Origin of the sequence: Pedobacter sp. 22226, assembly GCF_052045455.1 — a bacterium.
GTDB classification, from domain to species: domain Bacteria; phylum Bacteroidota; class Bacteroidia; order Sphingobacteriales; family Sphingobacteriaceae; genus Pedobacter; species Pedobacter jeongneungensis.
Window position 1 is genome coordinate 345,421 of the sequence record NZ_JBQEPB010000005.1, and the last position, 57,671, is coordinate 403,091.

At 38.6% G+C, this 57,671-nt stretch carries 43 protein-coding genes, 1 tRNA gene and 1 pseudogene (2 of these 45 only partly in view); 28 read left to right on the forward strand and 17 right to left on the reverse strand.

Annotated features, from left to right (window positions below; genetic code table 11):
• The 8 genes and pseudogenes from ACTJKC_RS13645 to ilvE all read right to left on the reverse strand — a co-directional run.
• Positions 1-20, reverse strand: partial view of a DinB family protein gene (locus ACTJKC_RS13645; RefSeq protein ID WP_440792672.1) — the beginning only. The gene continues 442 nt to the left of window position 1, outside the view; the window shows 20 of its 462 coding nt (coding positions 1-20); its start codon is at positions 18-20; its stop codon lies beyond the left edge, outside the window.
• Positions 21-33: 13 nt separating this feature from the next.
• Complete coding sequence (locus ACTJKC_RS13650) at positions 34-438, reverse strand: glyoxalase superfamily protein (RefSeq protein ID WP_440792674.1); 405 nt, start codon at positions 436-438, stop codon at positions 34-36.
• Between the two features lie 59 nt (positions 439-497).
• A complete protein-coding gene (gene ilvN / locus ACTJKC_RS13655; RefSeq protein WP_344852923.1) occupies positions 498-1,136 on the reverse strand; it encodes an acetolactate synthase small subunit in 639 nt (212 codons plus the stop codon).
• Positions 1,137-1,256: 120 nt separating this feature from the next.
• Complete coding sequence (gene ilvB / locus ACTJKC_RS13660) at positions 1,257-3,005, reverse strand: biosynthetic-type acetolactate synthase large subunit (protein ID WP_440792676.1); 1,749 nt, start codon at positions 3,003-3,005, stop codon at positions 1,257-1,259.
• A gap of 21 nt (positions 3,006-3,026) precedes the next feature.
• A pseudogene (locus ACTJKC_RS13665) lies at positions 3,027-3,615 on the reverse strand (ORF6N domain-containing protein).
• A 45-nt stretch (positions 3,616-3,660) separates the two neighbouring features.
• A complete protein-coding gene (ilvD, locus tag ACTJKC_RS13670) occupies positions 3,661-5,343 on the reverse strand; it encodes a dihydroxy-acid dehydratase (RefSeq protein ID WP_344852926.1) in 1,683 nt (560 codons plus the stop codon).
• A gap of 345 nt (positions 5,344-5,688) precedes the next feature.
• A complete protein-coding gene (locus tag ACTJKC_RS13675) occupies positions 5,689-6,165 on the reverse strand; it encodes an O-methyltransferase (RefSeq protein ID WP_440792679.1) in 477 nt (158 codons plus the stop codon).
• A gap of 70 nt (positions 6,166-6,235) precedes the next feature.
• Positions 6,236-7,126, reverse strand: a complete 891-nt coding sequence (gene ilvE / locus ACTJKC_RS13680) for a branched-chain-amino-acid transaminase (RefSeq protein WP_344852928.1) — start codon at positions 7,124-7,126, stop codon at positions 6,236-6,238.
• A 596-nt stretch (positions 7,127-7,722) separates the two neighbouring features.
• On the opposite strand from ilvE, the gene ACTJKC_RS13685 reads away from it, so the two are divergent.
• Positions 7,723-8,673: an alpha/beta hydrolase gene (locus ACTJKC_RS13685; protein WP_440792681.1), complete on the forward strand. Its 951-nt coding sequence runs from the start codon at positions 7,723-7,725 to the stop codon at positions 8,671-8,673.
• 14 nt (positions 8,674-8,687) lie between these two features.
• Here ACTJKC_RS13685 and ACTJKC_RS13690 read toward each other — a convergent pair whose 3' ends face one another.
• The 4 genes from ACTJKC_RS13690 to atpD form a co-directional block, all read right to left on the reverse strand.
• Positions 8,688-8,984 (reverse strand): HigA family addiction module antitoxin, encoded by a 297-nt coding sequence (locus ACTJKC_RS13690; RefSeq protein WP_440792683.1) that lies wholly within the window; start codon positions 8,982-8,984, stop codon positions 8,688-8,690.
• 4 nt (positions 8,985-8,988) lie between these two features.
• The gene (locus tag ACTJKC_RS13695) at positions 8,989-9,270 is read right to left on the reverse strand and encodes a type II toxin-antitoxin system RelE/ParE family toxin (protein WP_440792685.1); all 282 of its coding nucleotides are present in this window, start codon (positions 9,268-9,270) and stop codon (positions 8,989-8,991) included.
• Positions 9,271-9,388: 118 nt separating this feature from the next.
• Positions 9,389-9,634 carry an ATP synthase F1 subunit epsilon gene (atpC, locus tag ACTJKC_RS13700; protein ID WP_113950937.1) on the reverse strand — a complete coding sequence of 82 codons (246 nt, stop codon included), beginning with the start codon at positions 9,632-9,634 and terminating at the stop codon, positions 9,389-9,391.
• Positions 9,635-9,715: 81 nt separating this feature from the next.
• Entirely contained in the window at positions 9,716-11,218 is a 1,503-nt protein-coding gene (atpD, locus tag ACTJKC_RS13705) for a F0F1 ATP synthase subunit beta (protein ID WP_025145829.1), read from the reverse strand.
• Positions 11,219-11,379: 161 nt separating this feature from the next.
• Between atpD and ACTJKC_RS13710 the strand changes: the two genes are divergently transcribed.
• From ACTJKC_RS13710 to obgE, 5 genes are all read left to right on the forward strand, one after another.
• Positions 11,380-12,282: an SDR family oxidoreductase gene (locus tag ACTJKC_RS13710; protein ID WP_440792687.1), complete on the forward strand. Its 903-nt coding sequence runs from the start codon at positions 11,380-11,382 to the stop codon at positions 12,280-12,282.
• Positions 12,283-12,353: 71 nt separating this feature from the next.
• The gene (locus ACTJKC_RS13715; RefSeq protein WP_440792689.1) at positions 12,354-12,818 is read left to right on the forward strand and encodes a redoxin domain-containing protein; all 465 of its coding nucleotides are present in this window, start codon (positions 12,354-12,356) and stop codon (positions 12,816-12,818) included.
• 99 nt (positions 12,819-12,917) lie between these two features.
• Positions 12,918-12,991: transfer RNA gene (locus ACTJKC_RS13720), tRNA-Arg, on the forward strand.
• A 415-nt stretch (positions 12,992-13,406) separates the two neighbouring features.
• Positions 13,407-13,982 carry an adenylate kinase gene (locus ACTJKC_RS13725; RefSeq protein WP_344852932.1) on the forward strand — a complete coding sequence of 192 codons (576 nt, stop codon included), beginning with the start codon at positions 13,407-13,409 and terminating at the stop codon, positions 13,980-13,982.
• A gap of 198 nt (positions 13,983-14,180) precedes the next feature.
• Positions 14,181-15,176 (forward strand): GTPase ObgE, encoded by a 996-nt coding sequence (obgE, locus tag ACTJKC_RS13730; protein ID WP_344852933.1) that lies wholly within the window; start codon positions 14,181-14,183, stop codon positions 15,174-15,176.
• An 83-nt stretch (positions 15,177-15,259) separates the two neighbouring features.
• On the opposite strand, the gene ACTJKC_RS13735 is transcribed toward obgE, so the two are convergent.
• Together ACTJKC_RS13735 and ACTJKC_RS13740 are read right to left on the reverse strand one after the other, a co-directional pair.
• Complete coding sequence (locus ACTJKC_RS13735; RefSeq protein WP_440792692.1) at positions 15,260-16,006, reverse strand: YdcF family protein; 747 nt, start codon at positions 16,004-16,006, stop codon at positions 15,260-15,262.
• Positions 16,007-16,374: 368 nt separating this feature from the next.
• Complete coding sequence (locus ACTJKC_RS13740) at positions 16,375-16,740, reverse strand: YtxH domain-containing protein (RefSeq protein WP_344852935.1); 366 nt, start codon at positions 16,738-16,740, stop codon at positions 16,375-16,377.
• A 103-nt stretch (positions 16,741-16,843) separates the two neighbouring features.
• Between ACTJKC_RS13740 and ACTJKC_RS13745 the strand changes: the two genes are divergently transcribed.
• The 4 genes from ACTJKC_RS13745 (at position 16,844) to ACTJKC_RS13760 (ending at position 22,255) form a co-directional block, all read left to right on the forward strand.
• Complete coding sequence (locus ACTJKC_RS13745) at positions 16,844-17,224, forward strand: OsmC family protein (RefSeq protein ID WP_440792694.1); 381 nt, start codon at positions 16,844-16,846, stop codon at positions 17,222-17,224.
• Positions 17,225-17,312: 88 nt separating this feature from the next.
• A complete protein-coding gene (locus tag ACTJKC_RS13750) occupies positions 17,313-18,563 on the forward strand; it encodes a DUF2130 domain-containing protein (RefSeq protein ID WP_440792696.1) in 1,251 nt (416 codons plus the stop codon).
• A 683-nt stretch (positions 18,564-19,246) separates the two neighbouring features.
• Positions 19,247-21,379 carry a glycoside hydrolase family 97 protein gene (locus ACTJKC_RS13755; protein WP_440792698.1) on the forward strand — a complete coding sequence of 711 codons (2,133 nt, stop codon included), beginning with the start codon at positions 19,247-19,249 and terminating at the stop codon, positions 21,377-21,379.
• 399 nt (positions 21,380-21,778) lie between these two features.
• Positions 21,779-22,255, forward strand: a complete 477-nt coding sequence (locus ACTJKC_RS13760; RefSeq protein WP_344852939.1) for an acyl-CoA thioesterase — start codon at positions 21,779-21,781, stop codon at positions 22,253-22,255.
• 60 nt (positions 22,256-22,315) lie between these two features.
• On the opposite strand, the gene ACTJKC_RS13765 is transcribed toward ACTJKC_RS13760, so the two are convergent.
• From ACTJKC_RS13765 to ACTJKC_RS13775, 3 genes are all read right to left on the reverse strand, one after another.
• Positions 22,316-23,044 (reverse strand): hypothetical protein, encoded by a 729-nt coding sequence (locus tag ACTJKC_RS13765; protein WP_440792701.1) that lies wholly within the window; start codon positions 23,042-23,044, stop codon positions 22,316-22,318.
• Positions 23,045-23,382: 338 nt separating this feature from the next.
• Positions 23,383-25,134, reverse strand: coding sequence for an ATP-binding protein (locus tag ACTJKC_RS13770; RefSeq protein WP_440792703.1), 1,752 nt, complete (start codon positions 25,132-25,134; stop codon positions 23,383-23,385).
• Positions 25,135-26,235: 1,101 nt separating this feature from the next.
• Entirely contained in the window at positions 26,236-26,757 is a 522-nt protein-coding gene (locus ACTJKC_RS13775) for an NADPH-dependent FMN reductase (protein WP_440792705.1), read from the reverse strand.
• A gap of 182 nt (positions 26,758-26,939) precedes the next feature.
• Here ACTJKC_RS13775 and ACTJKC_RS13780 point away from each other — a divergent pair, with 182 nt between their 5' ends.
• From ACTJKC_RS13780 to bshC, 18 genes are all read left to right on the forward strand, one after another.
• On the forward strand, positions 26,940-27,743 hold the full coding sequence (locus ACTJKC_RS13780; protein WP_113950964.1) for a ParA family protein: 804 nt from the start codon (positions 26,940-26,942) through the stop codon (positions 27,741-27,743).
• Positions 27,744-27,750: 7 nt separating this feature from the next.
• A complete protein-coding gene (locus ACTJKC_RS13785; RefSeq protein ID WP_344852944.1) occupies positions 27,751-28,659 on the forward strand; it encodes a ParB/RepB/Spo0J family partition protein in 909 nt (302 codons plus the stop codon).
• A 47-nt stretch (positions 28,660-28,706) separates the two neighbouring features.
• Positions 28,707-29,369 carry a DUF5683 domain-containing protein gene (locus ACTJKC_RS13790; protein WP_440792708.1) on the forward strand — a complete coding sequence of 221 codons (663 nt, stop codon included), beginning with the start codon at positions 28,707-28,709 and terminating at the stop codon, positions 29,367-29,369.
• A 123-nt stretch (positions 29,370-29,492) separates the two neighbouring features.
• Positions 29,493-30,227 carry a 4-hydroxy-tetrahydrodipicolinate reductase gene (gene dapB / locus ACTJKC_RS13795; RefSeq protein ID WP_344852946.1) on the forward strand — a complete coding sequence of 245 codons (735 nt, stop codon included), beginning with the start codon at positions 29,493-29,495 and terminating at the stop codon, positions 30,225-30,227.
• A gap of 168 nt (positions 30,228-30,395) precedes the next feature.
• On the forward strand, positions 30,396-31,589 hold the full coding sequence (gene lepB, locus ACTJKC_RS13800; protein ID WP_344852947.1) for a signal peptidase I: 1,194 nt from the start codon (positions 30,396-30,398) through the stop codon (positions 31,587-31,589).
• 396 nt (positions 31,590-31,985) lie between these two features.
• On the forward strand, positions 31,986-35,285 hold the full coding sequence (locus ACTJKC_RS13805; RefSeq protein ID WP_344852948.1) for a SusC/RagA family TonB-linked outer membrane protein: 3,300 nt from the start codon (positions 31,986-31,988) through the stop codon (positions 35,283-35,285).
• Between the two features lie 30 nt (positions 35,286-35,315).
• Positions 35,316-37,010, forward strand: coding sequence for a SusD/RagB family nutrient-binding outer membrane lipoprotein (locus ACTJKC_RS13810; protein WP_344852949.1), 1,695 nt, complete (start codon positions 35,316-35,318; stop codon positions 37,008-37,010).
• 116 nt (positions 37,011-37,126) lie between these two features.
• Positions 37,127-37,669, forward strand: coding sequence for a redoxin domain-containing protein (locus ACTJKC_RS13815; RefSeq protein ID WP_440792711.1), 543 nt, complete (start codon positions 37,127-37,129; stop codon positions 37,667-37,669).
• 4 nt (positions 37,670-37,673) lie between these two features.
• Positions 37,674-38,999, forward strand: a complete 1,326-nt coding sequence (locus tag ACTJKC_RS13820; RefSeq protein WP_344852951.1) for a monooxygenase — start codon at positions 37,674-37,676, stop codon at positions 38,997-38,999.
• Positions 39,000-39,288: 289 nt separating this feature from the next.
• A complete protein-coding gene (locus ACTJKC_RS13825) occupies positions 39,289-40,452 on the forward strand; it encodes a peptide-N-glycosidase F-related protein (protein WP_440792713.1) in 1,164 nt (387 codons plus the stop codon).
• A gap of 155 nt (positions 40,453-40,607) precedes the next feature.
• A complete protein-coding gene (locus ACTJKC_RS13830) occupies positions 40,608-41,798 on the forward strand; it encodes an ROK family protein (protein WP_344852953.1) in 1,191 nt (396 codons plus the stop codon).
• 122 nt (positions 41,799-41,920) lie between these two features.
• The gene (locus ACTJKC_RS13835) at positions 41,921-45,376 is read left to right on the forward strand and encodes a SusC/RagA family TonB-linked outer membrane protein (RefSeq protein ID WP_440792715.1); all 3,456 of its coding nucleotides are present in this window, start codon (positions 41,921-41,923) and stop codon (positions 45,374-45,376) included.
• 20 nt (positions 45,377-45,396) lie between these two features.
• The gene (locus ACTJKC_RS13840; protein ID WP_440792717.1) at positions 45,397-47,031 is read left to right on the forward strand and encodes a SusD/RagB family nutrient-binding outer membrane lipoprotein; all 1,635 of its coding nucleotides are present in this window, start codon (positions 45,397-45,399) and stop codon (positions 47,029-47,031) included.
• 169 nt (positions 47,032-47,200) lie between these two features.
• On the forward strand, positions 47,201-48,625 hold the full coding sequence (locus ACTJKC_RS13845) for an alpha-L-fucosidase (protein ID WP_440792719.1): 1,425 nt from the start codon (positions 47,201-47,203) through the stop codon (positions 48,623-48,625).
• Between the two features lie 2 nt (positions 48,626-48,627).
• Positions 48,628-51,300, forward strand: a complete 2,673-nt coding sequence (locus tag ACTJKC_RS13850; protein ID WP_440792721.1) for a glycoside hydrolase family 3 N-terminal domain-containing protein — start codon at positions 48,628-48,630, stop codon at positions 51,298-51,300.
• A gap of 868 nt (positions 51,301-52,168) precedes the next feature.
• On the forward strand, positions 52,169-54,076 hold the full coding sequence (locus ACTJKC_RS13855; protein WP_344852958.1) for a DEAD/DEAH box helicase: 1,908 nt from the start codon (positions 52,169-52,171) through the stop codon (positions 54,074-54,076).
• A gap of 240 nt (positions 54,077-54,316) precedes the next feature.
• Positions 54,317-56,158 carry an alpha-L-fucosidase gene (locus ACTJKC_RS13860; protein ID WP_440792724.1) on the forward strand — a complete coding sequence of 614 codons (1,842 nt, stop codon included), beginning with the start codon at positions 54,317-54,319 and terminating at the stop codon, positions 56,156-56,158.
• A gap of 69 nt (positions 56,159-56,227) precedes the next feature.
• Positions 56,228-57,671: the 5' portion of a bacillithiol biosynthesis cysteine-adding enzyme BshC gene (bshC, locus tag ACTJKC_RS13865; protein ID WP_440792726.1), read on the forward strand. It continues 143 nt past the right edge of the window; only the first 1,444 of its 1,587 coding nucleotides appear in the window; its start codon is at positions 56,228-56,230; its stop codon lies beyond the right edge, outside the window.

Below are 57,671 nucleotides of genomic sequence, written 5' to 3' on the forward strand. Positions count from 1 at the left end.
AAATCAAATACTTCGTTCATCTCGTTTTCTATCTTAATTAATGTTTTCGCTTTGGTTTTTTAAGCTTTCAGCCTCATTTATCACTTCATTAAAGGTGATTTTGTTAAAAAACGGATCGTTTACAGTTACAGCCCAGGTTCCATAAAAAGTTTTCTCCAAACCCGGTCTGTTGTATTTGTACGTTTTATCAATGATTTCTTTATGAAATGCTTTTAAACCTGTACAATCAATATGAACATGTGCACCGGGAGAACAATCGCCATGGTGCTCGCTTAAATGCAATTCAATTCCGCCGAGCGAAATCTGTAAATAAACCGGGGTGTTTTCTTCAAAAGTATGCTCCCAGTCTATTTTAAAACCCAGCCAGTTTACATAAAACTCGATTGCTTTATCGTAATCAAATATTCTTAAAATTGGTCGTACATTATTACATTTCATATTCCGTTTTCTAACTGCAAAGGGCGCTAGCTTTAGTCTTTAGTCTTTTAGCTTTGCGCTTACATCGTGAAAATCTTTTCTCCTTTTTCTAAAAACTCGTTTTCTACCAATTCTTCTCCAGGTTCGATAGCTTCGAATTCTTTTAGCTTTTCGTGGAAACCAGCACTATCTTTGATAATGGCCACCCTTGCAGAACGCACAAATTCAATAAGTTCGTAGGGTTCTAAAGCTTTTACTAATGCATCGGTCTCTTCGCGGTGACCGGTTACTGCAAAAACGGTATAATCTTTACGAATTACCACTGCACTGGCACCATATTGACGTAATAAACGCTCTACCGTTACCTTTTCGGCAATTTCATCTGTAGAAACTTTATAAAGTGCCAGTTCCTGCCAGATAATTTCTTCGTTGGTGTTGAAATAAACTTTTAATACCTCAATTTGCTTTTCAATCTGACGTGCAAGCTTTCTTACCACTTCGTAACCTTCCTGGATTACGATATTGAAACGGTGAATCCCGTCAATTTCTGATGGAGAGGTATTCAAACTTTCGATATTGATTTTTCTTTTCGAGAAAATAATCGCAATCCTGTTTAATAAACCGATGCGGTTTTCGGCATAAACCGTAATGGTGTATTCCTGTTTTCCGTCTAAATCGGCTTTATCTATTTTATGTTCTAATGTATTTTCAGTACTCATGATAATTTCTTTTTTACGTATTCGTCATTTCGACTTTGTGGAGAAATCTGCTGTTAAAGAAAGATCTCTCCGTTTCGCTGCGCTACAGTCGAGATGACGATACGCTAGCTTTACCTTCCTTTACTTCAACCTGATTTCGCTTACACTCATTCCTTGTGGAACCATTGGGAAAACATTGTTTTCTCTTCCAACCATTACCTCTAATAAATAAGAGCCTTCGTGGTTGATCATGGTTTCTAAAGCCTGCCTTAAATTTGCACGCTCGTCTACTTTGCTTGCTTCGATGTAGTAAGATTTGGCTAAAGCCACAAAATCAGGACTGGTGATGTTTACAAAAGAATAGCGCTTATCATGGAATAGCTGTTGCCATTGACGAACCATACCCAAGAAACGGTTGTTGAGGATCAGGATTTTTACTGCTGCACCAAACTGCATGATGGTACCTAGTTCCTGGGGCGTCATCTGGAAGCCACCATCACCAATAATGGCAATAACCGTTTTATCAGGTGCACCATATTTAGCGCCGATAGCAGCCGGTAAACCGAAGCCCATGGTACCCAAACCACCAGAAGTGATGTTGCTACGGGTATTGTTGAATTTTGCGTAACGGCAGGCCACCATCTGGTGCTGACCAACATCGGTAACAATTACGGCATCGCCACCGCAAATTTCGTTGATGTTGCGCAATACTTCACCCATGGTCATTTCATCACCTGTTGGGTAAAGTTCAGGCGTAATAACCTGATCAATTTCCTCCTGGTTATATTGTCTGAACTTGGCTAACCAATCTTCATGTTTGTTTTCATTAACCAAATTGGTTAACAGGGGTAGGGTTTCTTTACAATCGCCCCAAACACCAACTTCTGCTTTAACATTTTTATCAATTTCAGCAGGATCGATATCCAAATGCACAACTTTAGCTTGTTTAGCATATTTATCTAAACGGCCGGTTACGCGGTCGTCAAAACGCATACCGATGGCAATAATTACATCAGCCTCATTGGTTAACACATTTGGCCCATAATTACCATGCATGCCCAACATACCTACGTTTAAAGGGTGTGAAGTTGGAATAGCACCTTCGCCCATAATGGTCCAGGCAGCCGGAATACCTGTTTTATTGATAAAAGCTTTAAATTCTTCTTCAGCTTTGCCTAAAACAACGCCTTGTCCAAACAAAATGAATGGTTTTTTAGCTGAATTAATTAATTCGGCCGCCTGCTCAATATATTCGATTCTAACTTTTGGTTTCGGACGGTAACTGCGAATGTGGTTGCATTTTACATATTCAGGAAATTCCTCTAACTGTAATTGTGCATTTTTGGTAATGTCGATTAAAACAGGTCCTGGCCTTCCGCTTTTAGCAATGTAAAAAGCTTTAGCCAATACTTCCTGGATTTCTTTGGCATCAGTAACCTGGTAGTTCCATTTGGTAACCGGAGTAGTAATGTTGATTACATCCGTTTCCTGAAATGCATCAGTACCCAATAAATGTGCAAAAACCTGTCCGGTGATACAAACCAATGGCGTGCTATCAATCTGTGCATCTGCTAAACCGGTAACCAGGTTGGTTGCGCCTGGTCCGCTGGTTGCGAATACAACACCTACCTCGCCGCTGGCCCTTGCGAAACCTTGAGCTGCATGGATACCGCCTTGTTCATGGCGCACCAAAATATGTTCTAATTTATCGGCATAATCATAAAGGGCATCATAAATAGGCATGATTGCTCCACCCGGATAACCGAAAATGGTGGTTACACCTTCTTCAATTAATCCATTCAACAAAACCTGCGAGCCTGTTCCTTTAAAGGTTTTTGAGGTTTCTGCTTTCGCCTCGGTTTGTTGTATTGTTTCTTGTGCAGTTTCCATAGTTATGTTTTTGCGGTTCTATTATTCTTTAATTTTAAACCCAATTCTTTCTCTGTCATTCCACTTTATCTGAGCAATTTTCTCGTCGATTAAATTTTCCATTGCATCGTAAAGTTCGTTTAGCTGAATGTCGTGCTCACCAATCCGTTCTTTAATTTCTGTTAACTGTTCGTTAATGTTGCCTTGTTTCAGCAAAATTTTGCGGACATCAACAAAGGCCCTCATAATGGCAATGTTCATGTTAATGGCTTTGTCGCTATTTACAACACCGCTTAACATGGCTACCCCTTGCTCTGTAAAAGCATAAGGTAGCTTTCTGGTGCCGCCCCAACTTGAAGTCACAATTTGTGACTTCAAGTTGGGTTGATCTTTTATCACAATTTGTGATGCAACACCCTGGTTAATCGCTTCTGTTTGAAATTTTACATTTTCAAACTCTGCCAGAGTCAACTGGAACATAAAATCATCAGGGAAACGCTTTATATTACGTTTTACCGCCTGATAATACTCTTGTCTCCACTTCGTACAGTAATGCCAGATCGAAATCCAACATTACTCTTTCTCCCCGGATTTCATAAATCCTGTTCTGAATACTTTTAATTATTTGCATAATTTGTTTTTTTAATCAATTAATCCCGGGGATGATTTTTTGATTTTAGTATTCGTCTGTTACGCAACCACTAGCTGCATCCGACACTGTTTTAGCGTACTTATATAAAACACCTTTTGTTACTTTTAATGCTGGCTGAACATAGTTTTTTCTACGCTCAGCAATCACTTCGTCGCTAACCTTTAAATTAATGGTATTATTTACTGCATCAATTTCAATGAGGTCGTCATCTTGCACTAATCCAATTAAGCCACCTTTGTAGGCCTCCGGAGTAATGTGGCCAACCACAAAACCATGTGTACCACCCGAAAAGCGACCATCGGTAATTAATGCAATTGATTTACCTAAACCGGCACCGATAATCAGCGAGGTTGGCTTTAACATTTCAGGCATACCCGGTGCGCCTACAGGCCCCTCGTTTTTAATTACGACAACATCACCTGGTTTAATTCTCCCAGAGGAAATTCCGGCAACTAAATCACGTTCGCCATCAAATACACGCGCAGGACCTTCAAATCTTTCACCTTCTTTACCTGATATTTTGGCTACAGAACCTTTTTCGGCTAAATTGCCATAAAGGATTTGTAAATGACCGGTTGCCTTGATAGGCTCGCTTAATTTTTGAACGATTTTCTGATCGTAATCCATAATCGATTTTACATCAGCCAAATTCTCAGCTACGGTTTTTCCGGTTACGGTTAAGCAATCGCCATGCAATAAACCTTCATTTAATAAATATTTTAATACTGCAGGGATACCACCATATTGGTGTAAATCCTGCATTAAGTATTTTCCGCTTGGTTTAAAATCGGCAAGTACAGGTGTTACATCACTCATTTTCTGGAAATCATCCTGCGTAATTTCTACACCGATGGCTTTTCCCATGGCAATAAAGTGCAAAACAGCATTTGTACTACCACCTAATATAATGATTGAACGGATTGCATTTTCGAATGCTTTTCTCGTCATGATATCAGACGGTTTAATATCTTTTTCCAGTAAAACTTTAATGTATTTACCCGCATCCAGACATTCCTGTTTTTTCTCGGGGCTTACTGCAGGGTTTGAAGAAGAATAAGGTAAACTCATTCCTAAAGCTTCAATTGCCGAGGCCATTGTGTTTGCGGTGTACATTCCACCACAGGCACCGGCACCAGGACAAGTATGTTTAATGATGCCCTGATAATCTTCCTCAGAAAGGTTACCACAGATTTTTTGTCCCAAAGCTTCGAAGGCCGAAACAATATTCAATTCTTCACCTTTATAATGGCCGGGAGCGATTGTACCACCATAAACCATAATAGAAGGACGATCTAAACGGGCCATGGCCATGATGGCGCCCGGCATATTTTTATCACAACCAGGAATAGAAATAATTCCATCATAATATTGACCACCGCAAATGGTTTCGATGCTATCTGCAATTACATCGCGGCTTACAAGCGAATAACGCATTCCGTCGGTACCATTACTCATTCCATCGCTCACGCCAATGGTATTAAAAACCAAGCCGACTAAATCATTTTTCCAGACCCCCGCTTTGACGTCTTTTGCAAGGTCGTTTAAGTGCATGTTGCAGGTGTTACCATCGTAGCCCATGCTTGCAATACCCACCTGTGCCTTCGCCATATCAGCATCGGTTAAACCGATTCCATAAAGCATAGCCTGTGCTGCCGGTTGTGTTGGATCTTGTGTAAATGTTTTACTGTACTTGTTTAATTCGCTCATTGTTTAAAATGTATATTCTGGTTCTGTTAGTTATAAAAATTTGAAGCAAAAAAAAAACCGCCTCGTTTCGGAGGCGGTTTCGATAGGGTATATTTTATATTATACGCAACGATTTCCACCTCTCTTGTGAGAAATGACAATAATTAAGTTGCTAATAATGTTTGTGTTTATATTCATGTCTTCGACTGAATCACAAACATACTAACTTATTAAAAACTGCAAAGAACTATTTTAATTATTTCCCTATTTTTTCACTCCGATTACAATCCCTGTAGCCCAAACCTGTTTGGTAAGGTGCAGATCATCCCGGGATTCTAAATCTTTAATCAGCTTAATTGCTTTTTCCTAATGTCCTTCAGGCCAGTTTTGCTGAGGTAACATATCGTCAATTATATAAAGGCCACCTTTGTTCAGCATGGCAATGGCTTCATCTAAAAGCAAATATTTTCCATGCCAGGTATCGGCAAATATGTAATCAAATTTTTTGTCTTTATTCTTTTCAATCCACTCGGCACCATCGGTATCAACTAAAGTTAAACGATCATCATTGCCAAGAAAATCTTTTGCGATCGCTAAAAATTTAGCGTCGTTATCTATAGAAGTCAATTTACTGTCCTGGTCGAGGCCATCTAATATCCACGAAGTAGATAAACCTGTTCCAGTTCCAAGCTCCAAAAATTTGCCTGAAGGTTTGGTTGCAGCAAGTGTTTTAAGCAAAGAGCAGGTTAATACATCAGAAGCCATATCAAACCCCAAAGCTTTAGTAGCCGAATTTATCTGCTGGTAGGCTTTTGGATAATTTTGATTGATTTCTTCAGTCATTGGTTTAGTTTTAATTGTTGACTCTTTTTTTCGTTTCTCTACTTCGGACTCCTGACTTACCGAGTTCTGACTATATTATCACCTCGTAATTCACTTTTTCAAGCACCAGGTTTTTATAGGCACGTTGTATCGTATAGCCGATCGATTCTCTCCATAACGGGCGAAAAACAATATCATCAATTGAGGCAATGCCCGCAATTTCAGTTGCTGTTCCGCATAAGAAAGCACTATCAGCCTTTTTTAAATCCTCTACGGTTAATTTTTTCTCAATACACTCTATGTCTAATACATTACAAAGTTCTTTTACTGTTGCACGCGTAATGCCAGGTAAAATGTTTCCTAGTGAAGGCGTATATAACTTACCATCTTTTTCGAGGAAGATATTTGCTCCCGATGCCTCTGCCACAAAACCATGCATGTCTAAAAGTAAAGCTTCGTCGTAACCTTTAATATTTGCTGCTGTAGTTGCTAAAATGGAGTTGACATAATTTCCGCTCAACTTTGCTTCCATTGGAGTTGATTTAGGATTTGGCCTTTCGTAATCTGAAATGGTTAATTTTAATAATTTGTTGCCCGAATAAGCATCCCATTCCCAGGCACAGATTAATATGGAAACCCCGTTTGGCTCATTCAGCTTCATGTTTGGGTGGCAAAATACCAGCGGACGGATATAAGCATCTTTCAGTTTGTTTAACTGAAGCAATTTATAGGTTGCGGCAATTAATTCCTGTTTATCCCATGGAAAAGGAATGTTTGCCAACTGGCATGAACGCTCTAAACGATCGAAATGGGCAGCAGCTTTAAAAATGCGGTTACCATTGTGCGTTTTATAGGCTCTGATACCCTCGAAAGCAGCATAACCGTAGTGCAGCGATTGCCCGTAAAGATCAGTGTTGCTATTTACAGCTTTCTCAAACTTTCCATCAAGGTAAATAATCGTATTAGAATTATAGTATTTCATAATACTGTGTTTTGTTATTTAAAAAAAGCGTCCCGTTTGTATCGGGACGCTTTAGGTATATTTAGTTTTTTTAAATCTATTTAAAAGCTGCCCATTTTCTTACTCCATAAAATATTTAAGAGTAGGAGGTTAAGTAAAATGACTGGTAACAACACAATATACCTGGCTGCATTTGCAGTTGTATAGGTAGTAAATGTGTTATTTTGAGTTGTCATTCTTATCTTATTGTTTATAAAACCAATTTAGTTTTTGGTTCATTAATATGCAAGAGAAATCATAAAAAAGTTAAATCGGAACATTATTCTTTTATTTGTATTTAAAACAGAATTTTATTCTTAATAGGAGTTTGGTTAGTTATTTAATGCCGGCAGCTGTAGACTAAATATCAAAACGGTATATGGTATGTTTGTTATGCTTGCATTGTAAATTTTCTGTTTTTCTGCCTAAAATGGGTAAAAGTGCTCAGAAAATTGAAAATTTGGTTGGTAAAATTGAAGAAATTATTATTGACTTTAAGTGAGAAATCAATACATACTTATATCAGTTTTGTTGCTTATTGGAAATAGTTATGTAATTTGATTCTATAAAACCTACCTATGATAAAAAATAATTTATTTGTGATGTTGTTGATCCTATTGTGTGCTGCTTGTTCTTCACCAGATTCAACGCTTAAGCTTAAAGCTGGCAACCATACAGTTTTGACTTCAGATAGTATAAAATTATCGGTTAAAGTAGCTGGTAAGGGACCTGTTTGTATCTATCTGCATGGCGGGCCTGGTCAGGATTTCCTTTCCTTTGAAAAGATGGGTGGTGCAAATCTGGAGAAATGCCTAACTATGGTTTATTTCGATCAAAGAGGATCAGGGCATTCGCAAAATGCGGGTAACTATAGTTTAAATCGGGTTGTGCAAGATATTGAAGAGCTGCGGTTAAAATTGGGTGTAGAAAAAGTGTATTTACTCAGCCATTCATTTGGTGGGGTTCTGGCGATTAATTATGCGTTAAAATATCCTGAACACTTAACTGGTATCATCATGGCCAATACAATTGCCCATTTTATGAATTCAAATCAGATGCAGGAACAAATTGAATATGGGTACGGGCTATTAAAAAGGGATACCACTATAAATGAAACGAATTTTAAAAAATTAATGAGTAGCGCGGCTTTAGTCCGAAAAAAGTTAAGTGCAGCTCATCTTGGGTATAAATACATTGCCAATAATGTGAATACGATTATCAAAATGGACAGCATCGAAAATTCTTATAAGCGTACATCAGATTTCGGAATGATGCTTTTTATGCCGTTGGTAGATAGTACAAAAGTTCAGCAATACCCTGAATATTTTAAGGATTACGCCTTGTTAACCGATAAAATTAAAATTCCGGCTTTAATTATAACAGGGAAGGAAGATCACGCTGTTGGACCGGATTATTATAAAAATTATAAGTTTATCAATCAGAAAGTGGTGCAGTTAGCTGGTTCGCACATGCTCTATTATGAAAACAATAGGGCATTTATTGCTGCGGTTTGCGGGTTTGTTAAGTAATATTAAAAATAGAATTATGAGGCAATTGCAAATAACTTAATATTTTCAAACTCTTTTGGTTTTTCATTTAGTTCATTTTCAATATCGTAATCATCCTGTAAACCAAGCCAGAATTTAGCAGAGTTGCCAAAAAATATACTAAAACGTAATGCTGTATCTGCAGTAATTCTTCTTTTTCCCTTAATTATTTCCGAAATACGGGTTTGGGGGATATTTGTTTCCTTTGCCAAACGATAAGCCGTAATATTTAAAGGGATTAAAAACTCTTCGTTTAGAATCTCCCCGGGATGTATATTTGGTAGCTTTTCCATTTTTTTAATGATAATCTATAATTTCAACTTCACTTGCATTTCCATTTTCCCACTTAAAAATTATTCTCCATTGGTCGTTAATACGGATACTGTAATAATCTTTAAGATTGCCTTTCTTCTTTTCCAACTTATTGGATGGAGGTATCGTTAAGTCGTGGATGTTTTGTGAATTACTAATCATCCTCAATTTTCTGCGCCCAATAGTTTGGATTTCTAACGGCATTTTAGAAACCCTGATACCATTCCATATTTTTTCTGTGTCTTTAGATCCAAATGATAGTATCATAGTTTCGAGATGCGTTACTAACGCCAAAGGTAAGTAATTGTTTTTAAAAATTATCGAAAAATAAAAAAGCCTCCCGATTTTTAAATCGGGAGGCTTTATAAATGAGTTAACCTTTTGTTTAAGCGATACCTTCTGCTAAAACCACAACTTTGTTGTGGATCGCTTCAACTACACCGCCTTTGATAAAAAAGCGTTGCTCATCGGCTTTGTTTGCTTTTATAATAACTTCTCCATCTTCTAAAGTAGAGATGATAGCGGCGTGGTCTTTTAAAATCTGAAAAGAACCTAAAGTACCAGGAACCGTAACTGCTGTTACTTCACCTTCGAAAACTTTTTTATCTGGAGTTAATATTTCTAAATTCATTTTGAATAGATTTGAGATTTGAGATATAAGATTTGAGACCAAGTCCCTCTCATATCTCATATCTAGTGTCTCATGTCTCTCTTAGTTCGCTTCTGCTAATAATTTTTTACCTTTTTCGATCGCATCTTCAATGCTACCAACTAAGTTAAATGCAGCTTCAGGATACTCATCAACTTCACCGTCCATGATCATGTTAAATCCTTTAATGGTGTCTTTAATGTCAACCAATACGCCTTTTAAGCCTGTAAATTGCTCAGCTACGTGGAAAGGCTGAGATAAGAAACGTTGAACACGACGTGCTCTTGATACTACTAATTTATCTTCTTCAGATAATTCGTCCATACCTAAGATCGCGATGATATCCTGTAATTCTTTATAACGTTGTAAAGTTTCTTTAACACGTTGTGCAGTGTTATAGTGCTCGTCACCTAAAACAGCAGGAGAAAGGATACGTGAAGTAGAATCCAATGGATCTACCGCTGGGTAAATACCTAACTCGGCAATTTTACGCGAAAGTACTGTAGTTGCATCTAAGTGGGCAAAAGTTGTTGCCGGAGCCGGGTCAGTTAAATCATCCGCTGGTACATATACCGCTTGTACTGATGTAATTGATCCGCGTTTTGTTGAAGTAATACGCTCCTGCATTAAACCCATCTCAGTTGCCAATGTTGGCTGGTAACCTACTGCTGATGGCATACGACCTAACAACGCCGAAACCTCAGAACCTGCCTGGGTAAAACGGAAGATGTTATCAACGAAGAAAAGGATATCTTTTCCAGCGCCTTCGCCATCACCGTCACGGAAATATTCAGCAACGGTTAATCCTGATAATGCCACACGTGCACGTGCACCAGGAGGCTCGTTCATTTGTCCGAAAACCAATGTTGCTTTAGACTCTTTTAATTTTTCAGTATCAACAGCTTTCAAATCCCATCCACCTTTTTCCATTGAGTGTAAGAATTCGTCGCCATAGTTAATTACACCTGATTCGATAAACTCACGAAGTAAATCGTTACCCTCACGAGTACGCTCACCAACACCTGCGAATACTGATAAACCAGCATAAGCTTTAGCGATGTTGTTTACCAACTCCATGATTAATACTGTTTTACCTACACCAGCACCACCGAATAAACCGATTTTACCACCTTTTGCATATGGCTCTAATAAATCGATTACTTTAATACCTGTAAAAAGTACTTCAGTTTCAGTAGATAAATCTTCAAACTTAGGAGGAGTAGCGTGGATAGGACGACCATCAGTTTTATCAACTGCATTAATACCGTCAATCGCTTCACCAACTACATTAAATAAACGACCTTTAATCTGGTCGCCAACTGGCATTTTAATCGCAGCGCCAGTATCAACTACTTTCATACCACGAACCAAACCATCTGTAGAGTCCATCGAAATTGCACGTACACGGTCTTCACCTAAGTGCTGTTGAACTTCTAAAACAATTTTTTGTCCATTTTCTTTCGTTATCTCTAACGCATCAAAAATTTTAGGTAGATGGGCATCATCAGCAAAGCTAACGTCAACCACTGGGCCGATAATTTGTGCTATTTTTCCTAAGTTAGGCATATCTGTTGTGAGTAAATTTATTACAGTCAATGAATTAAAGCTGTTTATAGGGGCTCCAATTCGGTTGGCAAAGTTAAGTTATTCTTACTGAATTTTAAATATATATTATAAAATTTTTTAACACGGTTTTAATAGATAATTTAGAGGCTTAATAAGGGCTTATGAAAACCATTTTAACAACAGGCAGTAACGGCCTTTTGGGGCAGAAATTAACGGAAAAAGTTTTGGCTGAGGGGAGGGTAAAATTAGTTGCCACTTCCAAAGGACTAAACCGATATCCTGTTAAAGAAGGTTACGAATATGCAGAAATGGATATTTTAGATGCCGAGCAGGTTAAAAACGTTGTCAGAAAGTACCGGCCTGATGCGGTAATCCACACCGCAGCAATGACGAATGTTGATACTTGTGAAGCGAACAAAGCATTATGCCATCAGCTTAATGTTGATGCTGTACAGACTTTAATATCCATATGTGAAGAAAACAACATCCAGCTGATTCATTTAAGTACCGATTTTGTTTTTGACGGTGCCGACGGGCCTTATCAGGAAGATGATCCGGTTAACCCGGTAAGTTATTATGGCGAATCGAAGGTGTTGGCCGAAACGATGATCAAAGATTCAAAAGCAAACTGGGCCATTTTAAGAACGATCCTTGTTTATGGGATTACCAATGATATGAGCCGGAGCAATATTGTGCTGTGGGCAAAGGGCGCATTAGAAAAAGCATCTCCTGTAAATGTAGTGAACGATCAATGGCGTATGCCTACCCTAGCCGAAGATCTGGCTGAGGCCTGTTTGTTAGCTGTTGAGAAAAATGCCGGTGGAATATATCATATATCGGGCAAAGATTACATGAGTATTGCAGATTTAGTGCGGAAAGTTGCCGATTATTGGGGCCTTGATAAAACATTTATAAACGAAATCAGTTCAGTAAGTTTAAACCAAACAGCTAAGCGGCCAATTAAAACTGGTTTCGTGCTCGATAAAGCGATTAAAGATTTAGGTTACAATCCACACTCTTTTGAAGAAGGCTTAAAGATTTTAGATGAACAGATGAAAGGATAGTTTTAAGTGGTGAGCCTATAAACAATGAAGCAATTAAAACATTTAACAATATACATTAACTAAAAAATATAATGGCATTACAAATTGGCGATACCGCCCCTGATTTTAAACTATACAGTTCTGATTTAACAGAAATTTCTCTTTCCGGGTTTAAAGGCAAAAAAGTAGTTATTCACTTTTTCCCGATGGCTTTTACCGGAACCTGCACCGAACAATTATGTACCATGAGGGATAATTTCAGTTATTATGAGGGCATCGATGCACAGGTAATCGGTATTTCTGTTGATTCTCCATTCTCTTTGGCCAAATTTAAAGAGGAGCAAAATTACCAGTTTCCTTTGCTGTCTGATTTCAACAAAGAAGTATCTGCAGCTTTTGGTGCATTTTATGATGAATTTGCCTTCGGATTAAAAGGAGTTTCGAAAAGAGCGGCATTTGTAATCGATGAAGATGGAAAAATTGCATATGCTGAAGTTTTGGAAAATGCAAAGGATTTGCCTGATTTCAAAGCAATTAATGAAGCACTAGGTGCATAAAGCTTAAATTGCAGAGATTATTTTGAGATTTTTTTTAAAATTTAATTGGAAATTAAAATATCAAATTATACCTTTGCAGTCCGTTAACGATACGGAAATGCATTTGTAGCTCAATTGGATAGAGCATCTCACTACGGATGAGAAGGTTTGGGGTTCGAATCCCTACAAGTGCACAAAAAAAGGATTTCATTTTATGAGATCCTTTTTTGTTTTACAAGCATTTCAGGTATTGTTATGCTGATTAAAGCAAAGTATTTCCAATTCATATTTTATAGCAGTAACCTCTTTATTCTCAGCTTCGGATAAATCTTAAAGGTATTATTTGGCTGGCAGACTCACAATTTCAAGAATATTCTGTAAAATATTAAAATTGCACAAGATTCTTTGCAGAATAAGATAAATGTCATCAAAATGGCCCTTTTTTAAATAAATTATCAATTATAAATGGCATCTAAATTAATAATTATATATTTGCAGCCTTGAAAGTAAGCAATGTCTAATCCTATTAATCAGTGATTTGAACCTTACTTTTAACAGAGCCATAGGAATAAGGCTTTTTTAATTTTGAAGACAACCTAAACAACTTGAATGCTTAATTTAGTTCTCTTTGGCCCTCCAGGGGCGGGTAAAGGCACCCAATCTGAAAAGCTGATTGCAAAATATCAGTTGGTACACGTTTCAACAGGCGATCTTTTTAGAGCACACGTTAAAGGAGAAACCGAATTAGGAAAAAAAGTTAGTCAATTGTTAGCTGACGGAGAATTGGTACCTGATGCGATTACAATTGCCATGCTGGAAGAAGAGGTAGATAAAAATCCTGATGCGAAAGGATTTGTGTTTGATGGCTTTCCGCGTACCGTTCCACAAGCGATAGAGCTTGATTTATTTTTAGAGCGCAAAGGCAGTAAAATTGCAGGCGTAATCGCATTAGATGTAGATCAGGACGAATTAACAAAGCGTATTGCTGAGCGCCATAAAGTGAGTGGCCGACCAGATGATGACGCTGAAAAACTAAAAAAACGTATTTCAGAATACTTTGATAAAACCATCCATGTGCTGCCTTATTACGAGGAGCAGGGAAAATTAAACAAGGTAAACGGAATTGGCGAAATAGAAACGGTATATAACGATCTTTGCGCAGTAATTGATCAGTATAAAGTTTAAGTAGCAGTATTAGATATCGAGTATTAAAACGCAGATATCAATCATCAATTATTAATCAAATGGTATCGGGTTAATCTGTTAACCGAATCATATTTCAAAAACATACAAAGAGTTATAATGTTAAAACGTTATAACTCTTTAATTTTAAAGGAATTGTCATCTTAACATTCCAACATTAAAACATTTCAACAATAATATATGTCACAGGGTTCGAATTTCGTAGATTATGTAAAAATTTGTTGCCGTTCGGGTAAGGGCGGGGCAGGATCGGCACATTTACATCGTGATATTTTAACATCCATGGGCGGACCTGATGGTGGTGATGGCGGTCGCGGTGGCCACATTATCGTTAAAGGCAGCATCCACATCTGGACATTATTACACCTGAAATACCGTAAACACATCATTGCCGAAGATGGTGGCGCTGGTGGCAGCTCGCATAAATTTGGCAAACAGGGTAAAGATGAAATCCTGGAAGTTCCGCTCGGCACCATCGCTAAAGATGCTGAAACCGGAGAAGTACTTTTCGAAATTACCAAAGATGGCGAAACCAAAATTTTAACGGCCGGTGGTCGTGGCGGTTTAGGTAATGCGCATTTTAAAAATTCAGTGCAGCAAACGCCACGTTTTGCACAACCTGGTGAGCAGGGACAGGAAGTTTGGAACATTTTAGAATTAAAAGTTTTGGCCGATGTTGGCTTGGTGGGTTTCCCGAATGCCGGTAAATCTACTTTGCTTTCAGTGGTTTCTGCCGCTAAGCCGGAAATTGCCGATTATCCCTTCACCACCATTGTTCCTAATTTAGGTATTGTAAGTTATAGGGGAGGAAAATCTTTTGTAATGGCCGATATTCCGGGGATTATAGAAGGTGCATCAAAAGGTAAAGGACTGGGCTACCGTTTCTTACGTCATATAGAACGTAACTCAGTATTGTTATTTATGGTTCCGGCCGATACCAGCCGTTCAATTAAAGAAGAATACGAAATCCTTAAAAGCGAACTGGAATCATACAATCCCGAACTGATGCAAAAACCACACGTGTTAGCCATTACCAAATCAGATATGCTGGATGATGAACTGATGGATGAAATGAAACAGGACCTGCCGGGTATTCCATCCATATTTATTTCTTCAGTAGCCGAAAAAAATATTCTGGAGCTAAAAGATATGCTTTGGAAAGCGATAGAGGGATAACTTTTTTAGGTTGACTGTATAAATTGGTTAACCGGTTAATTGTAGAACTATAGCATACAATTAACCGATTAATCCAAAAATGGTTAACCTCTATAGCGGTCTACAGCCAAACCAATCCATTCTTTAAATAACATTTCCCATGTACCTAATGCAGATGTATTGGGGATGATGAAATCGCCTAATTCAAAGTCAGTACCTCTTGAAAAATTGGTGGGATAATAATCCATTTTATTCCTCGTCTGTCTGTCGAAAATGATTTTGGCTCTTGGAATGTGCCAGGCACTGGTAATCACCAGAATTTTGGCCTTTGGATTCTTTTTTGCAATCAGTGCTAAACTATACCGTGCATTTTCGATGGTATTTCTGCTCTGGTTTTCAATCAGTATGGCCGAATCTGGGATACCAATCAGCTTTAAATATTTTAAGGCCAGATTAGCTTCTTTAACCTCTTTATCAATCAGGTTTGCGCTTCCGCTACTTAGCAAAATCTGTTTAATCTGTCCTTTTTTATACAAAGCAATTGCCTGGAATAACCGATCACTGGTCCAGTTAAAAGCAATTTCATTATTTCGTTTATTTAGGCCCGAAAAGCCTCCAAGTACAATCCCTACATCATATTGCTGATTTTTAGGATAACCAGCTTCATAACTGTTTATTATTTTGCCGGCAATAAAGCCGTTCGAAAAGAAGAAAAAAACAATCAGACTTAATATTAAAAATTGTTTCTTCCTTTTTGGGGATTTGACTGCCAGGGCTAAAATTAAAAGCACACCAACCCATAGAATGGGCTTGATCAGGAACAATAATATTTTGGAGAGGATAAAAAACATGTGAAGCTATTTTCCGGTAAAGCTAAGAAATTACCCTGGCAAGCCCGTCATTTCGAGTTGACCCGATAGCGCTCTCCACTCCGCAATGCTTCGGTCGGGGTGACGGCCGTTTTGTGATTTGTAGTTACCTTATCAGGCTATATACTAAACTAAGGTGACCTCGTATGGCTGAGGTGCTCATAAAAAAAGAATATGCTATTCAATTTACCACCTAAGCCGGATGAATAGATGTGATAAGCACAAGGCTTTCACCATATAAGAAATATAAGAACACATAACCTTATATTGCCCTTAAATATCTCATATGGTGAAAGAATAGCATTGATTATAAAGTAAATCTAAAGATATCCTTACTGTTTCGGAGGGCATTATCCCTGTCCTTCCTGTACCTGGCCATTATCATGCGCATTTTCCAGGATCTCTTTCACATCCGATTTGCGTTTTTTGGTAACCGTATGTTTAAAATGAGGTATTTCTTGTTCAACGATATCTTCTTCAATGGCTTCAACCCCAAAAACCTTTTCTTTCAAAAGATTGTACTTGTCCTGGAATCCGTAACGCAGATTTCTGGCACCACCGGCAATTTTCCCCCGGGTACCTGCACCGCTATCAGGTGCAAATAAAATACTGATCACTGCACCTGCGGCTAAACCAGCCACCAGGGCAAGTGCTATTTTTGCACTGTTATCTGTTTCGTGCTTTAAATATTTTCCGATTAACTTTCTGTATTTCATAACGTAGCATTTTTAAAAGGAACAAATGCTATCTTATAATGTTTCGTAAAATCTCAACAAAGCATAAAATTTGGTATGTTTAATATTTTAAAATATCCGATAAATGGTAAAAGCAACAATAAATAAAGAGCACTATGCGTGTTCGGTAAGTAATGGCTCTCACGATATCATTGTAGATGAACCGGTAGAATTAGGCGGAACACACAAGGGTTTTGCTCCGAAAGGATTGTTAATGGCTTCTCTGGCATCCTGCGTGGCCATTACCTTAAGAATGTATGTGGATAGAAAAGAATGGCCGGTTGATAAAATAGAAGTAGTGGTAAATACCGATACAGAGAATGGCGAAATGGTGTTTTTTGAAGAGATTACCTGCACAGGACAGTTAACTAAAGAACAAAAAAGCAGGCTGGAAGATATTGCAGGTAAATGCCCGGTAAGTAAAATTTTAACCGTGGGGCACGAAGTGAGATCGAAAGTACTTTAGTTAAATGGTGCAAAACTTGCCTGTCTAATCCTGAAAAAGCTTTAATATATTTGTAAACTGCAGCACTTACTGTAGCAATTAACAATTTATGCCTACCGAAATAAAATGCCCCAACTGTGCCCATGTTTTTCCGATGGAAGAAGCCATGGCCGAAGATTATAAAAAGGAACTGCGTGAAAAAATGCTTTCTTTTACGAAGCAGCGCGACAAGGAATATCAGGATAAGGTTGCGGCTTTAGATGCTGAAAAACTGCAGCAACAAAAAGCTTTCGATCTTCAACTGGCAGAAGAGAAAACCAAACTTAAAGATAACCTGGAAGAAAACCTGCGCAAAAGCATAGCGGCTGATTTTGAAACGAAACTGCAAATGCTGGAAGGTACCGCGAAAGACAATGCCGAAAAATTAAGGCTGGCCAGGGAGAAAGAACTGGAGTTTCTGCGCCGCGAGGAAAGCCTGAAAGTGAAAGAGGAAGAAATGGAGCTGGCTTTTCAGCGTAAAATGCAGGAGCAGCGTAACGAACTCGCTGAGCAGATCCGTAAGCAGGAGGCCGAAAAAAACAGCATCAGGGATACCGAACACCAGCTGCGTGTAAAGGAACTGGAAAAACAGCTCGACGACCAGAAAAAGCTTGCCGAAGAAATGAAACGCAAGGCCGAGCAAGGCAGTATGCAATTACAGGGCGAGGTGCAGGAGCTTATCCTGGAAGAACTGCTGCGGAGCAATTTCCCATTCGATTTAATTGAAGAGGTTGGCAAAGGGGTGCGCGGGGCCGATTGTGTGCAGGTGGTACGCAACCAGTTTGGACAGGAATGCGGCAAAATTATTTATGAAAGTAAACGCACTAAAGATTTTGGTGGCGACTGGATTGAAAAACTGAAAAAAGATATGCGGAGCATGGGTGTTGATGTAGCCGTAATTGTGAGCCAGTGTTACCCTAAAGGTATGGATTGTTTCGGTCAGCGGGATGGCGTTTGGATCTGTTCTTTCGAAGAGGTAAATGCGGTGGCCTATGTGCTGCGTGATGGGATTTTACGTTTATCGAGTGCCATGAAATCGCAGGAAAACCGTGGTGATAAAATGCATATGCTTTACGATTATTTAATGGGAGCGGAGTTTTCGGAACAATGGAAAGCCATTAGGGAAGGTTTTATGAGCATGAAGTTATCCATCCAACGGGAGCGAGATGCCATGGAACGGTTATGGAAAGCCCGCGAAAAGCAACTGGAAAAAGTATTGTTAAATGCTACACACATCCGCGGCTCTATAGAAGGAATTGCCGGTAGTGATAGCGTACAGTTGAGCTTAACGGATGATGATGATACGTTGCTTTTGGAGTAATGTTAATTTAGACCTCGCCGGTTTTAAAAACCTGCGAGGTTTGGAACTTGCATAAGAATCGTTATCCTGAACTTGTTTCATGATCTATTTTGCATGAGTGAACCTCTGATCATAATCGGTTTGTAAGTAATTAAATACGTTTTGAGTGATGTTTGATTCTGATTATATCTCCCGCCGCGGTATGTGTCGCCACGAACCGGAACATAGAAACCAAAATCATCAATTTCAAATTGATTAAATAGTAACAATAAATAAATGATAACATGAATAAAAAAACTAACCAATCCCTTAACCGCTTTAAAACCCTTACATTAATGAGCACTTAGCTGTTTTTTTGGTAAGTTTCGGGAACGTTCCCGGAAATAATTTGAAGTCGCCGGATGGCAGGTGTCGCCCGGGAGACTATTAGTTTCAAATTTGAGTATTTTAGTGTCACGCGAGAGACTATTAGTCTCAAATTCGAGTGTTTTAGTGTCGCCCGAGAGACTATTAGTCTCAAATTTGAGTGTTTTAGTGTCACGCGAGAGACTATTAGTCTCAAATTCGAGTGTTTTAGTGTCGCGCGAGAGACTATTAGTCTCGAATTCGAGTGTTTTAGTGTCAAATAGCACCTGTTAAGTAAGCGAATATGGTCTCAAAGATGCCTTTAACGCTAATTATTAAAAAAATTAAATCAATATACAGTGAATAGAAATCAAAATAGTAAATTTTTTAACCTCTCCGGATATTTAATTATCTGCCTGTGCCTTTTAGTTTCGGTTGCCTTTGCACAGGAATTAAAATCGCCTGATGCAAACTTAGTGGCCAATTTTTCGCTGGCAACCGGAGGAGTGCCAACCTATAGCCTAAAATATAAAGGCAAGGAGGTGATTAAAACGAGTAAGTTAGGTTTAGAACTTAAAGACGGAAAATCTTTAATGAACGGTTTCTCTGTCACCGATACCAAAACCAGCACTTTTAACGAAACCTGGAAACCGGTTTGGGGTGAGGTTAAAGAAATCGTAAACCATTACAACGAACTGGCGGTAACCTTAACGCAAAAAGAAACTAACCGTTATATTATTGTGCGTTTGCGTTTATTTAACGATGGTTTAGGTTTCAGGTATGAATTCCCGGAACAGAAAAATTTAGATTATTTCGTCATAAAAGAAGAGAAAACCCAGTTTGCGTTGGCCGGAGATCATAAAGCATTCTGGCTTCCGGGCGATTATGATACGCAGGAATACAGCACGGTGACCTCGAATTTGTCGGAGGTTAGGGGCAAAATGAAAGCTGCGGTAACACCAAATGCATCGCAAACTACTTTCTCGCCAACGGGTTTACAAACGCCCTTGATGATGAAGAGCAAAGATGGTTTATACATCAACATTCATGAAGCGGCGCTGATCAATTATTCTTTAATGTCGTTAAATCTCGATGATAAAAACATGGTTTTAGAATCCTGGTTAACGCCTGATGCCGTTGGTTATAAAGGTTATATGCAGGCACCCTGTTTATCGCCATGGCGTACCATTATTGTGAGCGATAAAGCCGCTGATATTTTAACTTCAAAGCTTACCTATAACTTAAACGAACCCACAAAGTTCAAAGATGTATCGTGGATAAAACCGACCAAATATGTGGGTGTGTGGTGGGAAATGATTACCGGAAAAAGTACCTGGGCCTACAACGATTTAACAAGCGTGCAATTGGGCGTAACCGATTATGCCAAAACAAAACCTAACGGAAAACACGCCGCAAATACCGCTCATGTAAAAGAATACATCGATTTTGCTGCAAAAAACGGTCTCGATGCCGTTTTGGTGGAAGGCTGGAATGAAGGCTGGGAAGATTGGTTTGGTAAAACGAAAGATTATGTTTTTGATTTTGTAACGCCTTATCCGGATTTTGATGTGAAAGAACTGCACCGTTATGCAGCAAGTAAAGGCATTAAAATGATTATGCACCACGAAACTTCTTCGTCGGTACGCAACTATGAGCGCCATTTAGATACGGCTTATAAATTTATGAAAGCCAATGGTTACGATGCCGTTAAGAGCGGTTATGTAGGCAATATGATTCCAAGGGGAGAACACCATTATGGCCAGTGGTTAAACAACCATTATTTGTATGCGATCCAAAAAGCTGCTGAATATAAAATCATGGTGAATGCACATGAGGCGGTTCGCCCCACAGGTTTGGCACGTACTTATCCAAATCTAATCGGAAACGAATCGGCCAGGGGAACAGAATACGAAGCTTTTGGCGGTAATAATGCCGATCATACTACTATTTTGCCCTTTACACGTTTAATTGGCGGACCGATGGATTACACACCAGGTATTTTCGAAACTAAGGTAAGTGCTTATAATCCCGAAAATACTTCCTTTGTACACAGTACACTGGCCCGTCAACTGGCACTTTATGTAACCATGTACAGTCCGCTGCAAATGGCTGCCGATTTACCCGAAACCTATAACAAATACATGGATGCTTTCCAGTTTATTAAAGATGTGGCGGTAGATTGGGACGATACCAAAGTTTTGGAAGCAGAGCCTGGCGATTACATCACTTTCGCACGTAAAGCTAAAGGAAAAAACAACTGGTTTATGGGCCGTACCAACGATGAAGAAGCCCGTACTTCTAAAATTGATTTCAGCTTCCTGGATCCTGGTAAAAAATATACCGCAACTATTTACGCGGATGCGAAGGATGCCCATTATGAAACCAATCCGAAAGCTTATACCATTCGCAAAATGGAAGTAACCAATAAAACGAAATTAACGCAATATTGTGCACCGGGTGGGGGATATGCGATAAGCATTATGGCAAAATAAATTTCGTGGCGTCAGTTGTTTCCAACTTCTCTAGTCGTAGCGTCCCGCTACGACTTTTTCATTGTTTTTTTGCCACAGATGAACACACCTGCCCAGCCGTTCAGGCGGGGATAAACACGGATAAAATATCTCTATCTGTGTTTATCCTTTTTATCTGTGGTTAAATATTTCGTGGCTCATCTATTTTATAATATCTTCTCTAGTTGTAGCGTCTCGCTACGACTTTTTCATTGTTTTTTTTGCCACAGATGAACACACCTGCCCAGCCGTTCAGGCGGGGATAAACACGGATAATATATCTCTATCTGTGTTTATCCTTTTTATCTGTGGTTAAATGATTTTGTGGCTCATCTATTTTATAATATCTTCGCAAAACCTTTAAATCAAACAAGCTACCCCATGCCCAGGACCAAAAATCATATCGAACTTCAATTCTTAAGCGAACCTTCTGATGTTAATTACGGTGGTAAGGTGCATGGTGGAATGATGATGAAATGGATTGATCAGGCCGCCTTTGCCTGTGCACTACAGTGGAGCCAAAGTTATTGCGTAACGGTTTATGTTGGGGGAATCCGATTTTTCCATCCCGTGCACATCGGTCATTTGGTAAAAATGGAAGCCCGGATTATTTACACCGGTAAAACCAGTATGCACATTGCGGTTGATGCCTTTTCTAAACCCGTTGGACAAACCGACTTTGTGAAAAACACCCATTGCATCATTGTTTTTGTAGCCGTTGATGATGACGGGCAGCCAAAAGTAATCCCTTCTTTCAAACCAAAAACAGAAAAAGAGATTGCGATGCATGGTTATGCTATAAAATTGATGGAACTGCGTAAAAGCATTGATAAGGAAATGGAGCCTTATATTGTATAAAACAAAAGAGCCCTTGATCAGTATCAAGGGCTCTTTAATTATATTCTGGGTTTATTTCTGCTATAATTTTGAATCTGCTTTTTTGATAAGCTTAGGTAATCCTTTTTGCAGATCAGCCATGAGTTCAGTTAAAGCACTTTCGCACATTGGAAGTATTTTTTCGGGTGTAAGTACCGGAACCCCACCAACCAACGGACTTACATTTTTCGATTTTGCACTTTCACGTGCAGAAAATACTTTATCACCTTTCTTGTTGAAAAGTACAATATTAGCAAATGCTTCTACTTTTACCACGCCCATACCACCAAGTCCGATTTTAACTAAATTAAAATCAATGTAAACTTTCATTATACCATCTGCCTGGTTAAAAATTTTAATCAGACTTTCTTCATTCTTGTTACCTGATAAGGGAAGGATTACTTTATATCCTTCAATTGGAAGATTTACATCATCTTTAAACAAACCTTTGCCTCCATCACCGGCGGGAACAAAATTTTTATAAGCCTCATTAGTAATGACTTCTTTTTCTGGTAAAAGTTGAAAAGGAAATGATTTTGAGTAATCTTCAAAAAACTGTTTGTGGAAATTTTGCAACAGCGGTGCCATGTTAAAGTTGGGATCGTTTCCAAGTTTGGTTACGGCTGCAATTGCAGCGGCTGAGCCAAAATCGGTAAGGCCGATTTGTTTAACCGTGTAGAAACTAACAACAGCTACTTTTTTTTCCTGACCGTGACTGTTAGCAACGAATAAACCCGCCGTCAGGCAGATTAAGAGAATTAATTTTTTCATTTTAGTATAAATTTAGATTGGCTAAAAGTATGTAATTTTTTTGAGATGAAAAATTACTCTTTTAAGAAATGAAGCTGAATATCAGTGAAGTATTGAGTATTTTGGGGGCTGTTACATCATTTCTTACCTATATTCTCTTATAAATCTCAGTTCACTCGGTGGTAAATTGTTTCCCGCAGATTACACTGATGCACGCAGAATCCATTTTCCATCATCCATCTTCCATTTTCCATTTTTCTCAGTGTACTCGGTGGTAATTGTTTCCTGCAGATTACACTGATGCACGCAGAATTATCCATTTTCCATCTTACCTCTTCCATTTTCCATCTTCCATTTCCCTAAGCCACAACAGGCAAACTAAAACAGAACTTACTGCCTTCTCCTATGGCACTTACTACCCATATTTTGCCCTGTTCGGCTTCAATAAAGTCTTTCGAAATGGCCAATCCCAAACCAGATCCCGATTTATTCTGACCATCAGTTGGTACCTGAAAATACCTGTCGAACAAACGTTTCTGGTATTTTTCGTCGATTCCCTTTCCAAAATCCTGCACCGAGAATTCGATAAATTTATCTTTTTGAAAAACATCGATTACTACTTTAGATTTCTCAGAGCTATAACGTAATGCATTCGATAAAAAGTTAACCAGTACCCAGGCCGTTTTTTGGATATCGGCATTTACATTGGGGAGGTTTTGATCACAATTTAATTCGAGATTGATAGATTTTTGTTCGGCCTGGAATTTAACCGCATCTATGGCATATTGTACAATATCTTCGGGCTTGGTAAGCGCGAAGGTGAGTTTTAAGTTACCGGTTTCTACCTGCGAAAGATCGAGCAGTTCGCTCGTAATTTTTAAAAGCCTGTCGCTATCTTCTTTAATGTGATTCAACAGCTCGTGCTGTTCCTCGTTCATTGCACCCACGCGCTCATCATTAAGCAGTTTTAAACTCATTTTAATGGATGATAAGGGCGTTTTTAACTCATGCGAAACCGTAGCGATAAAATTGGTTTTGGCTTCATCCAGTTCTTTAAACTGGGTAATGTTTTTCAGGATATAAACACTTCCTGCCGATTTTGAAGCAGCAATTAAAGCTTTTTCTTCCTGTTCCTCATAGTTCGGGATAATAATTTCGCGGTTCTCCAAAAGGAAATAAGATTCCTTATCATCTGCATATATTTTTAGCGTATTATCATCTGTTTCGGGTTTGATGATGCGTTTTAACAGCTCATTTTTCTGCATTAATTCCGCAACATTTTGTCCGATTACCTTATCCTCGTCGAGGTTCATCAGTTTTGCGGCCAGGCGGTTTAAAAACAGGACTTCGCCCTTTTCGTTCAGCCCGATAATGGCATCCTGCATCTGCGCAATAATGGCTTCGATACGCGATTTCTCTGATTTTATTTTCGATAAATTACTGTTTTCCCATTCGTTTAATTTAACCACCATACCGTTAAATGAGTCGGCCAGTTCGGTAAATTCGTCTCCGTTTTCAAAATGCAGGCGTTGTTTATAATTCTTTCTGCTGATCTGTTTTATAGCTGCGCTGAATTCGGCCAGCGGATTGGCCACAAAGCCGGGAAAATTAACAATAAAAGTAAACAGGATGATAAAGCTTAAGGTAGCAGCAATCATGATGTAGAGGTTTGCCCTCGAGGAAGTTTCATTGGCCAGTTCATTTTTATCATAAATGGCTTTCATGTTTACCTGTTCTATGTTTTGAAGCGCCAGGCGTAAATCTTTAATGCTATTTGTTTTAACATTTTCGGGCTGCTGTATGCCCAGTGCTTTAAAAGCTTTTTCTAACCGTAGAAAAGCTGCTTTTTCGCCTGGTTCGGTAATATTTGTGCCTTCATTTTTTAAGTTTTCGGTAAACAGGGCCTGTTGTGTACCACTTAAGGGAAAAGAATACTGATCGGTGATGTTGCGCATGGCGGCAACATATTTTAGCGATTTGTAGTTGTCTTTAAGAATCACTTTCGATTTATCGGAAAGCTCGTTTAAATAAAAGAGCGCAATTAACCCGAAGGATAAAACGATTATAAAGAGAAACCCGAATCCGAGGCGGAGCTTGGTTTTTATTTTCATGGTGTTTAGTTTAACCGCAAAGGGCAGAGGGTTTTTCACTAAGGGGCGCAAAGCGAATTTTTCTCTCCTTTTTTGTGGTAAAAATAGGTTATAATTAAATCTGTTTACTGATGAACTAATTTACATAACAAAGGTTAAATAAATAGCGTCTCGCCAGGCTGTTGCCAATTGTTATGCCAATGGCTTTGATTGGTTTGTAAGCTATTGTTTTTTAATGAGATATGATTGTGGTTGCATTTTGATCTATAAAAACGCTTCAAAAAACCTTTTCATTTTGGAAGGGTTTTTACCATTTTGAACTGTCGGTCTTTTTCGTTTGAAATACTGTTTTTTGTTTCTTAAACCTGGTTGAAGCGGATACCGGCCCGGCGGCTAAGGCCTGCAGGCGTATGAGCGGAAAACAGGTCTAACGTTACCATGAAACACAGGTTTTGCTTTTCAGAAATTTGATAGAATCACATGCGTTATGTACCGTAGCGTCTGGCTTCACGCCTGACGCATTAAATGTTTTTTTTTGGAAAGCAGGTTTGGTAGGGTTTAGGCTGATGCAATCCCGCTGTACGCTTTATCCCGATGAAAAATCGGGACCGCTTCCATCGGGTTTAGGTGGCGCGGCCTGTAATAAGATTTAGGGTTACAGGGTGCAGAAAGAAGTTTATCTTTTGAGAGAAGCTTATGGAGGTTTTACGTGCAGTTTTTTGTTCCTTAAACCTGGTTGAAGCGGATACCGGCCCGGCGGCTAAGGCCTGCAGGCGTATGAGCGGAAGACAGGACTAACGTTACTATGAAACACAGGTTTTGCTTTTCTGAAATTTGATAGAATCACATGCGTTATGTACCGTAGCGTCTGGCTTCACGCCTGACGCATTAAATGTTTTTTTTTTGGAAAGCAGGTTCGGTAGGGTTTAGGCTAATGCAATCCCGCTGTACGCTATACTTCGTGTCGCTTCCATCGGGTTTAGGTGGCACGGCCTGTAGAGATATTAATGGTAAAACACCAAACGTTCCTACGGAACGATAACGCCAATTTGCATTTGGCTACCCATGAATCGTTCCTACGGAACGGTCTGCGATTTTCAGAAAATGATCGGAAGTTGTTTTTTAAAAGTTAATGAATTTTTCAATCTGCTCGCTGGTAAATTTTATCGTATCGGGATGATTGAAATTGCTTTCGGCATCCAGTTCGGCCTTAATATTTGGGATGTGCAGGCGTAGCGGTAAAATATTGAGATGGATGTAATGGCAAACGCCTGTAAAATGATCTACCCCGCGGATATTGCCATATTTGCCAGAGGAAATGCCCACTAAAGCCGCTTTTTTATCATAAAAACTATCGGGGAAATTGCAGGCATCAATTAATACTTTTAACACACCAGGGTAACTGCCATTGTATTCGGGCATGACGAATAAAAACTTTTCGGTCTGGTTAATCATATTCTGGATTTCCTGAAAAGCTTCCGATCTTTTGCCATACATATCTGTATTAAGCACATCGATAGGCAAGTGCTCCAAACTGAACAAATGGGCATCAATACCTTTTTCTTTTAGTTGCCTCTGGTAATATTTGGCAACTTTTAGCGTATTGCTATTGGGTCTGTTTGTGGCGGCTATTATTGTGATCATGTACAAATTGTTAATAAGATGTGTAAAACCCAAATGCGCTTCTTGCTAAAATTGCCATATAGTTTGTATCTTAGCTGATTGTGAAAAAGGCCGTAAACATGGCAAAAATAGAACTTTTTGGCAATTTAAACGCATAAATAACACAGCCCAAATAAACGTTAAGTAAATTTCGGATACATACGATGAGCAAAATTATTGCATTAGCAAATCAAAAAGGTGGTGTTGGTAAAACAACTTCATCTATAAACCTGGCTGCGAGTTTGGCCGTTCTAGAATACAAAACTTTACTGGTAGATGCTGATCCTCAGGCAAATTCAACTTCAGGTATCGGTTTCGATCCCCGGAATATCAAAGACAGTATTTACGAGTGTATTATTAATGATATCGATCCTTTACAGGCCATACAGAAAACAGATACACCCAATTTAGATTTATTACCTGCCCACATTGATCTGGTTGGTGCGGAAATCGAGATGATTAACCTGAATAACCGCGAGTATAAAATGAAGGCGGTTTTGGAGAAAATTAAAGATCAGTATGATTTTATCATTATCGATTGCTCTCCGTCACTGGGTTTAATTACCATTAATGCTTTAACTGCTGCAGATTCGGTTATTATTCCGGTACAATGCGAGTATTTTGCTTTAGAAGGTTTGGGTAAATTATTAAATACCATTAAAATTGTACAGAACCGTTTAAACCCGGATTTAGAAATTGAAGGTATTTTATTAACCATGTACGATGTACGCTTACGTTTATCGAACCAGGTGGTAGAAGAAGTAAAAACACACTTTAACGAACTGGTTTTTGATACCATTATCCAGCGTAATACCCGTTTAAGTGAAGCACCGAGTTATGGTGTTTCGGTAATTATGCACGATGCCAACTGTAAAGGGGCAATTAACTACCTTAACCTTGCCCGCGAAATTGTAAAGAAAAACGGCCTGTTAAAGGAAGAAGAAAACATTGGAACAGCAACTTTATAAATTATAGATGACATCTTTTCAGCGAAAAACAGGTTTAGGAAGAGGGTTAAGTGCGCTTTTAGATGATAGCGAATCTTCTCATCCGCCGAAACAGCAGGTAAATGCTGTAAGCGAAACAGAGCAGATTGGCAATATCAGTCACGTAAGTTTAACTGAAGTTGAAACCAATCCATACCAGCCACGTACCGAATTTGATCAGGTAGCTTTAAATGAGCTGGCCGATTCGATAAAAATACAGGGCCTGATCCAGCCGATTACGGTAAGGAAATTAGGCGCCAATAAATACCAGTTAATTTCGGGCGAGCGCAGGTTCAGGGCTTCGAAACTGGCCGGTTTAACGCAGATTCCGGCTTATATCCGCAGTGCCAACGACCAGCAAATGCTGGAAATGGCCCTGATCGAAAATATTCAGCGCGAAAATTTAAATGCCATTGAGGTGGCTTTGAGTTTCCAGCGGATGATTGATGAGGTAGGCCTAAAACAGGAACAGTTGGGCGAACGTGTTGGTAAAAACCGTACAACGGTGACCAATTATTTACGTTTGTTAAAGCTTCCGCCAGCGATACAGGCTTCTATCCGCGATCAGAAAATCAGCATGGGCCATGCAAGGGCTTTAATTAATGTTGATGGGGTGGATAAGCAGTTATACATCCACCAGGAAATTCTTGATAAAAACCTTTCGGTACGTAAAGTAGAAGAAATTGTGCGCAATTTGCAGCATATTCCTTTACCTGCAGGCGAGAAGCAAAAAGAAAAGGCCGTTTCTTTTCAATATAAAAAATTGCAGGACGATCTGGCTTCTAAATTTGCTACCCGCGTAAAGTTAAAAGTAAGTCAGAATGGTAAAGGGGCAATCGAAATCCCTTTTATGAGCGACGACGACTTAAACAGGATTTTAGAGTTATTAGACTGGTAATGCGGAGGACTAAACTTTTAATACTGGTTTCTCTATTTACATTTTTTATGGTAAACCTTGCCACGGCGCAGGTTAAGGATACGGTATTAAAACCAGCTGATACTTCGAAAGTAAAACTGACCAAATCTTTAGATACAGCCAAAAAACCTTTAACCAGAAAGGATTCGTTAAAAGCGAAATATGTAAACCCGGGTAAAGTTGCCGGCAGGAAAGCTGTTTTCAGATCGATGCTGATACCGGGCTGGGGGCAGTTATACAATATCCAGTTACTAAGCGATGGCTATGGTACCAGGGCAGGCAAAAGCCAGGTATTTCAAAAAATATATACCGGCGGTAAAATCGTAGCCATTTACGGTGGTGCTACTGCACTTACCTTATCTCTTATGAATAGCAGGAAAAATTACAGCCGCTTTTTAGCCGAAGCACAATACCGTGAGCAAAATCCAGGTAAAAAGTCAGATTTAACACAGTACACCGATCAGGGGATTCTGGATGGGAAAAGTTTATACAAGCGGAATTCGCAGATTGTATATTTTTCATATGGCTTACTGTATGCAGCTAACATTATCGATGCTTATGTAGCTGCACGTTTGCATTTTTTCAATATCGATAATAACCTTTCATTTAAAGTAATGCCATCGGTAATCGGTTCTGATACCATGTATGGTTTCAACGCAAGCCCTGCCTTAAAGCTTTCCCTTACTTTTTAATGTAATAAAATAAATGATTGCCCCTGATCAATATGAAATCTTAATGCTTTTATTACCTTTAAACCGTTAAAGGTGTCTCACAGGCAATTAAATCTATCACAAAAAAGAAAATAAAATAAAGAAATGAAAATTGCGCTTTTAGGTTACGGCAAAATGGGTCAGATTATCGAAAAATTTGCACTTGAACGCGGTCACGAAATCGTTTTAAAAGTTACAGTAGATAATCAGGAAGATTTAACCAGGCAAAATTTAAAATCGGCAGATGTAGCGATTGATTTTAGTACGCCGGATTCGGTTTTGAAAAATATTGATGCCTGTTTCGATGCCAATGTTCCCGTTGTAGTGGGTACCACCGGCTGGTATGGCAAATTGCAGGAAGTTAAAGATGATTGCAGCAACAGTAACAATACACTGCTTTATGGGTCTAACTTTAGTATCGGCGTTAATTTATTCTTTAAGTTGAACCAAACTTTGGCTAAACTAATGAACAATTATCCGGCTTACGAAGTGCAGGTAGAAGAAATCCACCATACTCAAAAGCTCGATTCGCCAAGTGGTACAGCCATTACCCTGGCCGAAGGTATTGTTGATAACCTGGATAGAAAACAGGAATGGTTAAATGAAGTGGTGGGAACAGATGTTGAATTGTTTCCAAAAGCCGAACAGTTGCTGATCGAATCGCACAGGATCGAAAATATCCCGGGTACACATACCGTGATTTACAGCAGCGAAGTGGATGAAATTGAAATTAAACATACTGCACACAACAGGGCAGGTTTTGCTTTGGGTGCAGTTGTAGCAGCAGAATGGGTGAAAGATAAAAAAGGATTTTTTAACATTACCGATATTTTTGAATAAGAGTTAGTTTTAAGTTAACCGTTTTCAATTGGCAATTGACAGTTTCAGTTAACCAATTTGTACAGTTAACCAATTAACCCCCTGAGCGTGGTCGAAGGGTAAACAATTAACCAATTAAGATACCAGGGGGTAGCCGATTAAATTGATCGCGGACCAAAATTAAGATATATGAATTACAAATTCTGGCAGAAAAAAAAGGATGCCACAAAGAAGAAAAAATCTAAAACCCGCGAATGGGTAGATGCCATTGTTTTTGCTGTTGTAGCTGCAACCATTATCCGCGTTTTCTTTATAGAAGCTTATACCATTCCATCTGGTTCGATGGAAAGATCATTATTGATCGGCGATTTTCTTTTTGTAAGTAAAGTTAATTATGGTGCGCGTATCCCGATGACGCCAGTTGCCTTTCCTTTTGCGCACCACACCATGCCGTTAACTACTTCTACCAAAGCTTACTGGGATGGCGTACAATGGAAATATCACCGTTTGCCAGGCTTGTCAAAAATCAAAAGAAATGATGTTGTGGTTTTCAACTTCCCTGAAGGAGATACTGTTGCGGTAGAAAACCAGGCAGAAAGTTATTATGCTTTAGAACGTAGTTTGGGCCGTCAGCAGGTGAGGAGTACTTTTACCATTATCGACCGGCCGGTTGATAAACGTGAGAATTTTATTAAGCGTTGTATCGGTATTCCGGGCGATGTAATTTCGATGAGCAATGGTATTGCCAATGTAAACGGTAAAAATGAACCTTTGAAAAATACCGGGATGATGCCTTACCGCATTGAGTTCAAAACCATGGATTTTAACTATGCCGCACTTGACGAATTTAACCTGAACCTTGGTAATTCGCCAGCGGTTGCTACAAATACCTATATAGTAGATGCTTCGCCCGAAATTGCAGAGAAACTCAAAACTTTCGATTTTGTAAAATCAGTGAATTTAAGTCCCGATGCACCAGGGCCTGTACAGGGCGGTGTTTTCCCGAACGATCCGAACCGGGCGTGGAACAGGGATAACTTTGGACCAATTAAAATCCCTTCAAAAGGATGGACCGTTAATATTGACAGTAATACAATGCCACTTTATTACAGGGCTATCAGAACTTACGAAGGAAATAAAGTAGAACAAAAAGCCGGGGTTTGGTACATTAATGATAAACCAGCTACCACTTATACTTTTAAAATGGATTATTACTGGATGATGGGTGATAATCGCCATAATTCTGCCGATTCGCGCTATTGGGGTTTCGTTCCGGAAGATCATATTGTCGGTAAAGCTTTATTTGTTTGGATGAGCTGGGATAGTACCGCTTCTTTCTTACATAAAATAAGGTGGAGCAGGTTATTTATGGGAATTCATTAATCAAATTATTCATAAAATATTTAAAAAAGGCTTGCTTATGCGGGCCTTTTTTATGCTAAAATCACCTTTTTAAAAAAATTAAAAAGAATAGTGTGGTTTTGTGTTTTTTTATTAAGTTTGTTATAACTAATCAAACTACTATAATTTATGAAGCCAACCATCCCATGTATCCATCTGGATTTATAGCATTGCTGCCACCAGATACTTCCTTTAAACAAACTGTTTGCATTTTAAATCGATTTAGTAATAGAATTGAAAATATTTATGCTGCCCGATTTTATTTTATAAACCAGAATCCACCCACCCTAAAACAAAACAATATGAAAAAATAAAGAATGAATAATAAACCGCTTTAAAGTAACTATCAATAAACTAATCATTACCCACAAACAGATTATGAAAAAAATCTACTTAACTAGCTTAAGTATGTTGTTGCTATGTCTAGTAACAATATCTGCTTTTGCTCAAAAAACCGTCTCAGGAACGGTAACCGATAATGCAGGCATGCCCATAGCAGGTGTAAGCATTCTCCAGAAAGGTTCTGCCAATGGTACTTCTAGCTCATCAGAAGGAAAGTATAGCCTGTCAGTGCCACCAAATTCAACAATTATTTTCAAGTATTTGGGCTATATTACCAGAGAAATTGCTTTAGGAAATAATAGTGTTTTAAATGTAACCTTACAAGATGATGCTAAAGTCCTTGGTGATGTAGTAATCACAGGTTTAGGAGAACAGAGAAAAACAAGAAATTTAGGTTATTCACTTACCAGTATTAATGGCGATCAGATAAGAGCTACCAATACAACCAACCCAATTTCAGCATTACAAGGATTAGTTCCGGGTATGATGGTTCAACCAGGGCAGGGCGGACCTCAATCTAGTCCAAAATTCCAGATCCGTGGTGCCTCAAGTTTGTACGGATCAGAAAACACTCCGTTAATCGTTGTTGATGGAATTATGTTATCTGATGATGTTGTGGTTCCTTCGAGAGGTGGCGATCAGGATTTCGGTAACGTTCTAAAAAATATCAACTCTGATGATATAGAGAGTATATCTGTTTTAAAAGGTGGTTCAGTAACAGCACTATACGGAAGTAGGGCTACAAATGGTGTAATTTTGATCACCACTAAAAAAGGTTACTCTCAAAAAGGATTAGGTATTTCATTTAGTCACGATGAAACCTTTGATAAAGCCTATGCCTTGCCTGATATGCAGAAAGAATATGGTTCAGGCTTTACGATGACCGATTTTGTAAAAGCACCTAATGGCATGAATCAGATTAATCCTGCATCTTACGGATTCAGTTTTGGACCCAAATTAGACGGATCAACTATTCTTGATGCTGATGGACAAAGGCAAATCACCAATTCAGTTTTAAATAATCCCTTAACTCTTTATCAATTAGGTCGTTATATAAATAGTAATATTGCTATGCAGGGTGGTAATGAGAAAACAACTTTTAGGTTTTCTTATTCCAATAACTATAGTAATGGTGTAAGTCCTTTGAATAAATTAAATAGAAACACGTTTAATTTCAGGGGAACCCAGAGATTGGCAAATGCAGTTACATTGGATGCTACGGTTTCTTATGCCAATACAAAAGGTTTTAATCCACAATTGTTATCTGGAGATAATAGTTTAATATATGGGTTAACCTGGGGGTATCCTACCAATTACGACCTTGGTTATTGGAGCCAGAATTATCTTGACCCGGTTAAAGGAGGTAGAAGTGCCAATGACCCTTTCGGAACAAATTCATTGTTTTTCAGAATGAACCAAAATAGTCAGGTACAAAACGAAAATAACTTAAGAGGATCGCTAAATGCAAAGGTCGATTTTACAAAATGGTTACAGTTTGAGGCCAATGTTGGTTTAAACTGGTACAATACTGCTAGAGATACTAAAGAATTAGGTCAGGATGTTAACTTTGCTGGAGGATACTTTGGTGCAGATGTTCGAAACGTTATCGATAGCAGGTATAGAGGCAGCTTTAACCTAAAACATAAAATCAGCGATTTCGACCTGTTTTTACAATTAGGATCTGAACTGGTTCGTTCTCAGACTAAAGGAAGTATATACAATACTAATGGAGGTTTGAGGGTACCAAAACAATATCGCATCTCAAATTCAATTAATACCCCAACAATTAGAGAGTATGCAGGTAATGTATATCAAAACTTTGCTACTTATGCCCAAGGCAGTATCGGTTATAAAGATTGGTTAACATTAAATATTTATGGTCGTAACGAATGGAACTCTACTCTTGTTTACTCTAATGGGACTGGAAATTACAGTTATTTCTATCCCGGAGCAGATTTAGCTTGGGTAATTACAGATGCAGTTAAACTTCCTGAAGTTTTTTCTTATGCAAAGTTACGCGCATCTTATTCAATTACAGGTGGTGGAACCTCGGTATATAGGGCGAATACAGGTTATTACGTTAAAAATGGAAACTATGTGCCGATTTCTGGGTCAGAGATAGAACAATATGGTTTTGATAGCAGTACATTAGGCAATACCGACTTAAAGCCTGTTAGGACATATAGTCAGGAGGTTGGTTTAGAACTGAAAATGCTAAAAAACAGATTAGGCCTTGATTTTACTGCATACAAGAAAAATTCTAAAAATCAAATTGTCGGCTTAGCTGTTCCATCTGAGTCTGGTGTAAGCTCTGCATTAATCAACAGTGGTGACGTGCAGGATATGGGGATTGAGTTTATATTATCAGGAACACCAATTAAAACAAAAACATTTTCTTGGGATACCTATTTTAACTATACCAGAAACAGAACCAAAATTATTTCATTGGCTCCTGGCGTAACAACTGTACAATTAGAAGGCGGCGACGGAATTAGGACGATTGCCCGTGTAGGCGGAGAATATTCAACAATGGTTGCTGCTTACGGATATGCCAAATACCAGGCAAGAGATGCTCAGGGCAATCCAATCGATAATCCAAACAACGGTAAAAAAGTATTGTCGGTTTCTGGCAGTGGTGGTGCATTTTACACAAGGGCTGCTAACTATGCAAATGGATTAGAACCGGAAAGCACAATTGGTTCTACCTTACCTAAATTTTATGGTAGCGTAAGAAATGTATTTAATTATAAATCAGTATCATTGAGTGCTTTAGTAGATGCTAAATTTGGTGGTTACGTGTTTTCTGATACCTATTACTATGGTAGCCAAACAGGAAATTTAGCAAATACACTTTATGGACGTGATGTTGCAAGTGGGGGAGTGCCATATACAGAAAATGGCGTACAGCAGATTGGTGTTGTTTTAGACGGTGTATTTCCTGATGGAACCATAATAAATGGAGTTAACGTTGGAGGGATGACCCATCAGCAAACCATTGATAAAGGATTAAGAATACCAACACAAACTTACCGCTACTATAACAATTCCAATGGTTGGGCTAATGGTATCCGCGAAAGAGGAGCTTTTAAATCGTCTTGGGTTGCCGTAAGGGATATTACACTTTCTTATGATTTACCGAAATCACTTGTTTCCAGAATCAAGATGAATGGTGTTAGGTTAAATTTAAGTGCTAGAAATGTAGGCTTCTTGTATAATAATGCACCAGATAATGTTAATGTAAACGATTTTACAAGTACAGGTGCTGGTGGTGCATTTTTAGGTGGAGGTACACCTTATGTTAGAACGTTTGCATTTGGAATTAATGGTAGTTTTTAATCATTGTTTTACAAAATTTATTCAGTTATTATGGAATATTTAAAATATAAGATTAGTGCAGCATTGGTTTTAGGTACTGCACTTTTCGTAAGTTCGTGCAGCAAAGAAAAGTTTGCTGAATTTAATACAAATCCAGATGCAGTAACGGCAATATCGCCACAACCTATATTTACAAAAGCAATAACAGGTTGGCACGATGATAGTTTTGAGGCATTTTACGAAAATTATAGAGGCGTATCGAGGTGGACAAGGCAGATGGTAGGTTTAACAGGTAATACAAATACCATAACAGATGGTATAGGTAATATTAACCAACGTTATAGCCGCTTTTACTTAAACTCTGGAAATTTATTGGTTGATGTTCAAAAAACCATAGATAAATTACCAGATGATCAAAAACCCAGGTATGCTCAAATGAGGGTTATAGCCGAGATACTAAAAGTATACGAAGCTTGGTTTGTAACCGATGGAAATGGAAGTATGCCATATAGCCAGGCTCTTCAGGCGAGGTACAGCGGAACATTAACCCCGGTTTATGATTCGCAGCAGCAATTGTATGATAACTTTGAAAAAACATTAAAGGAATCTGTTGTAGCTTTAAAAGCGCAGCCAGCTGTAGAACAAGTAAGTTTGGGTTCTAATGATTTATATTATCAGGGATCGGTGCCAAAATGGATCAAAGCGGCTACCAGTTTACGTTTATTAATTGCCATGCGTTTATCTAAAAAAGATCCAGCTAAGCTTAAAACTATTGTTACCGATATATTAACAAACAATGCTGCCGATTTAATGTCATCTACTGATGATGACTGGTCTTTCAAAGCTTCGTCGAGCCTAACAGGCACAAGCGGTAACTGGGATGTAAGTGCTTCGGGTGCTTATGGAGCAAACGGAACCATTGATTTTATGTGGAGGAATTCAGACCCAAGGTTGCCGCTGTTTTACCAGAAAAACTCATGGACAACTGATAACTTTGCAGCAGCAAAGACACAGGGAAAGATACCAGCAGCCGCAGTTTATGATAATAGACGTTATTATGGACAATTTACTAGCCCTGACGCAAGTACAACACCTTCTAAACAGCCTTTTTTCTCACCTGTTGTGATTAAAAATGGTACCGCAAATGTGAATTTGGATACCGTTTCTGCTATTCAGACACGTATGTTTTATCCGAACTCAAATTCTGGAACTGGTTCATCAACGTTTCTGGTTTTAACCTACGCTGATGTTTGTTTCTTGAGAGCTGAACTGGCTGCAAGGAATATCTCAACCGAAAGTGCTGCAGACTGGTATAACAGAGGTATAGAAGCCTCGATTATTACTTACGATAATATTGCGAAAAGTGCATTGTTACCTGATTATGTAGCTTTGGGTGCTGGTGCAATAGCGGCCTATAAAGCAATGCCTGAAATTGTGTATAATCCGGCAAAAGGGTTAGAACAGATTGTTATCCAACAATATTTAAATTTTTATAAAAACTATAACGAATGTTGGGCACTGTTAAAAAGGACAGGTATGCCAAATGCTCAAACGGCACTAAATCTTGAAAACTTTGTATTCGGTGGTCAGGTGCAAAGTATTCCACGACGCTTTGTGGTCAACTTTCCATTATCGGGTGATGCCAATTATGCAAATAAACAGGCGGCAATAACCGAAATGGCAAAAGATCCAAACTTTGGACAACCAACAGATGTTAAAGGTCGCGTTTGGTGGGACATTCCATAAGTTATTACTACCTTTATTATTAAAAAATGGCCGGTATAACCGGCCATTTTAATTGAATGTAAAAAATGAAAAATTGCGCAAAATTTTTACTTTGGCTATTGGTTTATTTCACTTTTTTGAATAAAATCTACGCTCAGGACCTTAAATCTCAACAAGTTGGGTTGTTTGCTAACATAAAATCTTTCAAACTCGAATCAATCTCTCCCAGCCATCCAGTAAAATTAAATAAAAGCTGTGCATTTATATTTTTGTCACCAGAATGCCCCTTAAGTAGAAATTACATCCCCGAACTCAAACAAATACAGGAAAAATATAAAAACTGCGAAATAATCGGTGTTTTTGCAGGTAAATCTTACACTGCTCAAGAGATTAGAACTTTTTTAAAAGATTATAAAATAACCTTTCCGGCCATTTATGATGGACAGAAAAAACTAGCAAAGTTATTGAATGCAAAGGTTACTCCTGAGGTTATTTTATTGGATAAAAATGGAAAAAGAATATACTCAGGGCTAATTGATGATAAAATAATAGAACTTGGTCAGCAAAAACAAGTGGCATCTAAACATTTCCTTACTGATGCCATAGAAGCAATAGAAACTGAGAGGAAGGTTTTAATAGGTTCTACCATGCCCATAGGCTGTTATATTAATGATCTATAATTAAATGAAAAAGATAAATTTTATTCTTCTCTTCTTTTTTAACCTTTCTTATATTAATGCTCAAAAAAGCACCTTTTATAAAGATGTTGCTCCAATTATTTATAATAAATGTGCATCCTGCCACCGTGTAGGAGAGGCTGGACCTTTTCCCTTAACTTCTTATGAAGATGTAGTTAAACGAACTTCTTTTATAAAGAAAGTAGTCAATTCTGGTTACATGCCACCTTGGAAAGCCGATGGACACTATACAGCAGTTCCTTTTCAGGGAAACAGAAGCTTAACCGCTTTGGAAAAAAAAACAATTATTGATTGGATTGATGACAAAATGCCAATTGGAAGTCCGAATAAACAAACTACCTTAATTTTAACAAAATATCAGCAGGGTACCAATTATAAGCGTAAGCCTGATGCTGTTTTAAGCATGGCGAAAACTTTTCAGATACAAGGCGATAATAAGGAAAGATTTATCGTATTTAAAATACCATATCAGTTTGATCAGTCTCAAAATGTGGAAGCAATCGAATTTGTTTCCAAAAATAGAAAAGTAATCCATCATGCCAATTTTGCTATTTACGATGTTTCAAATAATATTTCGATTGATAAATCTCCTGATTATATCAATACTACTGTAGGAGAGACTGATGCTAACTTTTCGGCCTATGAAGCATATAAAAGCAATATGATTTATTATGGAGGGTGGATTCCAGGAACAAATTACGAATCGTATCCTAAAAACATTGGATGGGTGATGCCTAAAAGAGGTGTAATCTTATTAACCATACATTATGCACCAACCGGAAAAGATGAAGAAGATTTTTCATCCATTAATTTCTTTTTTACCAAGTCGCCAATCGAAAGGGTGATTGATGTAATTAATCTAGGATCAGGTGGAATTGCAGAAGAGGAAATTACACCATATTTCATGATTCCTGCCGATAGCGTCCGCACTTTTAAGCTAAAAATAACCAATCCCGAAAAACAGTCTATTTTAGGTGTATGGCCACACATGCATTTACTGGGAAAAAATTTTAAAGCTTATGCAATTACACCCCAAAAAGATACCTTAAAATTAATCTCAATTCCTAAATGGGATTTTAACTGGCAGGAGCTTTATAAATATCAAAAACCGCTTATAATCCCCAAAGGTTCTTATCTGATTATTGAAGGTACGTACGACAACTCAAAAGATAATCCAAAAAACTTATTTAATCCACCAAGAAATATCTATGGCGGTGGTGAGATGAAAAGTATAGACGAGATGCTCACTTTGGTAATATTATATTTGCCTTATGAAGAGGGCGATGAGGATTTGCCAGTTATAGAAAAGTAATTGTGTACTTGTTCCCCAAGAGATTTGATCTACTTTGTTTTATTGAAGCTTACTAAAACTTTAGTTTAATTCATAAATTTCTAGTTGAACAAGCTGTTTTAATCAATATATAATCTTTATTTACATAATATCTTAATTATATTTTTATTAAGATATTGTTTCTTTTTAAAAAAATTATAAAGTTGATTTATTTTTGTTAATTTAGTTTATGCTTATGTATTGGCGGTCATATTATTATGATTTGTCGAGGTATAAGTGGACTAATCTTCTAACCAAAAATTTATCAACTATGAAAAAAAGAATGTTAATCTTTTCTGCGGCAATATTATTATTTGCCTCTTGTAAAAGGAATGAGAGTGAACAGCTTTCGGGCGAGCAACCTGCACTTTCCAAAAATGGCACATTAAGCCTGGCCAATACCCCCGCTGCAGCACCCAATACCTTTAAAGTATTCGACCAGATTTTATTTTACGATGGTTATGCCGCAACCGTAACTGCACCTGTACCTGCTGATGTAACACGTTTGTCGAACTCCAAATACATTAAAAAGTTAAGCACCACAGATCTTTCCAAACTTTCTAATAGTTTAGATATCAAGGTAAGTATTACACCATATTGCGATAATTACGACAGGATCGGATCTGTAGGCCTGAGTTTTATTCCAAAAAATTCGGCCTTTAACGAAAATATTGGCAAAAACATCGAAGTAGGCCGTTTTATTACACCATTTATGGATAAAAACAAAACGCCAAATGTTGCACCCTATCTCTTTAGCACAGATAATGTCGCCAATTTATTAAGGGATGCAGGCGTACGGGCCTCTTATGATATTTATGTGGTATTTAACTTGTTTGGGGTACCTTATGCAGCCCAGAATGAAATTAGTGGGTGTGGAGGCCATAATGAAACGTTTTATGGTACAATAGAGTTTGTTAATAAATCAGGTGGAACCGATCCTGCTACAGCAGTACAGATGATCCCGATAGCGAATGAGAAAGATCTGGATAATTACACTGCAAACAATACAGACCAGGTAGGAAGTAGTAAAAAAACATATACCATTAACCTGCCTTCGGCGGTTACCGATGCCAGGCTTTACCTCATTACTTCTGCCCATGGAGCCAATAGCGGAGGGGAAGAATACGTGCGTAGAGACCATAATATTTATTTTGATAATGTTTTAAAATTAACATATAAACCAGGTGGAAAATCATGCGAACCCTATCGCCAGTATAATACTCAAAATAATGGAATATACGGTTCTGTTCCCAGAACTGCTTCAGATTGGTCGTCATGGAGCAACTGGTGTCCCGGGGATGCGATTCCGATACGTGAGATTAGTCTTGGCAATTTAACAGCCGGTAATCACACTTTTAAAATCGATGTTCCTACCGCCGTTTTTAAAGATAAACAAGGTTCTATAAGGTATTCAGTTTATTTGCAAGGTCGTTAAGGTTTAATTAATCATATAGGTTTTGTCGGTTTGACAAAGCCTGTATGATTATTTTTAATTCCGGAATCAGGAAGCCAAATCACTTATTTAAATTATTATAAAGTATGCGGATGCTTACAAAATAAATTATTAAGTTTGTTTAAAATCATCCAAACATGTCAGTAATAATTGAGAAGGGTCAAAGGCTGCGCGCCGATATTATCAAACATTTATATTATAAGAAAGCACTATCACTTACTGATTTAAGTAAACTAACAAAAAAAAGTTTACCACTGGTTACTTCCAATGTAAATAATCTGATAAACGAAGGATATGTTTTAGAACAAGGCCTGGCTCCATCTACAGGAGGAAGAAGGGCTGCAATGTTTTTAATAAATCCAGACCTTAAAAAATATATTGTGGCCATAGCAATGGATCAGCTGACATCGAGATTAACCATTTACGACCTTACCCGCAAGATGGTTATTCCAGTACAAACCCTGGAGTTCGAAATGTCGTCGAAAAACAGCAGCATCACCGATCTGGTTAATTTTATCAATAAAAGTATAAATCAGTCTAAAATCAAAAGAGAGGATATTTTGGGCGTTGGCATCGGGATGCCGGGTTTTGTTAATGCAGATGAGGGAATTAACCATTCTTTTTTAAAGGTAGAAGATGATACAACTTTACAGCAATATCTTTCGCAACATATTAATTTGCAGGTACATATAGATAACGACTCCAGTTTAATTGCGCTCGCAGAACTGAATTTTGGTGTAGCCATTGATTTGAAAGATGTAATGGTGGTTAATATTGGCTGGGGAACCGGATTGGGAATGATTATTAATGGAAAATTATACCGGGGGAGTAGTGGTAGTGCCGGCGAATTTAGCCATATCCCGCTATCTGATAGCGATAATCTTTGTTCTTGCGGTAGAAGAGGATGTTTGGAAGTTGACACCTCATTACTGGTAATGGCCAGGAAAGCTCAGGAAGCAATTGCAGGTGGTGCTGAATCGAGCATGACTAGATTGTTTATGGATAAAAGCAAACATCCGGCCGACCACTTTTTAAGTGCGGTTGCCAAACAGGATCCGGTTGCCATATCGATATTGGCAAAAGCCATTTTTCAGTTGGGAAAAGGGATATCAACATTAATCCATCTGTTAAATCCCGAATCCATTGTGCTGAGTGGGAGGGGGGCTAAAGCAGGTAAAATGTTGTTGCCGCCAATCCAGCAGGCCATTAACGAGTTTTGTATCCCGCGAATTGCAGAGCAAACTGAAATTAAACTTTCTAAACTAACCGATGAGGCAGAATTACTTGCTGCTGCCAGTTTAACGGTAGAAAGTAGTTTGTTTGAATAGCTAACCTTAAAAAGAATAAGACCAATATTTTATAACTAAACTGATATTATATGACAAAATAAAGAAAACCCACTCCACCAAGTTATGAACCACTTTTGACTAATCCTAAACTAAACCCATTTATGAAAAGAATGTACTTAAGGTGCTTAAGTATTTTATTGTTGAATTTTTTAGCAATAACTGTTTTTGCACAAAAAACCATTACCGGTACGGTGGTGGAAGCATCAGGACCCTTACCAGGTGTAAGTGTCGCTATTAAAGGAACAACCAAAGCCACTCAAACCGATGGAAATGGTAAATTCTCTATTTCAGCAGCAGAAGGAAATATTCTCGTTTTTAAGTCTGTTGGTTATACCTCTAAAGAAATTACGGTAGGAGCATCTACCACTGTAAATGTTAAACTGGAATCGTCTGCTAACAGTTTGGAAGAGGTTCAGGTTACTACAGCATTCGGAATTAAAAAGGAAAAAAGAGCGCTGGGCTACTCTACGCAGGAGGTATCCGGAAAAGACTTAACAATAGGCCAGGCACCTACTATAGCGCAGGGTTTAATGGGTAAAGTTGCCGGTTTACAGATCTCACAATCAGGTGGTGGGGTAGAAGGTGGCTCATCGAGAATTGTAGTCCGTGGAAATACCTCATTAACCGGCGATAACCGGGCTTTGATCATCGTTGATGGAGTAGCCATTAACAACGATCCGGCCAACGTGAACGGGAACAATACTTCATCAGTTGCCGGTAATACCGGAGCTGATGTTTCGTCGAATAACGATTGGGGTACGGGTATGAACTTCATCAATCAGGACGATATTGAAAGCATTACCGTATTAAAAGGTCCTGCTGCGGCTGCACTATACGGCGCAAGGGGTGGTAATGGTGTTATTTTAATTACGCGTAAAAAGGGAAGCAACCGCCCGGGTCTTGGCATCGATTATAATTATTCTTACCGGCATACAGATCCTTACGAAATACAAAATTTTCAGAATGAATATGGACAGGGTGGAGTAGCGGCTATGTTAACGGCAGATAATAGTAAAATGTTTCCTGTTAATGCTGCTGGTCAGCGTTATCAAATTGGAAATAACTATACCTCAGCTGGAGAATATTTAAGCAACTCATTCGGAACGGTTCCTTATCCAAATGGTAAATTAACGGATGCTTACTTCAGTTATCCAGGTAGTCAATCCTGGGGCCCGAGATTTGATAATCTGCCGATATTAAACTATGATGGGGTTTTGCGGCCATATTCTGCGCAGCCAGATAACTGGAAGGCATTTTTTCCTGATGGTTCTGTAGTAAGTCATAACGTAGCCATTTCTGGCGGTAATGATAATGCTACAGGACGTATTTCTTATACGCGAAATGACACCAAAGCCAATATTTTAAATAGTAATATTCAATCGAACGTTTTTAACTTAGGTTCTACGCTTAAGGTTTCTAAAAAAGTAAGTGCAGAGGTAACTGCAAGTTATGTAAACTTTACCCGGTTAAATGCTCCTACAGTGGGTTCGGGTTACTTAGGTGGGGTAATTTATTCCATGCCAAGAGATTATAATCCTTACGTAGATTTTGATAATACTTATGGACCTAACAATTCGCGGAAGGATGTACTTACTCCAAGCAATTTTCCGGCAGGCTCACCTGCCTATCCTTATAGCGGAAGTTATTTAGCTAACCAGTATTGGAATATCAATAACAATAATACCCTTTTTAACCGGAACGGACTTACCGGGGGAATGAAGGTAATGGCCGATTTAACTGATTTCTTAAATGTAACGGCACAAGGAGGTGTAGATAATTCGAATGATGTTACCACAGTGAAAAATTATCCAACAGATGTATTAGGACAGGCAAACGGCGCTTATAAGTTGGCTCAAGCCAAAAATCTGTCTACCAACCTACAGGCTTTTGCCCGTTTACATAAAGATAATCTTTTCGGCAAAGAGATTAACGCCAGCTTAACGGCAGGCGTAGAAAGCTATTATCGCAATGATTATATTTCGAGTAACCGTACTGATGGCAGTCTTGTAAAACCCTATGTTTTTGCTTTAAATAACGGTTCCAATCCGGTACCACAACCAGAAGAAACAAAATATACTAAAAAGATTAATTCTGCCTATAGTTTTTTAAACCTTTCTTACAAAAATTATCTGTTTTTAGAAGCCACAGCACGTAACGACTGGTCGAGTACATTGGCAAATGGCTCTAACTCCTACTTTTATCCTGCAACCAATTTAAGTTATGTATTTACCGATGGAATTAAGGGGTTACAGAACAGTTTACCCTGGTTAAGTTTTGGAAAGTTGAAACTCTCTTATGCAGAAACAGGATCAGATACCGACCCATATTCTATTTTTAATCTTTTGGATGTAACCACAAACAATGGCCAGCAGGCACAAAGTCTGCCAGGTACGTTGAAATTTGAAGGGGTAAAACCACAAAAAAGCAGATCGTTTGAAGCCGGCATTAATTTAGGTTTATTTAAAAACAGGTTAAATATCGATTTAACAGGTTATACCATGAAAAGCTTTAACCAGATTTTAGATAATCCTTTAGCTTTATCTTCTGGTTTTAGTAATTTGAAAATAAATACAGGTTCGTTAGGTAATACAGGTTTTGAGTTTATTATCAGCGGTTCGCCAATAAAAACAAAAGATTTTAGCTGGGATGTATCCATAAGCGGAGCGCATGCCAAAACTAAAGTTTTAGCATTACAGGATGGAGTTGAAACCTTAACCCTAGGTACTTTTTTTGGAGGAAACGGTATATCACAACGGGTTAAAGTTGGTGATTATTACGGAACCCTTTATGGAAAAGATTTTACCTATGTTAATGGCCAGAAAGTTGTAAAACGGGCAACTGGTACAGATGATTTACCATTGCAATATACCGTGAATGGCAAAACCTATTATGCAGGTACACAATGGGTATTAACACAAGATGAAGTGTCTATTGGCAATTCTCAGCCAATGTTAACTGGTGGTATTACGAACACCTTCAAGTATAAGGCATTTTCTTTATATGTATTGGCTGATGCGAAAATTGGCGGCGATACTTTTTTTGGCTCTTATGCAGCAGGTATGGGGAGTGGAAACTTAGTAGAAACCTTGAAAGAGCGTAATGGCGGAGGCCTGCCATTAGTGTATCCTGATGGAACTTCTGCAAATACAGGTGTTAATTTTGGAGGTGTTTTTGTTACCCGCGATGCTCAGGGCAACATTACAAGCACTACTCCAAATAACGATGTAGTGAATTACCAATGGTATTACCAGGGCACTTTTTCTGCCTGGAACCACCTTGGCGTACCACGCTCTGCATCAGTATTTAAAAACTCCTGGATGAAACTTAGGGAAGTAGCTTTAACCTACCAGGTTCCGGCTACGTTTCTTCAAAAAACAAAGTTTATTCAAAATCTGTCGCTTTCGCTAGTTGGACGAGACCTGTTTTACATTTTTACTACTATTCCTAAAGGCTTAAATCCTGAAGGCGTAAATAGTATCGGTAATATACAAGGTATAGAATACGGATCTCTGCCCAAAACAAGATCATTTGGTTTCACTATTCGGTCTTCATTTTAATCACTTAAAGCATTAATCACATGAAAATTCAACATAAAGTAATCCACACTATACTTGGCCTATCGCTGATCGTGGGTGGGGCATCGTGTAAAAAAGGATTCGAAGAATTAAATAAGCCATATAAAGATGCAACGGTTTCTACAGCAACACCTGCAGGCTTTTTTAATAACCTGGCCAAACGTGCAACAGAAGAAGATTATACGATCTATACCGGTTTATTTATGTCAGTTACCAATCAGCAAGGTGTTCAGAATAAAAACTTACCCTATATTAATTATATTACTACTTTTTGGCGCAATTATTACCAGGATCTGGCAGATTATAAACAACTGTTAAAGCTGGTTAATGCCTCCCCGAATCCAGGTATTTATAGTGATGTAAAGTATATGGCTACCATTCTGATGAGCCAGAAAACTTTATCGATGTTAGATCGCTATGGCGATATACCTTACAGCCAGGCGGCGGCTGCTACCGAAGGTTCAGCAAACTACCAGCCGAAGTACGATAAAGAAGAAAGTGTTTATAATAGTGTATTAGATGATCTGAAAGCTGCCGTTGAAGGTGTTGGTGGACCAAACCAAAGCTCAATTAGTACTTATGAATCTTTTTTGGCCAACGACTTTGTAGCCTGGAAAAAATTTGGAAATTCCTTAAGACTGCGCTATGCTGTTCGTTTGAGTAAAACCAATTTGCAAACCAAGGCAAAGGCCATCATTGCAGAAATTCTGGGTAATCCATCTGTTTATCCACTGCCCAATAATCAGGACCTTACAGCTTTATACAAGAGTAATTTTGGTAGTTTTCCAAGAGTTGTAGTCCCCAATACCCCAGATTATGGCGACCGCTATTGGTATGCATTCCGCGATCTCTCTGTTTCAAATATCAGGATGAGTTCTAACGTATTTAATAAAATGTCGTCTACCAGTGCCGATGATGGTTCTGGTTTCTTTGATCCGCGTTACAAAGTGTGGTTTATGCCAAATAATGCTGGCAAATGGGTACCTCAACCACAAAATGGGTCTGTTTCTGATGGTGGTACACCCTATCCGAATGAAGGTGATAATAGCCCCAAGGCTCCGGGCAAGGATCCCGATAATAAATTTGCTTCCTTTAATTATTATCTCGTACGCGATTTTCAAAGCTTCCCTTATGTTATTATCTCAGAAGCAGATGTACATTTCTTAAAAGCAGAAATTTATAATCAGGGTATTGGCGTTGGTGCCGATCAGGCTTTGGCCGAAACAGAATATAACGCAGGGATGAACGCTTCTGTAAATTTTTGGTACACTACAGTAAACGATAATACAACAGCCATTTGGCCAACTGCTGCTAAACCTGGCCCAATTACCCAGGCACAGATTGATGTTTTTACCAGTAATCCGGCTGTTAAATTTACTGCTGGTGATATAGCCGGAAATTATAAAAAAATAATCACTCAATCTTGGCTGGCAAGTATCTTTAACGCCGTAGAAACCTGGTGCACAGTCCGCCGAACAGGTTTAACGCCAAAAGATGCTACTTATACTCCTACCACTTACAACAGGTTGCCTTATCCCGACGATGAGAAAACCAACAACCTTTCTAATTTAAATGCAATTGGTGGTAATGTAGATGCTAATGTTCAGATTGCCAAAAAGGTGTACTGGATGCCTTAATTTAAAACACATTAACTGATAGAGGTCCTGTATCATAAAGGCGATTGAAGTTCAAATGTTGTCATGTTGAGCTTGTCGAAACACTTTAAAGAGTATTTAAACAAGTCCTTCGACAAGCTCAGGAAGACAAATTTATATTTATGATACAACCTCTTTTTATACCCTGATAATGAAGATAAAAATTTACTTTCTTTTTTGTTTAACGCTGTTTACACTCCGTTCTTCCGCCCAGCAAAACGACATCATGCCTCAGTCTGAGATTTACGAGTGGCCTAAAGATGCCGCCGTTAAACAAAAGCTCGAAACCTGGCAGGATAAAAAATTTGGGATGATTATCCACTGGGGGCTTTATGCCGTTCCCGGTATCATCGAATCCTGGTCCATCTGTTCAGAAGACTGGATCGAAAGAGATAGTACCATCAAATACGAAGATTATAAAAAATGGTATTGGGGGCAGAGCGAAAAATTTAACCCTACAAAATTCAACCCTGAACAATGGGCAAAAGCGGGTAAAGATGCAGGTATGAAATACCTGGTGTTTACCACCAAACACCACGATGGTTTTGCCATGTTCGATACCAAACAATCTGATTTTAGCATCGCTAAAGGTCCTTTTTCTACCAATCCTAAAAAAGATGTGGCAAAATATGTGTTCGACGCCTTCCGTAAAGAAAACTTTATGATCGGTGCTTATTTTTCTAAACCCGACTGGCATTCTCAATATTATTGGTGGGATAAATATGCCACAGCCAACAGAAACAACAATTACGACATCCGTAAAAATCCCTGGCGTTGGAATATGTTCAAAAGCTATACCCAAAACCAGATCAGCGAATTAATGAACAATTATGGCGGCATCGATATTTTGTGGCTGGATGGTGGCTGGGTTCGTCCGAGGGCAAGTGTTAACCAGGAGGTACTTTCGTGGGGAGCGCCAATTCCGGAATGGAGCCAGGATATTGACATGCCTAAAATTGCAACAATGGCCAGAAAAGCACAGCCAGGTTTAATCATGGTGGATAGAACCGTACATGGTCAGTTCGAAAATTACCAGACTCCTGAACAGAAAATCCCTGAAAAACAACTGGATTACCCCTGGGAAAGCTGCATGACTTTAGGTGGTGCATGGGGATTTGTACCTAACGATCATTATAAATCAGCACCTGAAGTAGTTCATAAACTGGTTGAAATTGTGGCCAAAGGAGGAAGTTTGTTATTAGGTGTTGGACCGAAACCTGATGGAACGTTGCCTGATGATGTGGTTAAAAAGTTAGAAGAAATCGGCCAGTGGACTTCAAAAAATGGTGCTGCCATTTACGGAACACGGATCACCAAAAACTATCACGACGGGCAGAACTGGTTTACCCAAAGCAAGGATGGAAAAACAGTTTACGGCATCAGCTTTCTCGACGATGCTGCGGTTAATGAAATTTCATGGCAGGGGAATATTCCTAAAAAAGGAACTCCGGTTACCATTTTAGCTACCAATCAAAAAATAAAATGGACATTAAAAAATGATAAGGTTCATTTCGATCTTCCTAAAACCGACGAGAAAATAGCCCTGACATTTTCTTTTACGCCCGAAACCAAATAGTAATGCCGAAACCGATAAAATATTTGTATTTATTGCCTACGCTTTTTTTCTCTTGCAGTCTTTTTGCACAAGTTAAAAAAGCGCAGATATTGCCTTATAAAAATTCAAAGTTAAGCATCGATTTAAGGGTAAAAGACCTCATTTCGAGAATGACACCAGAAGAAAAATTCTGGCAGTTGTTTATGATCCCGGGCGATGTTACCGAACAGAATAAACAACAGTTCAGGAACGGAATTTTTGGCTTACAGGTAAGTGCGGCCGCACAGGGGAGTGGTAATGCCCAGCAAATGTTAACCTATAATACCACTGAAGATGGGCTTTCGCTTGCCAAAAAGATCAATAAAATCCAGAAATTCTTTATAGAAGAAACCCGTTTGGGCATCCCGATTATTCCCTTCGACGAAGCTTTGCATGGTTTGGTAAGGCAAGGTGCAACAGCCTTTCCACAGTCCATTGGTTTAGCAGCAACTTTCGATACCACAATGGTGGCTAAGATAGGTACAGCCATTGCCAATGAGGCCCGCGCTCGAGGTTTAAGAGATCTTTTGGCACCAGTAATTAATATGGCAACGGATGTAAGGTGGGGCAGGACAGAAGAAACCTATGGCGAAGATCCTTATTTAACCACCGTAATGGGCCATGCTTTTATGAATGCCGTAGAAAAGCAAAATATCATTGTTACCCCCAAACATTTTATTGCCAATGTTGGCGATGGTGGCCGCGACAGTTATCCCATAGAAATGGATAAACACTTTTTAGAAGAAATCCATTTTCCGGCATTTAAAGATGGCGTTAAAAATGTGGGGATTCGTTCGTTAATGACTTCTTACAACAGTGTTTTCGGTTCGCCGGCTACTTCAAATAAATGGCTGCTCACTAACAAGTTAAAGTCGGAATGGGGATTCAAAGGTTTTGTTATTTCTGATGCCGGAGCGGTAGGTGGCGCTAATGTTTTGCATTTTACTGCTAAAGATTATAAAGATGCTACAGCACAATCGATCAATGCCGGTTTAGATGTGATTTTTCAGGTAGATTATAACCATTACAAACTTTTTCTGCCTGCATTTTTGGATGGCAGCATTCCGAAACCACGTATTGATGATGCCCTTGCCAGGGTTTTAAGAGCAAAATTTGAACTTGGCCTTTTCGAACAACCTTATGTTGATGAAAGCATTGCCGAAAAGATGTTGAGCGATCCAACTAACAATATTTTAGCCAAAGAAGCAGCTTTAAAATCGTTCGTTTTGCTTAAAAACGACAACAATATGCTTCCCTTAAAAAATGCAAAACACATTCTCGTGTTAGGCGAAGATGCCGTTGAAGCCAGATTGGGTGGTTATAGCGGAACTGGGAATAAAAAGATAAATATCATTGACGGATTGAAGAGTGCTGTTTCGAACGGGGTGGAAGTCAATTATCTAAAAGGAAGCAGTCGCGAAGTTCAGTCTTTTGTTCCTGTAGATAGCCAGTTTCTTTCTGTAGATCAAAAGCCGGGATTGAGCGGAAAATATTATAGCGGTCTAGATTTTAGTGGAGTGCCAGTTAAAACAGTGCAGGATAAGGCCATCAATTTCAGCTGGACTTTATATCCGCCTGATGAAAAGCTTCAGCTTGATGATTATTCTGTACGTTGGGAAGGCAGTATAAAAGTTCCGCAAAATGCAGATCTTAATATCGGATTGGAGGGAAACGACGGTTACCGATTATATCTCGACAATCAATTGCTCATTGATAATTGGGACAAGAAGTCTTTCAGCACTAAAACAATTCCGTTTCACTTTGAGAAAAACAAGGAATATGCCATTAAAGTAGAGTTTTTCGAGTCTAAAGGCAATGGGAAAATAAAATTGGTATGGGATTATAACGTTCAGCACTCAGAAGAAATAACAAATGCGGTAAAAGCAGCGAAAAATAATGATGTGGTAGTTTTTGTCGCAGGGATAAAAGAAGGCGAATTTTTAGATCGTGCAATGTTAAACCTGCCGGGTAACCAGGAAATTTTACTTCAGGAACTTGCAAAAACGGGTAAGCCGATTGTAGTGGTACTAACTGGTGGGAGTGCCATTAATATGCAACCATGGTTAAATAAGGTAAGTGCAGTTTTAAATGTATGGTATCCTGGCGAAGCTGGTGGCAGTGCCGTTGCAGATGTGCTGTTGGGTAAAGCAAATCCCTCAGGAAAACTACCGATTACCTATCCTGTTGATGAATCGCAGCTACCATTAGTGTATAACCACAAACCTACCGGCAGGGGAGATGATTATAATAATTTGAGCGGTGAGCCGCTTTTCCCTTTCGGCTACGGATTGAGTTATACCCATTTCTCCTACTCCGGTTTAAAATTCAGCAAGAAAAGCATTACTCAAAATGAAACGGCGACCGTAAGTTTCGAGCTTAAAAACACCGGCAATTATGATGGTGAAGAAGTGGTTCAATTGTACATGAGGCCATTACTAAGCAAACTGGCTCAGCCTGTTCTGGTACTCAGGGCTTTTCAAAGGATAAGTTTAAAGGCAGGTGAAACGAAAACCGTCTCTTTTCAATTAGGAAAGGCAGAACTTCAAACACTTGATATCAATAACGTTTGGAATGTTGCCCCAGGAGAATATCGCATCATGATCGGATCATCAAGCAAGGCACTTTATTTAAAAGATAATTTAATGGTTAAACCTTAAAATACACCCCCTATGGTTGGGTATAAACCATAATCGAGTAATAGTTGCCGCAGATTCTGGTTAAATCTGCGGCTTTTTTGTTTCGTCATTTCAAGGAATAATTTATTGTATAAAAATCAATATAAAGTTGAAGGATCTATGCCGGAAGAATACTTTGAAATTATTTTTGCCACAAAAACACGAAACGCATGGAATTAATAGAATTTGATTTTTATTAGATTCGTCATCCTGAGCGTAGTCGAAGGATCTATGCCGGAAGAATACTTTGAAATTATTTTTGCCACAGAAACACGGAACGCACGGAGTTAATAGAATTTGATTTTTATTAGATTCGTCATCCTGAGCGTAGTTGAAGGATCTATGCCGGAAGAATACTTTGAAATTATTTTTGCCACAGAAACACGGAACGTACGGAGTTAATAGAATTTGATTTTTATTAGATTCATCATCCTGAGCGTAGTCGAAGGATCTATGCCGGAAGAATACTTTGACATTATTCTGCCACAGAAACACGAAACGCATGGAATTAATAAAATTTATTTTCTGCATCCAACTCTGTACGCTATCTCTTAGTGACCTCTGTGATAATGATGATTCAAGATGTAAAACGGATAATGGACATGCGCTTTGCCTTGAATTAACCAGTTAACCAGTTTAAACAGTTAACCGAAATAAAAAAATAAAGCCCAAAGCCCATCTCCGATCTCCGTTTAAAGCCCATACATCATCCATTTTCCATCACCCATTTTACATTATCTGTTACTTCCTTATTTTCAAACATTTAGCATGAAAAACTATTTACCTGGTAATCTGTGAAATACGGAATATTAACCGTACCTTTGCGGCTCAATTAAAAATAAAAAGACGAATGACAAACCCATTTCAATTATTGGGGATAAGTGATGACGTCGTTAATGCCGTAAAGGATCTTGGATTTGAAACTCCAACACCTATTCAGGAGCAAAGTATTCCTGTACTGTTAGAAGGCACTAATGATTTTGTTGGTTTGGCCCAAACAGGAACAGGAAAAACAGCCGCATTTGGTTTGCCGCTGTTAGAACTAATCGATTTTAAAGTTAACAAACCACAGGCATTGATTTTATGCCCTACCCGTGAGTTATGCTTGCAAATCGCTAACGACCTTAAAAACTTTTCTAAAAACATTGCTAATGCCCACGTGGTTGCCGTTTACGGTGGCGCGAACATTATGCAGCAACTACGCGAAATCCGTCAGGGAATTCAGATCGTAGTGGCCACGCCCGGCCGTATGTTGGATATCATTGGCCGTAAGGCAATTGATTTTTCAAACGTTAAATATGTTGTGCTTGATGAAGCTGACGAGATGTTGAACATGGGTTTCCAGGACGATATCAACGACATCTTATCAACTACTCCTGATGACAAAAAAACCTGGTTATTCTCGGCTACCATGCCTGCAGAAGTTCGCCGTATAGCTAAAAACTATATGGATAACCCTGTAGAATTAACCATGGGCACAAAAAATACAGGTAACGTAAACATCGAACACGAATATTACATCGTTCGTGCACGTGATAAATATGCTGCCTTAAAACGTATTGTAGATTTCAACCCTGAAATTTTTGCCGTAGTATTCTGTAAAACCAAACTGGATACACAGGATGTTGCCGAGCATTTAATTAAAGATGGCTATAATGCAGATGCTTTACACGGCGATTTATCGCAACAACAACGTGATAAAGTAATGCAACGTTTCCGTGAGCGTAACATGCAGTTGTTAATTGCTACTGATGTTGCTGCACGTGGTATCGATGTAAACAATGTAACTCACGTAATTAACTATTCTTTACCTGACGAAATTGAAAGTTATACCCACCGTTCTGGCCGTACTGGCCGTGCTGGTAAAACCGGTATTTCTATCTGTATCATCAACTCTAAAGAATTAGGTAAAATCCGTCAGCTGGAACGTATTATTGGTAAACAATTTACTAAAGCTGAGTTACCTACAGGCTTTGATGTTTGTGAAAAACAACTATTCTCTTTAGTACACAAAGTACATAACGTAGAAGTTAACAATGAACAAATCGATCAGTATATTCCTCGTATCATGGATGAGTTTGCTGATTTATCTAAAGAAGATGTAATTAAACGTTTTGCTTCATTAGAGTTTAACCGCTTCCTGGATTATTATTCTAAAGCACCTGATTTAAATGCTGCAGTTGGCGACGACCGCGGTGCTGACAGGGGCGAAAGAGGAGCCGGACGCGGACGTGGTAGCGAAGGTTATACCCGTTTATTCATCAACTTAGGTTCTGTAGATGAATTTACCCGTGGCGATATGTTATCTTTTATCTGTAACAACGGTAAAATTGGTGGCAAAAGCGTTGGTAAAATCGATTTAAAAGGTGTTTTCTCTTTCTTTGAAGTAGAAGATGATGTTGCCGACAAAGTTTTTGAAGGCTTTAAATCAGTTGAATTCAACGGTCGTCAGGTACGTATCGAGAAAAGTGGAGACGGTGGTCGTGGTGAAGGCGCAGGTGAAAGACGCGGTGGCGGTGAAAGACGTAGCGGTGGCGGTTTCGGCGGAGAACGCAGAAGCGGCGGTGGCGGTGGTTTCCGTGGTGGCGACAGAAGAAGTTCTGGCGGCGGCGGAAGACGTGAAGGTGGAAACAGCGGTGGCGGTTTCAGAGATTTTTCTGGACGTAGCCGTGATGACAAAGGTGGTAACACCGGAGGTCCACGCAGAGAAGGCGGAAACCGTGAAGGTGGAAGCGGCGAGCGCCGTAAAAAATGGTAAATCACTAAACCAAATATTTTTACAAGCCGTCCCGATTTTTCGGGGCGGCTTTTTTTTTATCTTATTCGTCATTGCGAGAAGGATTTTTCAGCCGACGAAGCAATCTTATAACTATCACTATCTCGCGTGCACATTAGGATTACTTCGTGCCTCGCAATAACGAGCAATTTTATCAAAAAATATTATCGTTAACAGTATGTGAAATATTATATTTAACGTTTATATATACTAAACATCATTATGCGTTATTTAAGATTTCTGACCATATTATTCCTACTCTTTATAGGCCATAAACTTTCGGCACAACAAAAACCACGCGATCAAAAAATGCAATGGTTTGCTGATGCCAAACTGGGCATTTTCATCCATTGGGGAATTTATTCAGTTAATGGTATTTCCGAATCATGGTCGTTTTTTAACAACTACATCAATCATGATGCTTATATGAAACAGCTTAATGGTTTTACCGCTGCAAAATACAAACCTGAAGAATGGGTGAATTTAATTAAAGAAAGTGGTGCTAAATATGCGGTGATTACCACAAAACACCACGATGGTGTGGTCCTTTGGGATAGCAAAATGGCCAACGCAACCACAACCGTTAATAGCAGTGCAGCCAAAAAAGATTTAATCACCCCATTTGTAACCGAACTTAAAAAATCAGGATTAAAAACGGGTTTATACTTTTCATTGCCCGACTGGAGCTACCCGGATTATGATGGTTTTACCCGCGACAGGAAACGTTACGAGTATAAACAGGATCCCGTAAGGTTTAAAAAATTTCAAAATTACTTCCAGGGACAGTTAAACGAGCTTTCAACAAAATACAATCCGGATTTGGTATGGTTTGATGGCGATTGGGAGCATAGCGGAGAAGAATGGCAGGCCAAAAATATATTAGAAAATTTACGTAAGGTAAATCAGAACATTATTGTTAACTCCCGCTTAAACGGACATGGCGATTATGATACGCCGGAGCAAGGTGTTCCGGTAGTAAAACCAAACTCGTCAGAATGGGAGCTTTGTTATACCATGAACGATTCGTGGGGTTACCAGCCTTATGATAATCACTACAAATCATCCAACATGATTATCTGTACACTGGTTGATTGTATCAGTATGGGTGGGAATTTATTGCTGGATATCGGGCCAAAAGCCGATGGTACCATCGCACCAGAACAGGTTCAGATTTTAAAAGATTTAGGTCGCTGGACCAAAAAACATGGCGAAGCTATTTACGGAACGCAAGCCGGCATCACTAAAAAACATTTCAACGGGAAAACGGCGCTTTCGAAAGATAGAAAAACGCTCTTCCTCTACCTCGATTATAAAACAGATGAAGGCATTATGCTCACGGATATAAAATCAAAAGTAAAAAATATGCAGGTAGTTGGCGGTGGTCAGGTAAAATTCGCCAATATTAACGCTTCGGATTATATAATCAATATCCATTCAACTGATTTTGATCAGGATGTAACCGTAGTAAAAGTAAGTTTTGATGAACCTGTTGCTCTTATTGAAACCGAAAATGAAGCCATTTCATTAAAAGATTTATTTACAGCAAATAATAAACAGATTTCTGTTCCCTACAAACTGAAAAAATTAGCTGCAACTTTAGACAGGGGTATCAATATTTTTAACGACACTAATTTAGCAGCTGATGGAATGGATTTCAACGCTAACATTAAACCTTTCGATCAAACCGTGAACAACTGGGTAATCAAAAATGCGGAGGCCTTGTACAAAACATCAGGAGGAATTCCCGCAGGACATTATCAGGGAAATACTGCACTTTCTGCAGATAAACAGACGCTTTATTTATTTGTAGAAGGCAAACCTACTGGCCCAATCGCCATTAAAGGCTTAAAAAATAACATCAGCAGGATCAGGATTGTAGGGGAGGGTACCATGCTTCCGCACGAAATTTATAACAAATTGTATTGGAGCAAAATACCCGGAATTGTATATATACCTGTGCCTGAAGATAAGTTGGATCCTGAATTAACCGTAATTGCAGTTCTTTTAGATGGCCCTATCGATTTATACCGCGAAAAAGTTGGCGCAATTGAGAGTAACCTCTAATTATTTAACAATTGTAAAATAGTAACGCAACTTTATAATTATCCTTAAATTGCATTACTTTCGCACATCATGCAGGCAAAATATATCTCATATCAGGAAACCGGTTCATTTTCAAAACTGGTTTTGGATTATATTAATAACGAAGAACAGCTTCAGGCTTTTTATAGTTACCGCCCTGATATGGAGGGTTTAGCCAAAGCAATAAATAATAGAAATTTCCAGGGCGATCGTTCTACGCTGGTAAAGGTTTTGCAAAACCAATATCAGCATCTTCAGGCCAATAAATCGGTTAGCAAAAATATCGAACTGCTAGGCTTCGAAAATACCTTTACCGTTACCACTGGTCACCAGTTAAACCTGTTTACCGGCCCGCTTTATTTCATCTATAAAATTGTAACCGCCATTAACCTGGCCATTGAGTTAAAAATGGCACATCCCGACAAAAATTTTGTTCCGGTATATTGGATGGCTACAGAAGATCACGATTTTGATGAAATTAACCATGTAAGTGTTGATGAAAAAAACATCAGCTGGATACAACAAACCAATGGTGCAACCGGGCGGTTAAGCACCAAAACCGTCGCCGCTGCGGTAACCGCTTACAAAGGTTATCTGGGCATTTCCAAAAACGGAAAACGGATTGCCAGATTAGTAGAACAGGCTTACTTACAACACGATAATTTAGCTGATGCCACCAGGTTTTTAGTGAATAATTTGTTCGAAAAATATGGATTGGTGATTGTAAACGCAGACGATCCTCAATTAAAAAAACAGTTCGCTAATATCATTACCGAAGATATTATTCAGCACAACAGTGCGAAAAATATCGAAAACAGTTCGAAAAATCTCGAAGATTTAGGTTACAAGACTCAGGTGAATGGCCGCGATATTAATTTCTTTTACCTTATAGATAACCTGCGCGAACGTTTAATTTTTGAAAAAGGTAAATATACCGTCAATCATACCGACATCAGCTTTACTGAAAGTGAACTAAAAGCTGAAATCGAATCACATCCCGAACGCTTTAGTCCGAATGTAGTAATGAGGCCTATGTACCAGGAAGTGATTCTCCCTAACATTGCCTATATCGGTGGCGGAGCCGAAGTATCTTACTGGATGCAGTTGAAAGCAAATTTCGATTTTTATAAAGTTGATTTTCCGGTGTTATTATTGCGTAATTCGGCCTTGCTGATTGATAAACGCAGTGCGCAAAACTTATATAACCTCGGATTTTCTTTAGAAGATATCTTCTTACCTGTTGAAGAGTTAAAAAACATCTGGGTTAAGCGGAACACAACTGCACAGTTGAGTTTAGCTGATGAAACAAGGGCAATTAACAGCATTTTCGACCAGATTAAGTTAAACGCCTATAAAATTGATAAAACGCTTTCCGTATCAACCGATACAGCGAAGCAAAAAACCAATCATCTACTGGCTAACCTCGAAAAGAAGCTTTTCCGTGCAGAAAAAAGAAAACATGAAACCGCGCTATTACAGATTGATAATGTAAAGA

What these genes read in the sequence shown, in the direction of transcription:
- ACTJKC_RS13650 (WP_440792674.1), bottom strand. Translation starts at nt 438, where the DNA reads ATGAAATGTAATAATGTACGACCAATTTTAAGAATATTTGATTACGAT.
- ilvN (WP_344852923.1), bottom strand. Translation starts at nt 1,136, where the DNA reads ATGAGTACTGAAAATACATTAGAACATAAAATAGATAAAGCCGATTTA.
- ilvB (WP_440792676.1), bottom strand. Translation starts at nt 3,005, where the DNA reads ATGGAAACTGCACAAGAAACAATACAACAAACCGAGGCGAAAGCAGAA.
- ilvD (WP_344852926.1), bottom strand. Translation starts at nt 5,343, where the DNA reads ATGAGCGAATTAAACAAGTACAGTAAAACATTTACACAAGATCCAACA.
- ACTJKC_RS13675 (WP_440792679.1), bottom strand. Translation starts at nt 6,165, where the DNA reads ATGACTGAAGAAATCAATCAAAATTATCCAAAAGCCTACCAGCAGATA.
- ilvE (WP_344852928.1), bottom strand. Translation starts at nt 7,126, where the DNA reads ATGAAATACTATAATTCTAATACGATTATTTACCTTGATGGAAAGTTT.
- ACTJKC_RS13685 (WP_440792681.1), top strand. Translation starts at nt 7,723, where the DNA reads ATGATAAAAAATAATTTATTTGTGATGTTGTTGATCCTATTGTGTGCT.
- ACTJKC_RS13690 (WP_440792683.1), bottom strand. Translation starts at nt 8,984, where the DNA reads ATGGAAAAGCTACCAAATATACATCCCGGGGAGATTCTAAACGAAGAG.
- ACTJKC_RS13695 (WP_440792685.1), bottom strand. Translation starts at nt 9,270, where the DNA reads ATGATACTATCATTTGGATCTAAAGACACAGAAAAAATATGGAATGGT.
- atpC (WP_113950937.1), bottom strand. Translation starts at nt 9,634, where the DNA reads ATGAATTTAGAAATATTAACTCCAGATAAAAAAGTTTTCGAAGGTGAA.
- atpD (WP_025145829.1), bottom strand. Translation starts at nt 11,218, where the DNA reads ATGCCTAACTTAGGAAAAATAGCACAAATTATCGGCCCAGTGGTTGAC.
- ACTJKC_RS13710 (WP_440792687.1), top strand. Translation starts at nt 11,380, where the DNA reads ATGAAAACCATTTTAACAACAGGCAGTAACGGCCTTTTGGGGCAGAAA.
- ACTJKC_RS13715 (WP_440792689.1), top strand. Translation starts at nt 12,354, where the DNA reads ATGGCATTACAAATTGGCGATACCGCCCCTGATTTTAAACTATACAGT.
- ACTJKC_RS13725 (WP_344852932.1), top strand. Translation starts at nt 13,407, where the DNA reads ATGCTTAATTTAGTTCTCTTTGGCCCTCCAGGGGCGGGTAAAGGCACC.
- obgE (WP_344852933.1), top strand. Translation starts at nt 14,181, where the DNA reads ATGTCACAGGGTTCGAATTTCGTAGATTATGTAAAAATTTGTTGCCGT.
- ACTJKC_RS13735 (WP_440792692.1), bottom strand. Translation starts at nt 16,006, where the DNA reads ATGTTTTTTATCCTCTCCAAAATATTATTGTTCCTGATCAAGCCCATT.
- ACTJKC_RS13740 (WP_344852935.1), bottom strand. Translation starts at nt 16,740, where the DNA reads ATGAAATACAGAAAGTTAATCGGAAAATATTTAAAGCACGAAACAGAT.
- ACTJKC_RS13745 (WP_440792694.1), top strand. Translation starts at nt 16,844, where the DNA reads ATGGTAAAAGCAACAATAAATAAAGAGCACTATGCGTGTTCGGTAAGT.
- ACTJKC_RS13750 (WP_440792696.1), top strand. Translation starts at nt 17,313, where the DNA reads ATGCCTACCGAAATAAAATGCCCCAACTGTGCCCATGTTTTTCCGATG.
- ACTJKC_RS13760 (WP_344852939.1), top strand. Translation starts at nt 21,779, where the DNA reads ATGCCCAGGACCAAAAATCATATCGAACTTCAATTCTTAAGCGAACCT.
- ACTJKC_RS13765 (WP_440792701.1), bottom strand. Translation starts at nt 23,044, where the DNA reads ATGAAAAAATTAATTCTCTTAATCTGCCTGACGGCGGGTTTATTCGTT.
- ACTJKC_RS13770 (WP_440792703.1), bottom strand. Translation starts at nt 25,134, where the DNA reads ATGAAAATAAAAACCAAGCTCCGCCTCGGATTCGGGTTTCTCTTTATA.
- ACTJKC_RS13775 (WP_440792705.1), bottom strand. Translation starts at nt 26,757, where the DNA reads ATGATCACAATAATAGCCGCCACAAACAGACCCAATAGCAATACGCTA.
- ACTJKC_RS13780 (WP_113950964.1), top strand. Translation starts at nt 26,940, where the DNA reads ATGAGCAAAATTATTGCATTAGCAAATCAAAAAGGTGGTGTTGGTAAA.
- ACTJKC_RS13785 (WP_344852944.1), top strand. Translation starts at nt 27,751, where the DNA reads ATGACATCTTTTCAGCGAAAAACAGGTTTAGGAAGAGGGTTAAGTGCG.
- ACTJKC_RS13790 (WP_440792708.1), top strand. Translation starts at nt 28,707, where the DNA reads ATGGTAAACCTTGCCACGGCGCAGGTTAAGGATACGGTATTAAAACCA.
- dapB (WP_344852946.1), top strand. Translation starts at nt 29,493, where the DNA reads ATGAAAATTGCGCTTTTAGGTTACGGCAAAATGGGTCAGATTATCGAA.
- lepB (WP_344852947.1), top strand. Translation starts at nt 30,396, where the DNA reads ATGAATTACAAATTCTGGCAGAAAAAAAAGGATGCCACAAAGAAGAAA.
- ACTJKC_RS13805 (WP_344852948.1), top strand. Translation starts at nt 31,986, where the DNA reads ATGAAAAAAATCTACTTAACTAGCTTAAGTATGTTGTTGCTATGTCTA.
- ACTJKC_RS13810 (WP_344852949.1), top strand. Translation starts at nt 35,316, where the DNA reads ATGGAATATTTAAAATATAAGATTAGTGCAGCATTGGTTTTAGGTACT.
- ACTJKC_RS13820 (WP_344852951.1), top strand. Translation starts at nt 37,674, where the DNA reads ATGAAAAAGATAAATTTTATTCTTCTCTTCTTTTTTAACCTTTCTTAT.
- ACTJKC_RS13825 (WP_440792713.1), top strand. Translation starts at nt 39,289, where the DNA reads ATGAAAAAAAGAATGTTAATCTTTTCTGCGGCAATATTATTATTTGCC.
- ACTJKC_RS13830 (WP_344852953.1), top strand. Translation starts at nt 40,608, where the DNA reads ATGTCAGTAATAATTGAGAAGGGTCAAAGGCTGCGCGCCGATATTATC.
- ACTJKC_RS13835 (WP_440792715.1), top strand. Translation starts at nt 41,921, where the DNA reads ATGAAAAGAATGTACTTAAGGTGCTTAAGTATTTTATTGTTGAATTTT.
- ACTJKC_RS13840 (WP_440792717.1), top strand. Translation starts at nt 45,397, where the DNA reads ATGAAAATTCAACATAAAGTAATCCACACTATACTTGGCCTATCGCTG.
- ACTJKC_RS13845 (WP_440792719.1), top strand. Translation starts at nt 47,201, where the DNA reads ATGAAGATAAAAATTTACTTTCTTTTTTGTTTAACGCTGTTTACACTC.
- ACTJKC_RS13850 (WP_440792721.1), top strand. Translation starts at nt 48,628, where the DNA reads ATGCCGAAACCGATAAAATATTTGTATTTATTGCCTACGCTTTTTTTC.
- ACTJKC_RS13855 (WP_344852958.1), top strand. Translation starts at nt 52,169, where the DNA reads ATGACAAACCCATTTCAATTATTGGGGATAAGTGATGACGTCGTTAAT.
- ACTJKC_RS13860 (WP_440792724.1), top strand. Translation starts at nt 54,317, where the DNA reads ATGCGTTATTTAAGATTTCTGACCATATTATTCCTACTCTTTATAGGC.